This window comes from Actinoplanes sp. NPDC048967, from assembly GCF_040649415.1.
In the GTDB taxonomy this organism is placed as follows: domain Bacteria; phylum Actinomycetota; class Actinomycetes; order Mycobacteriales; family Micromonosporaceae; genus Actinoplanes.
On the sequence record NZ_JBEZFL010000002.1, the window covers coordinates 390,761 to 436,907 of the forward strand.

The following is a 46,147-nucleotide window of genomic DNA, read 5'->3' on the forward strand; positions in this document are numbered from 1 at the left end:
GCCCGCCCTCACTGCGGGCCCACCCCCGGGGCAGACCCCGCCCCCGCGGCAGGCCCCACCCCTGCGGCGCGGCACAGCGCGCTGGTCAGGGGCGGATCGGCGGGACGAAGCAGCCGGCCAGGTGGTCGTCGACCATGCCGGTCGCCTGCATCAGGGCGTAGGCCGTCGTCGGGCCGACGAACTTGAACCCGCGCTTCTTCAGCTCCTTGGCCAGCGCGATCGACTCCGGTGTGGTCGCCGGGACGTCCGCGCGGGTCGCCGGGCGGGGCCGGGGCGGCGGCGCGAAGGACCAGAGCAGGGTGGCCAGGCCGTCCGGCAGGTCGGCGGCCACCCGGGCGTTGTGCAGGGCCGCGTCGACCTTCATCCGGTTGCGGACGATGCCCGGGTCAGCCATCAGCCGGGTCGCGTCCGCCTCGGAGAACGCGGCCACCGCCGGGATCGAGAAGCCCGCGAACGCCGCCCGGAAGGCCGGGCGTTTGCGCAGGATGGTGATCCAGGAGAGCCCCGACTGGAACGCCTCCAGGGTCATCCGCTCGAACAACGCGTCGTCGCCGTGGACCGGGCGCCCCCACTCGAGGTCGTGGTAGGGCAGGTAGTCGGGCGTGCTGCCGCCCCATCCGCATCTGGCCCGGCCGTCCGCCCCGACGACCAGGCCCGCGGCGGTCACGTCTGTCATGCCGGAAACCGTACGAGGTCCCTCTGACAGAAAATCAGGGCAGGCGGCCCTGCTCGACCAGGCGGCCGAACTTCTTGAGCGCGCCCTTGAGGCTGAGCTTCGAGCCGGGCCAGATCACCGGCCAGGCCAGCTTGGCCGCGGCGCCGCCGGGCAGGTGGAACCACTCGTGCATGACGACCTGGGTGCGGTCGCCGGCCATCGCCGTGCAGCGCATCGCGCCGGGGCCGCGCAGGATGTTGCCGCAGTGCACCACGCGGACCTCGTACGGCGCGTCGACCCGCACCACCCGCATCTCGTCGCGCAGCCCGGCCCCGCCGACCCCGGTGATCGCCTCGATCAGGCTGCCCTCGCCGCCGTCGCCCTCGACGATCCGCACCTTGGTGAACGGGATCCACTCGGACTGCCGTTCCCAGCTGGTGAACGCCGCGAAGACCCGGGGCGCGGGCGCGTTGACGATGACGGTCGCGGTGACCTCGCCGGTGCCGGGGACCGCGGCGTCGCCGAGCCCGTCGACCGGCCCGGGCGCGCTCACCGGCTCTCCGCCGGTTCCTCGTCACCCGCCGGCCGGGGCGGCGCCTTCTCCTCGGCGGCCGGCTCGGCGGCGGTGGGAGCAGCGGCAGGGCCCGCAGCGGCTGCGGGCTTGTCGTCCGGCGGCGTGACATCGGGGACCACAACCGGCTCCGGCGGCGGCGGCGGCGCGATGGCGGCCTCGCGGGCCCGGCGCAGCACGTCCGCGTCAGCCGTACGGCCCTCGCGGAGCGCGGCGACCTCGGCCTCCAGCACGCCGATCAGCTCGCCCTTGTAACCGATGTCATAGGCGGCCCGCTGCAGCGCCTGGTCGACCTGGGACATCCGGTAGCCGCGGAACGCGGTGTCGAACCGGGTCCGGAACACGTCCTCCTCGCCGAGCGGACGGTCGCTGGGCAGCGGCAGAGACTTGCCGTCCGGCTCGACCGGCGTCAGGCCGGGGTCGCCGCCGCTCACCATGACGGTCACACCGAAGACGATCGCCGCGACGACGAGCGCCACGACGACGAAGAGGAGAAGCTGGCCCATGGGCACGATCGTGGCACGACCGCTGCGGGTGTGCGAGCCCGCCACCCCGCCGGGCCGCAAACGCCCGAGTGGATCGAGGGGCGTCAGGTCCAGGTGAGGATCTTCTTGCGCCAGGCGTACACGATGCCGAGCGCGAGAACCGCCACGAAGACGCCCATCTCGGCGACGGTCACCAGGCCGAATCCGGGGCGGTCGAAGACGACCGCCCACGGGAAGAGGAAGACCGCCTCGACGGCGAAGAGCACATAGAGGTACGCGTACACGTAGTAGCGGATCTGGGCCTGCGCCCAGTCGCCGCCGACCGGGTCGACGCCGCTCTCGTAGGTCAGCCGTTTGCCCACCGGCTCGGCCGGGTGGGCCGGCCTGAGCAGCTTGTTCGCCCCGAACGCGCCGACGAAGACCAGCACGCCGGCGGCCAGCACCAGCCCCAGCGTGGCGTACGAACCCAGATAGCCCTGCACGGCCGCAGCCTAGCGAACCGAAGAGTGGACTCGGGTGGCTCAGGCAAGCCTTACCTGGCTACTGTGGTCAACGGTCTGAAGTCGGACACGCCCCGCGCCCCGCGGCGGTAAGGAGCGCCGACGTAGGCTGGAAGTGACTATTGCGGGCCGGCTCATCGACGTGCGTACCCGCCGGCCGGCTCCTTCAGGAGGTTGGAACGTGGGCGTTCCCGCGAAGCGTGTCGAGCAGCTCGATCGTGTGGTCATCCGGTTCGCCGGGGACTCCGGTGACGGTATGCAGCTCACCGGTGACCGGTTCACCTCGGAGACCGCGCAGCTGGGCAACGACATCTCGACACTGCCGAACTTCCCGGCGGAGATCCGCGCACCAGCCGGCACCCTGCCCGGGGTGTCGAGTTTTCAGGTGCATTTCGCTGACTACGACATCCTGACCCCTGGGGACGCGCCGAACGTGCTGGTGGCGATGAACCCGGCGGCGTTGAAGGCGAACGTGGGTGATCTGCCGCCGGGGGCGGACATCATCGTCAACACCGACGAGTTCACCAAGCGGAATCTGGCCAAGGTCGGCTACGCGGTCAGCCCCCTCGAGGACGGTTCACTGGACGGCTTCGCCCTGCACCCAGTCGCGCTGACGTCGATGACCATCGGCGCACTGGCTGAGCTCGGGGTGGCGAAGAAAGACGCCGAACGCGCCAAGAACATGTTCGCCCTCGGCCTGCTGAGCTGGATGTACTCGCGGCCGTTCGCGTCCACCATCCGGTTCCTGGAGCGCAAGTTCGCCAAGCGCCCGGATCTGGTCGCGGCGAACAAGGCCGCGTTCCAGGCCGGGTGGAACTTCGGGGAGACGACCGAGGACTTCTCGGTGCGCTACGAGGTCAAACCGGCCAAGATGCTGCCGGGCACCTACCGCAACATCACCGGCAACGCCGCCCTCGCCCTCGGGCTGGTCGCGGCCGGTGTGCGGGCCAAGCTGCCGGTGTTTCTGGGCGCGTATCCGATCACCCCGGCCTCGGACATTCTGCACGAGCTGTCCAAGCACAAGCGGTTCGGCGTGACCACGATGCAGGCCGAGGACGAGATTGCCGCGATCGGCGCCGCGCTGGGCGCCTCGTACGGCGGTGCCCTCGGCGTCACCACCACCTCCGGTCCCGGGGTGGCACTCAAGGGCGAGACGATCTCTCTGGCGATCGCCTTGGAGTTGCCGCTGGTCATCGTCGACGTGCAGCGGGCCGGACCGTCGACGGGTATGCCGACCAAGACCGAGCAGGCTGATCTGAACATGGCCCTGTACGGCCGGCACGGTGAGGCGCCGCTGGCAGTGATCGCGCCGAAGTCACCCTCGGACTGTTTCCACGCGGCGATCGAAGCCGCCCGGATCGCGCTGAAGTACCGCACCCCGGTGATCCTGCTGTCGGACAACTACGTGGCCAACGGCTCCGAGCCGTGGCTGCTGCCCGACGTCAACGACCTGCCGGACATCTCGGTGGCGTACACGACCGAGCCGAACGGTGAGGACGGGCGGTTCCTGCCGTACCTGCGGAACCCCGAGACCATGGCCCGGCCGTGGGCGATCCCCGGCACCCCCGGTCTGGAGCACCGCATCGGCGGGCTGGAGAAGGCCGACAAGACCGGGGACATCTCCTACGACCCGGCCAACCACGAGTTCATGGTGCGCACGCGCGCCGAGCGCATCGAGTCGATCCCGGTTCCGGACGTCGACGTCGAGGACCCGGACGAGAATTCCCGCGTGCTGGTGCTGGGCTGGGGCTCCACGTACGGGCCGATCGGTGCCGCCTGCCGGGCTCTGCGCCAGCGCGGTCTGCCGATCGCCCAGGCGCACCTGCGGCACCTCGCACCGCTGCCGGCGAATCTCGGTGAGGTGCTCAAGGCGTACGACAAGGTGGTCATCCCGGAGATGAACCTGGGCCAGCTGGCCCACGTCATCCGGGCCCGGTATCTGATCGACGCGGTCCCCTTCAACCAGATCAGCGGTCTGCCGTTCACGGCCGCGACGCTGGAGAACATGCTCGAGGACGTGGTCAAGAATGGCTAGCAGCACAATTCCGCTGACGCCGGTGAAGCTGACGGCGAAGGACTTCAAGTCCGACCAGGAGGTCCGCTGGTGTCCCGGCTGCGGTGACTACGCCATCCTGGCGGCGGTCCAGCAGTTCATGCCGGAGCTGGGCATCGCCCGGGAGAACACCGTGTTCGTGTCCGGGATCGGCTGCTCGTCGCGGTTCCCGTACTACATGAACACCTACGGCATGCACTCCATCCACGGCCGCGCCCCGGCCATCGCGACCGGGCTGTCCGCGTCGCGTCCGGACCTGTCGGTGTGGGTCGTCACCGGCGACGGCGACGCCCTGTCCATCGGCGGGAACCACCTGATCCACGCCCTGCGCCGTAACGTCAACCTGAAGATCCTGCTGTTCAACAACCGGATCTACGGCCTGACCAAGGGCCAGTACTCACCGACCTCCGAGCTCGGCAAGATCACCAAGTCGACGCCGGCCGGGTCGGCGGACTCCCCGTTCAACCCGCTGTCGCTGGCCCTGGGCGCGGAGGCGACGTTCGTGGCCCGCACCATCGACTCGGACCGCAAGCACCTGCAGTCGGTGCTGCGGGCGGCGGCCCAGCACGAGGGGTCGGCGTTCGTGGAGATCTACCAGAACTGCAACATCTTCAACGACGGCGCGTTCGAGGTGCTCAAGGACCCGAACACCCGCGACGACCACCTGATCCGCCTGGAGCAGGGCCAGCCGATCACCTTCGGCGCGCAGGGTCAGTATTCGGTGGTCCACCCGGCCGGCGCGTTCGGCTTGTCGGTGCGGGACAGCGCTGAGCTGGGCGGCGAGACCCCGGTCGTGCACGACGCGACCGTGGATGACCCGGCTTATGCGTTCGCGCTGTCCCGGCTGTCGGGCTCGGATCTGGGCACGACCCCGATCGGCGTGTTCCGCAACGTCGAGCGCCCGTCCTACGACGAGCTCATCCAGAAGCAGCTCGAGGACGCCAAGTCGCAGGTGACCGGCACCCCGGACGAGATGCTCAGCGACCTGCTCAACGCCGGCGACACCTGGACCATTCTGTAGTACCGGACGCGGCTACCAAGGTCGGCTCAGGCCCTCGGGCCTGGGCCGATCTTGTTTTGGCCAGGCACGGACCCGGCAATCGGCGGGAGCGACGGTCAGCACCATGCAACCAGGCACGACCAGAATCTGATCTTGAACCTGACCTTGATTTGATCGGGAAGGCGGTCAGACGGCTACGCCGATGCCGCTGTTCTCCTCGTCCCGGATGTAGATCAGCATGTCCCCGGTGTCGATGGTGATCGACTGCTGACCGCCCAGCGGCAGCACCTTGCCCCGGCGGATCAGCGCCACCACCAGCGTCTGCAGCTCGCGCGGGTTGCGGCCGACCTCGTCGCGCTCCGCGGACCGCATGGCCAGCGCCATGCCCTGACCCGGGGTCAGCAGATCCTCGACCACGTCGATCAGCGGCGGAGTCGTCGTGGTCAGGCCGAGCAGCCGGCCGGCGGTCGACGACGACACGATCACGTGATGGGCGCCGCTCTGCTTGAGCAGGGCCGCGTTCTCCTGCTCGCGGACCGCCGCGATGATCCGGACCTGGCCGGCCGTCAGCTGCCGCACCGTGAGGGTGATCAGGACGGAGGCCTCGTCGCTGTCGGTGGCGATGATGACCGACTTGGCGTTCTTGACGTCCGCCTCGAGCAGCACCGCCGAGCGGGTGGCGTTGCCCTCGATCGCGACCAGGCCGTGGGCCCCGGCCTGGCGCAGGGCCTCGTCGCGGCTCTCGACCACGACGATGCGGGACTTGTCGTAGCCCGTCTCCAGCAGCGCGCTGACCGCGGCCCGGCCCTTGGTGCCGTAGCCGCAGACGATGATGTGGTCCTTCAACTTGCGCCTCCACCGGGTGACCCTGATGTTCTTGCGGTACTGGTCCGTGAGCACCTCGAGGGTCGTGCCGACCAGGATGATCAGGAACAGCACGCGCGCCGGGGTGATGAACACGATGTTCACCAGGCGCGCGTCGGGCGTGACCGGGGTGATGTCGCCGTAGCCGGTGGTGGAAAGCGACACGACCGCGTAGTAGAAGCAGTCGAGCAGGGTCAGCCCGTCCTCGTTGAGGTCGCGGTAGCCGTCGCGGTCGATGTAGATCACCAGCACGGTGAGCAGCACGAGAACCAGGGCGGCAACCACCCGCACGGCGAGCGCTCGCAGTGGTCCCTGTCGGACCAGAGGTAATCGGATCACTGAACGGCCGCCTGCACGTTCACACCATAGCGGCCGGGTCCCACACCGCTTTCCAGGACAGCACATGACAGGCCCGCCGCGGAATACCCATCGGTAAGTTGAGGCATCGTTAAGGAAAACTCCATTGATCGTCTTGTATCTAGAAAGCTGTCGATCCAAGACTGGCGGCCTACCGCTGGAGGTTTCGATGAAACGGTCCGTCCGCCGTACCCTCGTCGTCCTGATCTCTGCGCTGGCCCTGCTGGCTCCCCCCGTGGCGGCCTCCGCCGCCGCGGACAGCAAAGCCACCGTCCTCGCCCGCTGGACCCAGACCGCCGCGTCGAGCAGCACCGCCTGGAACGACGCCCGGCTCAACCGCGCCCCCTGGGCCGGTTACGGCTTCGACTGGACCACCGACTACTGCTCGTCCAGCCCGGACAACCCGCTGGGCTTCAACTTCTCGCTGTCGTGCTGGCGCCACGACTTCGGCTACCGCAACTACAAGGACCTGGGCACGTTCTCGGCCAACAAGGACCGGCTGGATGACATGTTCTACGCCGACCTCAAGCGCAAGTGCGCCACCTACAGCACGGTGACCCGGCCGGCCTGCTACAGCCTGGCCTGGACCTACTACCAGGCCGTGAGCATCTTCGGGTCGCTCGAGGCCGTCAACCCGTCCGACATCGACCGGGCCCGCGAGCTGGTCGAATAGCCGGCCGGCCCCGGGTCGGCCGGTGCGGCCGGCCCGGGGTGGGTCCTCCCGCGCCGGCTCAGCTTGACGCCGGCTCAGCTTGAGGCCCGCTCAGCTCGGGGCCCGCTCAGCTCGGCGCCCGCTCAGCTCGGCGCCCGCTCAGCTCGGGGCCCGCTCAGCTCGGGGCCCGCTCAGCTCGGGGCCCGCTCAGCTCGGGGCGGGTCAGCCCAGGGTCTGGGCGAAGCGGGCCGAGTCGTGTTCGAGGTCCGGATGCTCGACGGCCAGCGCCATCGCGACGGCCCGGCCGAAGCCGATCTCCGCGCCTTCGGCATAGGCCGCGTCGAAGGCCGCGTCGCCGAGCATCCGCCTCAGGGCAGCCTGCTGCCCGGACCAGAAGCCCCCGAAATGGGCCGCCCGGCAGGCCCCCCGCACGGACTCCGCGCCGCCGAACAGGACGGTCGCGGTGGCGGGGTCACCGCCGAAGGCACACCGCACGGCGATCGCCGCGACGGCGTCCGCGGCGGCGCCCCGGAAGCCGTGCCGCAACCGCGACCGCAGGGCGACAACCAGGTGGTCATGCGCGGCGACCAGGTCACGGCGGCGCAGGGCCACCATCCCGAGCAACCAGTCGACGGTACGGCTGCCCCGGTCCTCCGGCCGTCCCGCCTCCAGCTGACGGGCGCTGCCGAGCAGTTCCGCGGCCTCGTCCAGGGCGTCCCGCCGCCACAACAACTCGGCGAGAGTGACCACCGCGGGCAGTGCGGCAGCCGGCACCCCGGTGCGTTCGGCCCGGGCGATGACGTCGCGGCACACCTGCTCGGCCTCGGCCGTCCGGCCGGCCTCCACGAGCGAGAGCCGCTGCCCGGAGAGGGCCCGGACCAGCAGCGCCGGGTGATCCACGCGCCGGGCGATGTCCTCGGCCCGGTCCAGGAAGCGGGTGCGTTCCTCCCGGTCGTCGGCGAGTCCGGCATGGACCAGGTACGCGGAGGCCAGCTCGACCGGGTCGATCCGCTCGCCCTGCTCGGTGCACTCACCGTCGATCCGCCGGTAGAGCCGGAAGAGCAGGTCCCGGCCGTCCCGCGCCCGGCCGTGCTCGCGCCACCACGGAGCCAGCGCCCCGGCGAGCCGCAGCCCGGCCCGGACACTGCCACCGACGGCGGACCAGCGCAGGGCGGCCTGCCACTCCTGCACGTACGGCGCCAGCTCGGTGAGGGAGACGGTCCGCGGCTGCCCGTCGGTGTCGACGGCCACACCGTCGAGGGTGTGCAACGACCAGTCGACGTGCCGGTCCCGGGCGGCCTGCTCCTCCCCGGCGGCGGCGAGCCGGCGGGTCGCGTACGCCCGGACCTGCTCGGACATCTGGTAGCGCGGCCCGGCGACGACCTCGACGAGGGACCGGTCGGCCAGCTCCGACAGGGCGCCGAAGGCGTCCTCGCCGGACCACTCCACAGTGCCGAGCTCGACCGGGCCGGCGAAGACGGCAAGCCGGCGCAACAGCCCGGCGGCGCCGTCACTCAGGCCGCGGTACGACCAGTCGAGGTTGCTGGTCAGGCTGCCGTGCCGGCCGGGCTCGGACCGGCCCGCGTCGAGCGCGGCGATCGGGTCGTCGAGGCGGGCGGTGAGCTGGGCCGCGGACAGCAGCCGCAGCCGGTCGGCGGCCAGCTCGATGGCCAGCGGCGCACCGTCCAGCTTGGCCGCGATCCGGGCCAGCTCGGCGGCTTCCCCGGCCGGACCGGGCCGGCCGCCCCGCGCCGCGACGGCCCGGGCCGCCAGCAGCGCGGCAGCGTCGGCCGGCGCCAGCTGCGGGATCCGCCAGACCAGTTCTCCGGGTACGCCGAGCGACGTGCGCGAGGTGGCGAGGACGTCCAGCCGCCGGCAACTGGCCAGCAGCCGGCGCACCAGCTCCCGCGCGGCGTGGTGCCGGGCCTCGCAGGTGTCGAGGATCAGCAGGGTACGGCCCTCGGCGCAACGCTCGATGAGGCTGTCGAGCAGCGGCCGGGCCGGCTCGCGCCGGACACCCATCGCGGCGGCCAGCGCCTCGGCCGGATGCTCCTCGGCGAGATCGACAAGCCAGATGCCATCCGGGTACGCGGCCCGCAGCTCCTCGGCGACGGCCACGGCGAGCCGGCTCTTACCGGCCCCGCCCGCCCCGGCCACGGTGACCAGGCGATGCGTGGAGATCAGCCCTTTGAGCTCGGCGATCTCACCCTGCCGCCCGACGAACGGAGTGACCGCGGCCGGCAGGTTGTCCACAGGCGCGCCGGGAGTGCGCGGCCGGGGGAAGTCCCGGTCGAGCCCCGGAGCGACAAGCTGGAAGAGCCGCTCGGCGTCGTCGAAGCCACGCAACCGGAACGGGCCCAGGTCGAGCAGGTCGACGCTCTCGATCAGCGGTGCCTGGGATGCCCGGTGTTCCCGGTGCTGCTGCCGTACGCCGCCGGCCCCGACCCCCACGAGCTCCGCATTGCTGGGAACCAGGTCGGAGGACCAGGTGGAAACAGCGAGCGCGGTCGCCTCGGAGCAGAGCACCTGACCACCGTGCGCCGCCGCAGCGACGCGAGCGGCGCGATGCACTTCGGCGCTCGTGTACTCACCGGCGACCGGAACGGCCCAACCGGTGTGCAGGCCCATCCGGACGCGCGGCGCCGCGTCGGCGCTCGGCCACGGGTACGCGGCGAGTGCACGCTGTGCTGCCACACAGGCGGAGACGGCAGCGGCGGCGTCCCGGAACGCCACGAAGAAGGAGTCACCCTCAGTGAAAAGCTCGGCGCCGGCGTAATTACTCAGCGCTGCGCGCACAACGCCACGATGGGCATTGAGCACACGGCCATAACCTTCGCCGAGCATCCGGGCGAGCCGCGTGGAGCCCTCGATGTCCGTAAACATGAAGGTCACAAGCCCGCTCGGCAGCTCGGTCCGTCCCGACACGGTGAGAACCTCCGCCCCCTTGGGAAGTCGCGCTTCATGCTGCCGTACCGCAATCACACGGCACATCGTAGGAACGGTCGGTAACCGCCCTCCCGCCACGGCCGACCCCGCAAGGGCGACCCACGGTAGGGGTCATCGACGGTCACGCACGGCACTACGCGTGACGTAACGACGAGGTTCACGTTCTGGTTGCGCCGCAGTCGGTCAATTCCACCGACCCGTTCGGACGGCCCCGCAGGAGTAGCCCCTTGTGCGACTCCATGAGGTCACCCGACGATCACCACAGTGTTACGCCGCGGGACCGGCCACAGTCGACTGAAATAGCAGATGCCGGTGGGAGGCTCGGTGATACGTCGGGTTGGAAATAGGTGGTGGGCTCGTCTGCCCTGCTGTCATTTACGGCCGGGCTGTTGGACGGGAGCCGAGCATTGGAGTGCGGCCGGCGCGCTGACCGCTGGATTTTGCGCCGTTGTTGAGCTTTCCGGGTTGCGGTGGTTGGTGGGTCATTCTGGCCGGCGGCGATCGGGGTGACGGACGTCCTGTCCGGGTCTGATGGTGGGGTCCGGGGTGTTTGGTCGGGTTGGGCGAGGCCGGCTGGATTGAGAATCGGGCGTGGGGGCCGATGGGGCTTTGCTGGCTGGTGGTTCCGGCGCGGGTAGCCGGTCGCGGTTGCCCGGATCGCGATCCCGGCGCGGGCAGCCGGTCGCGGTTGCCCCGACCGCGATCCCCGGCGCGAGCAGCCGGTCGCGGTTGCCCCGACCGTGACCCCGGCGCGAGCAGCCGGTCGCGGTTGCCCCGACCGCGATCCCCGGCGCGAGCAGCCGGTCGCGGTTACCCCGACCGCGATCCCCGGCGCGAGCAGCCGGTCGCGGTTACCCCGACCGCGATCCCCGGCGCGAGCAGCCGGTCGCGGTTACCCCGACCGTGACCCCGGCGCGAGCAGCCGGTCGCCGGTAGCCGGTCGCCGGTCAGGCCGCCCTGGTCGTGGGCGGCCCGCGGGTCCAGCAGTGACGTCGCCTCGTGGTTCAGTGCGACGTGTTTCAGCGCGGACAGCCGGTCCGGCCGTCCCGGTGCCCCGGCGTCCTCACCCCTGAAAGGAAGCTAAATGCATGCTGCTCTAGCTGGGCACGCCACCACCGCCGGCAGCAGCAGGGTGCAGCCTGCTGTCGCCGGCCAATCAGCCTTCCTCGGCAGCGAGCAGGATGCAGCCTGCTGTTGCCAGCCGATCAGCCTTCCTCGGCAGCGAGCAGGATGCAGCCTGCTGTTGCCAGCCGATCAGCCTTCCTCGGCAGCGAGTTGGGGGCAGCCGCTGGCGGCGTGACCCGGCGGGCGTGATTGCCGGCGGGTCAAGCCGGGCGTTGGGCTTCTCAGCAGCCGCAGGCCCCGCCGCAACAGCCGCCGCCTCCGCCACCGCCTGACTGGGGTGTGGGCATGGTGCCACTGCGGCCTGTCATGGCAACTGTGGACAGCAGTTTCACTGTGTCGGCGTGGCCCTGGGGGCACGTCGCGGGGGCAGCGGATTCGGCCATCGGCCGGTTCAGCTCGAAGGTGTCGCCGCAGGCGCGGCAGCGGAAGTCATAGCGCGGCATGGAGACAGGGTATGGCTCCGCTGGGACAGTTCGCCGCCCTGGTCGGCTGGGCTGTGGATGACGCATCGGGCTGGGTCCATGGGCGCCGGGGGTCGCTGTCGCCCGGTAGTGTCTTTCGGGTGGCGGACGGGCAGGACAGATCCCCGAAGCGGCGCGGGCCACGGCCTCCGGCGCCGCATCTTGGCGGGCCCCTTGGCAGCTCCGGCGCGGCGCCTGAGGAGGAGTTTCCGGCTGCGGGTTCGCTGGAGGGCGATGATGCCGGGCGGGCGGTGGGTCAGTCCGGCGAGTCGATTTCAGGGACGGTGTCGTCCGACAAGTCGGACTCGGTGGCCGAGAAGGTGACCGGTCGCCCTGGGGGCACATACCAGCCGCGCGTTGTGGCGACCGGTGCCACGAGTGGGACATACCAGCCGAAGGTGGTGGCAAGCGGCGCTACGAGCACTGCGGCTGCCAGGCCGGGAACAGGCGCCGGCGAGAAAGCCGCTAGCTCCACGGCACCGTCGAGCGGCGACGCCGAGCCGGCTGCGAGCGCTACGACTGGGACAGCCGCGGACACGGCAGGCAAGGCAGATGTGAAGGCCGGGCCTGAGGAGAAGGCCGACAACGGCAAGGCGGCCGCCGGGCCTGCCGCGGACGGCGCGGACGGCGCGGACGGCGCGGACGGCGCGGACGGCGCGGACGGCGCGGACGGCGCGGACGGCGCGGACGGCGCGGACGGTAAGGACGCGAACGGCAAGGACAAGGGTCCGGCCGCGACGGCCAAGCCGGACGGGGCGAACCCCGCCGACGCCACCGCAGCACTCAGCGGGGGCGGGCCGGCGGCAAAGACCAAGTCCGGATACCAGCCCTACTCCGCCGACCAGGCCGCCGGAACCGACAAGGCGACCGAGCCCGGCAAGGCCACAGAGCCCGGCAAGGCGACCGAGCACGGCAAGACCACAGAGCCCGGCAAGGCGACCGAGCACGGCAAGACCACAGAGCCCGGCAAGGCCGCGGACGACAAGCCGACCGGGACCGACAAAGCTGCCGGGACCGGTAAGGAAGCTCCCCCCGGAGACAAAACGGGCAAGGGCGGCACTCCCCCGGACAAGACCGCCCCCGAAGGCAAGACCGACACCGGCAGCAAGGCCGACGACAAAGACAAGGCCGAGGGCAAGGACAAGGCCGAGGGCAAAGACGAGGCCGGGAAGGACGGCAAGCCCGGGGACAAAACCCCGAGCACAACCGCCCCCACCGCAGCCGCAGTAGCCGCCGCCTCGCAGGGCCGGGCCACCCGGGTGCTGCGCCGAGCCAACCCCGTACGCGTAGTGCGCAGCACCGCCCGCAGCACCTCTGCCTGGGCCAAGCGCCCCAGCGGCCGCCTCATCCTCCCCGCCGTCATCGCCGTTCTTCTTCTCGGCGCCGCCGGGACAGCTGGTGCTTATCTCGTACCGCGGGCTTTGCAGTCTGTGCCGACGCCCAGCGTGACGCCCGGTTTCGGCCTTGACGCCGACGCTTCGGCCGGGGCTTCGGCCGGGGCGCTGCCGGGGCCCGGCGGCGTGCCCAGCGCTTCCGCCCCGGTCGTCGGCGGCGTCGTGCCGGGCACCCAGCCTCCCGTCGGCGGCGCGGTCGGCGGTGCGCGGCCGGCCGATGTCCTTGCTTCCTGGGCGCAGGACACCGGCACCCGGGCCGGCATCCCCGTTGTCGCCGTGCAGGCGTACGGCTACGCCGAGCTTGTGGTCGCCCGGACCACCCCCAGCTGTCATCTGAGCTGGACCACGATCGCCGCCATCGCCAAGGTGGAGTCCTCGCACGGCTCCGCCAACGGCGCTGTCCTCAATGTCGACGGGTCGGTGGCTCCGCCGATTTTCGGGTTGCCGTTGGACGGTAAGGGTGGGCGGCAGGAGATCCGGGACACCGATCAGGGTGCGCTCGATGGTGATTCGCAGTTCGATCGGGCGCTGGGTCCGTTGCAGTTCATCCCGCAGACCTGGAATTCGATCTCTGTCGGCAATGGTGTTGATGCCGACAACAATGGTGTCTCCGATCCCAACGACATCGACGACGCGTCGCTGGCCGCGGCCAAGTATCTGTGTCAGGGCGGGCGCGATCTCGCTCGGCCGGATGCCTGGTGGGACGCTATTTTGTCGTACAACGCGGTGCGGCCGTACGCGCAGAAAGTGTTCGATGCGGCCAACGAGTACGGGCAGCGCAGCCGGGTCTGAGCGACAACCCACAGTGACGGGTCGCGTACATTTGTCCATCCGGCACTTCCCTGAAGGTCCATGTACCGGCAAGCTGTACGGGTGAGGGTGCGTGAGTGGGATCCCCGGACCGCGTCGGCGGGGGAGATCCGATCGCTCGTGGAGACGTACAACGCGGTGCTGGCTGCCGATCTCCCCGACGATCCACCGTGGCAGGACGTGCAGGTAGTCGACTACCTGGCCGAGACCATGCCCGGTGAGCGCCGGATCAGCTGGGTCGCCGAGGACGACCGGCTCCCCGAGGGTGAGAGCACCATCTACGGCCACGTCAGTGTCCTGCTGCTCGGCGACATCGGCGTGCTGGAGGTGCTGGTCCATCCTGACCTGCGCCGCCGCGGCCTCGGCCAGCAGCTCGTCGGGGTCGCCGCACGCCGCGTCTATCTCGAGGGTTTCTCCTCCATCGGGGTCGAGGCGATCGGCGACACCCCGGCCATCGCGTTCTACGAGGCGCTGGGCTTCGAGCAGGAGTATGTGGAGACCCGCAGCGTTCTGACGCTGTCCAGCGTGGACTGGAACGCCCTGCACGCCATGGCCAACGGCATCAGCGCCGGCTACCGCGTCGAGTACCACCCCGGTGGGCCGCCGGCCGACCTGTTGGAGCCGTACGCGCAGGCCAAGCTGGAGGGGCAGGACGGTGACGACAACGACCTGGATCTGCGGCCGAGCTCGTCCGATCCGCAGCGGCTGCGGGACAGCCTCAACACCCTGCACCGCCGGGGCCTGAAACCGTACATCGTGCTGGCCATCCACGAGGCGTCCGGTGCGGTTGCCGGGCTGACCGAGGTGGTCGTGCCCGCGCAGCATCCCGAACGCGCCGACCAGTACGACACGATCGTCGTCCGCGAGCACCGCGGTTACGGCATCGACCGGGCGATCAAGGCCCGGATGCTGTTCGAGCTGCGGTCCGCCGAGCCCGGACTGCGCGAGGTGCAGACCTGGAACGCGCAGCACAACGAGTCCATGCTCAAGGTCAACGCGGAGCTCGGCTTCCAGTCCGACCGGGACTGGTACGAGTACGGCGTGGACGTGGGTCAGCTGGTGCAGAGACTCGAGCCCACCGACTGAGCTGTGGAGGCTCCGTGCGCTACCGCCGCTTCCTGCCCTTGCTCACCGTTCCGCTGCTGACCGCTGCCCTGTTCCCCGACGTGGCCCGGGCCGCCGACGAACCGCTGACCGTCGGCGCCGTGCAGGGTCCGACGACGGACGCCGAGAATCCGCGCACCGACCGGTCACCGCTGGCCAACCCGTCCGGCAACGGCACGAGCAGCGTCCTGTACGACGTACGCGGGGTCGTCACCCAGCGCACCCTGGCCCGCACCGCCGCGGGCGCCGACCAGCACGGGTTCTTCCTGCAGAGCCGTAGCGGCACCGACGACGGCGACCCGGCCAGCTCCGACGGGATCTTCGTCTTCATGGGCGCCTTCACGTCGCTGATCGGCGGCTATGTGCCGGCCGTGGGCGACGAGATCGTGGTCCGGGCCCGGGTGTCGGAGTTCTTCTCGCTGACCCAGCTGTCCGGCGCCTCGCTGGTCACCAAGCTGGCCGAGGGTGTGCCGCTGACCGACGTCCAGGTCGACGACGCGGCGCCGCCGGGCGAGCTGGCCGCCGCGGACCGCTTCTGGGAGCGGCACGAGGGCATGCAGCTGCGGGTCCGGGACAGCGCCGGGGTGGTCGCCGGCCGCAACGTGTTCAGTGGCACCGCGGACTCGGAGATCTGGGTCATCGACCGCGACGATCCGCTGCTGGACCGGGCCGACCCGTACGCCCGGCGGGTCTTCCGCGACGCGCATCCGCTGGACAATCTGCCCGGCCCGGTCGACGACGGCAACGGCGACCGGGTGCTGCTCGGCACGATGGGCGTGAAGGCCACCGCGGGTGACAGCGGCGTGCTGCTGCCACCGGCCAAGACCTTCGACCGGCTGTCCGGCGACGCGGTCGGCGGCCTCTACTACTCCTTCAACAAGTACGGCATCCAGCCGGCCACCGCCGCATTCACGCCCGGCCCGGACCCGTCGCGGAACAACCCGCCCGAGGCCGCCGCGCGCAGCACCGAGTTCGCCGTCTCGACGTACAACGTGGAGAACCTGTACGACTTCCGTGACGACCCGTTCGACGGCTGCGACTTCACCGGCAACACCGGCTGCCCCGGCGTCAGCCCGCCCTTCGACTACGTCCCGGCGAGCGAGGCGGCGTACCGGGAGAAGTTGGCCGACCTGGCCGACCAGATCGCCGCCGGGCTGCACTCCCCCGATCTGATCCTGGCCCAGGAAGCCGAGGACCAGGACATCTGCACGGTCACCGGCGGCGTTCTGACCTGCGGCGCGGTCAACGACGCGGACGGACAGCCGGACACGTTGCAGGAGCTGGCCCTGACGATCAAGGGCAACGGCGGTCCGGCGTACGCGGCCGCGTACGACCGCACCGGCGCCGACGCCCGCGGGATCACCGCCGCGTTCCTCTACCGCACCGACCGTCTCTCGCTGACCCCCGCGACCGCGGCCGACCCGGTGCTGGGCGCGGCACCGCAGGTCACCTACCGCGGCACCCCGCTGGCGAGCAACGCCGAGGTGTCCAACCCGAAGACGCTGAACGCGATCCTGCCGGCGGACGTGGACACCTCGACGGGTGTGGACGGCTCGAACGTCTTCACCCGGGCGCCGCAGGTCGCGCTCTTCGACATCAAGGCAGCGCCGGGTGCCGCCGAGCGGTTCCAGCTCTGGGCGGTCAGCAACCACTACTCGTCCGGGCCGGACACCCGGGTCGGGCAGCGCACCGAGCAGGCCGCGTACGGGGCGGCGATCACCACGGCGATCGAGGACACCCACGCGCACGCGCGGATCGCGTACAGCGGTGACCTGAATGTCTTCCCGCGCCCCGACGACCCGGTGCCGGCGGCTCCGGGCGACCAGCTCGGCCCGCTCTACGAGGCCGGGCTGCACAACCTGTGGGACGACCTGGTGGCGGACGCGCCCTCGTCGGCGTACTCGTACGTCTTCGACGGCTCGGCGCAGACACTGGACCACCTCTTCGTCAACGACGCCCTGCACGGCGACCTGATCGAGATGCGGGCGGCCCACCTCAACGCCGACTGGGCGGCGGCGGACGAGGGGAACGGCTCCAAGGGCTCCAGCGACCACGATCCCCAGGTCGCCCGCTTCCACTCCCGGGCGGCACTGTCGGTTGCGGACGCGAGCGTCGTCGAAGGAGACAGCGGCACCACGTCGCTGGTGTTCCCGGTGACGCTGTCCCGGCCGCTGAGCCGGGCGGTGACGATCTGTGCGAGCACGGTGCCGGGATCCGCGTGGGTGGGAGTCGACTTCACGCCGTACCTGGGCTGCCGGGTCCTGCCCGCGGGCGCGACCGGTCTCCCCTTCCCGGTGCAGGTCCGGGGTGACCGGTGGAAGGAGCCGGACGAGAAGCTGACGCTGGTGGTGGCCGGCCTGGCGGGCATCCGGCTCGCGGACGCCCGCGCGACGGGCACGATCCAGAACGACGACTGAGCCCACCCGCGGCGGAAAACCCATGCAAGTTCGTTACCTGAGGGGTACGGGCGGTCAGTAGCGCTCGCGCAGCAGCTGAGCGGCCTCGGTGGCCCAGTAGGTCAGCATGATCTGGGCCCCGGCCCGCTTGATCGAGGTCAGGGTCTCGAGCATGACGCCCTGCCGGTCGATCCAGCCCTTCTCCGCGGCCGCCTCGACCATCGCGTACTCGCCGGAGACCTGGTAGGCGGCGACCGGCACGTCGCCCCGCTCCCGCACGGCGGCGATCACGTCGAGATACGGCAGCGCCGGCTTCACCATGACCATGTCGGCGCCCTCGGCGACGTCCAGCTCGACCTCGCGCAGCGCCTCCCGGACGTTGCCCGGGCTCTGCTGGTAGGTGCGGCGGTCACCCTGCAGGCTGGACTCGACGGCCTCGCGGAACGGGCCGTAGAAGGCACCCGCGTACTTCGCCGAGTAGGCCAGCACCGAGACGTCCTGGTGACCGGCCTGGTCGAGGGCCTTGCGGACCACCCCGACCTGGCCGTCCATCATCCCGGACGGGCCGACGACGTGCGCCCCGGCCTCGGCCTGGGCCACCCCCATCCGGCCGTAGATCTCCAGGGTGGCGTCGTTGTCGACCGTGCCGTCCGGGGCGAGGACGCCGCAGTGCCCGTGCGAGGTGAACTCGTCCAGGCACAGGTCGCCCATGACCACGGTGGCGTCGCCGACCTCGGCGATCAGGTCACGGAGGCCCACGTTGAGGATGCCGTCCGGGTCGAGGCCGGCCGAGCCGGTCTCGTCCTTGTTGGCGTTGTCCGGGACGCCGAAGAGCATCAGGCCACCGACCCCGGCCGAGACCGCCTCGTGGGCGGCCTTGCGCAGCGACTCCCGCGAGTGCTGCATGACGCCAGGCAGCGAGCTGATCGGCCGAGGCTCGGTCAGACCCTCTTTGAGGAACAGCGGCAGGATCAGTTCGGCCGGTGCGACCCGGGTCTCCTCGACCAGGCGCCGCAGGGCGGCGGTACGGCGCAGACGCCGCGGACGCACATCGGGGAACGCCATGCTCACTCCCTCAGCCAGGCCGGCCGCGTGAGCCGGCGGAACCGGGCCGGTCGGACAACCGCCCCGGCCAGGCCGGCAACAGCGCCGGTCCGGCGAAACCGGGCCGGCGCGGAGCCGGCGCGGCAGTGCGGCGGACCGGCCCGTCACCGGGCCGGTCCGCGTCAGATCAGCGGAAACGCAGGGCCGTCGGGCCCTGGACCTTCGAGCCGCGGCGCTGCTTGGCCGGCATCGCCGCCAGCTTCTCGCGCAGCTCCACCGCGTACGACGCCAGGGCCTCGACCAGGTCGGGGACCGACGCGTGCTGGGGCTGGACGTCGACGCGCAGGCCGAACTCCGTGGCCGTCTCGGCCGTCTTCGGGCCGATCACCGCGACGACCGTGCGGGCGTGCGGCTTGCCCGCGATGCCGACCAGGTTGCGGACCGTCGAGGACGAGGTGAACAGCACCGCGTCGAAGCCGCCCGACTTGATCGCGTCGCGGATGTCGGCCGGCGGCGGGGCCGCGCGGACCGTGCGGTACGCCGTGACGTCGTCGACCTCCCAGCCGCGCTCGATCAGGCCCGCGGCCAGCGTCTCGGTGGCGATGTCGGCCCGCGGCAGCAGCACCCGGCCGACCGGGTCGAGGATCTCGTCGTGCGGCGAGAACTCGGCCAGCAGGCCCTCGCTGGACTGGTCCCCGGCCGGGATGAGCTCCGGCTGGATGCCGAACGCGCGGACGGCGTCGGCGGTCGCCTCACCGATGCAGGCGATCTTGACACCGCCGAAGTGGCGGGCGTCCAGGCCGTGCTCGGCGAACTTCTCCCAGACCGCGCGGACCGCGTTCACCGAGGTGAAGACCACCCAGGCGTACCGGCCGTCGACCAGGCCCTTGACCGCGCGTTCCATCTGCGCGGGGGTGCGCGGCGGCTCGACGGCGATCGTCGGCACCTCGCACGGGATGGCCCCGTACGCCCGCAGCCGGGCACTCATCGCGCCGGCCTGCTCCTTGGTGCGCGGGACGAGGACCTTCCAGCCGTACAGGGGGCGGTTTTCCCACCAGCTCAACTTGTCGCGCTGGGCGACCTCCGCGCCGACGGTGAGCACGACCCGGCCGGTGAAGCCGAGCGCCGCCGCGACGAAGCTGTCCACCGACGAGGTGGTCGTGTACTGCGTCTCGCCGGTGCCGTCGCCGGTCACGCCGACCGGCGTGCCCGGCTCGACGCCCGCGGCCAGCAGACCGTCGCGGACGGCGGCGAGGTCGCCGGCGTCCACGGCGACCGCGAACGAGCCCTTGACGGCGGCCGCGGCCAGCGCGTCGAAGTCGAGCGCGGTGACGTCGTCGATGTCGGCCGCGGTGCGTACGCCGGGCAGCGGCACACCCGCGTAGGTGGCCACCCCCTCGGCCTGGCCCAGGCCGGGCACGACCTCGAAGTGCACGGCGGTCCGGGCGACGGCCTGGACCTCCTTGACGACGGCCTCGTGACCGAACGGGTCACCGGCGACCAGGTGCACCGCCGACAGGCCGGACTTGGCCGCGGAGAGCAGCACCTTGGCGACGTCGCCGGGTGCGCCCTCGGCGGGGCTGAACTGGGTGTCGCCCTTGGCTTCCGCCCGGATGGCCGCGAGCAGCGACTCGGGCACCCCACGGTCGTAGACGACCTGGTCGGCGTCGGCGAGGGTGTCGTGAGCCCGGCGGGTCAGCAGGCCGGGATCGCCGGGTCCGGCGCCGACGAAAGCGATACGCCCTGCGGACTTGCGGGCGGTGCGGGTGGTCATTCTGTGCTCCCCATCAGGGTGTCGGCGCCGTTGTCGAGGAGATCGGCGGCGAGCGCCTTGCCGATCTCCGCCGCGTCGGCGGGCGTTCCGGTGCGCGACAGCCGGACAGCTCGGGCCCCGTCCGGGCTGATCACCGCACCGCGCAGGTAGATCTCGTCGCCTTGCTCGCCTTCGGCGAGCTCGGCGTGTGCCGCGACCGGTGCGGAGCAACCGGCCTCGAGCGTGGCGAGCATCGCCCGTTCCGCCGTGACGGCGGCGCGGGACGGTGCATGATCGAGTGCGGCCAGCAGCTCGACCAGGTCTGCGTCGTCGGATCGGCACTCGATCGCCAGCGCCCCCTGGGCGGGGGCGGGCAGCATGAGCATCGGGTCCAACGTCTCCGTGATCTCGGCGGCCCGGCCGAGACGCACCACGCCGGCCCGGGCCAGGACAACCGCGTCGAGGTCGGCCTCGGGGCCGAGCACCCTCGCGATGCGGCTGTCGACATTGCCGCGGATCGGCGTGACCTGCAACTGTAGGCCCAAAGCATGCAGTTGCGCGATTCGGCGCACCGCGCCCGTGCCGATCGTGGCGCCCGGCGCCAGCTCCGCGAGGGTCTTGTTGTCCCGGGCGATGAGCGCGTCCCGCGGGTCCTCACGCTGCGGGATGGCCGCGATGTGCAGACCCGGGTGCTGGCCCGTGGGCAGGTCCTTGTACGAGTGGACGGCGAAGTCGATCTCCTTCGCCGTGAGCGCGTCGCGCAGCGCGGAGACGAAGACCCCCACGCCGAGCTGCGCCACCGGCGCGACGGAACGATCACCGGCTGTGACGATGCGCACCAGCTCGACCGGGCGGCCGGTCGCGGCGGTCAGCGAGTCGGCGACGAGCTGGGACTGGGCGAGCGCGAGGGCGCTACCCCGGGTGCCGAGGCGCAGCGGTGTGCTCACGCTTGTCCTCCGATCTCGGGTACGGCGTCGGCCTTGGTGGCGTGCGGGACGTCGAGGTCGAACAGCTCCCTCAGCAGGGCCGCGTACTGGTCGCCGCCGGGCTCGGCGGCGAGCTGACGGACCCGTACGGTCGGTGAGTGCAGCAGCTGCTGGACGACCCGGTGCAGGGTACGGGAAACGTCGGCCCGCTGCTCCTCGGTGAATTCCGGCCGGCGCGCGGAGAGCTTGCGCAGCTCGGCGCTGACCACGTCGTCGGCGCGGGTGCGCAGGGCGGCCACGGTCGGCGCCACCTCGGCCCCGCGCAGCCAGGCGAGGAAGTGCTCGACCTCGGCGGCGACGATCTGCTCGACCGCGGCGGTCTCGGCGGCGGCCGGCAGGGTGCGCCGGCTCGTGGCCAGGCTGTCGATGTCGACCACGGTGACGCCGGACAGCGCGCCGACCTCGGGGGCCACGTCGCGCGGCACGGCCAGGTCGAGCACCACCAGCGGCTTTTCCCGGCCGGCCAGGGTGGCGGCGGTCAGCACCGGCTCGGTGGACGCGGTGGCGCAGACCACGATGTCGGCCGCGGCGATGGCCTGCTCGAGCGCGTCGAAGGGGACCGCGGTGGCGCCGTACGCCTCGGCGAGCCGGTCGGCCCGGGCCGCGCCGCGGTTGGTGATCTGGAGCGGTCCGACACCGGAACGGGTCAGCGTCGCCACGGAGAGCGCGCCCATCGCACCGGCCCCGACCACCAGGCCGGTGCGCCCGGTCAGGTCGCCACCGAAGGTCGCGGCGGCCACGTCGAGGGCGGCGGTGACGACACTCTGCCCGGCCCGGTCGATGCCGGTCTCGGCGTGCGCCCGCTTGCCGACGCGCAGCGCCTGCTGCATCAGCTCGTGCAGCAGCCGGCCGGCGGTGTCCGTCTCGGTGGCCGCGTGGTACGCGTCGCGGAGCTGGCCGAGGATCTGCGCCTCGCCCACGACCATCGAGTCGAGGCCGGCCGAGACCCGGAACGAGTGGCGCACGGCCGCCTCGTCGTAGTGCACGTAGAGGTGGGCGGCGAGGTCCTTGGCCCCGATGCCGGACTGCTCGGCGAGCACGTTGCAGACGTCGCCGAGGCCGCCGTGGAAGCCGGAGACGGCCGCGTAGATCTCGACGCGGTTGCAGGTGGACAGGACCACGGCCTCGCCGACATACGGCTGCGCGACGAGCTTCTGCAGCACGGCCGGGATGTCGGACCGGGCGATGACCAGGCGTTCCAGGGTGTCGATCCCGGCCGTCCGGTGGGACGCGCCGACACTGAGCAGATTCACGACCCGACCGCCTCCTGGTTGCCCGCCTCCGGTGAGCGCCCGCCGGGGATCGCCGTCAGCGACGCCTTGCGGTGCTCGTGGAAGGAGAGGATCTGCAGTTCGATGGCGAGATCGACCTTGCGCACGTCGACGCCCGCCGGGACCGACAGCACGCAGGGCGCGAAGTTGAGGATGCTGGTGACCCCCGCAGCCACCAGATCGTCGGCGACGGCCTGCGCGGCGCCCGCCGGGGTGGCGATCACGCCGATGGTGATGCCCTCCTCGACGACGGCCTGGCCGAGCTCGTCGATGTGCCGCACGGTCAGGCCGTTGAGCGGCTTGCCGACCTGCTCGGCGTCGGCGTCGAACAGGGCCACTATGCGGAACCCGCGGCTGGCGAAGCCGTCGTAACCGGCCAGCGCGTGGCCGAGGTTACCGACGCCGACGAGCGCCACGGCGCGGCGCTGGTCGAGACCGAGGATGTACTCGATCTGGTCGATGAGCAGGGCGACGTCGTAGCCGACGCCGCGGGTGCCGTACGACCCCAGGTGCGAGAGGTCCTTGCGCAGCTTGGCCGAATTGACCCCCGCCGCCGCGGCGAGGCCTTCGCTGGAGACCGTTTCGGAACCGGTCTCGGCGAGGTTGTGCAGGGCGCGAAGGTATTCGGGTAGCCGCGCGATCGTCGCCTCCGGAAGATCCGGGAAGGCCGGGACTGCGCCGGTGGTGGCCGGCGTGCTTCCTTGACGCTGCTGACTCATCTGACTCCGTGCCGACGAGGCGAACCTACGGTGAGCCCTGCTGCAGGTCCTGGACCGGTGACGCCTGCTGGGACCGGCTGTGATAGCGGGGCTCGTCGGAGTCACAGAGTAGGCGCTTGTGAAGGCGTGCACAAATCGCGATCTTGATAGCGGAACTGGACAAAGATCGAGTCGGCGTGTTATCCGCCGGCCCTCTGCCGAGTATTACCGCTCGCCACCCTGGTATGCCAATGACGTCGACATTCCGACGACGAGTATCACAGCGTCTGCGCGAGACGCACCGCATCGACCAGGGTGTCCGTCACCGGACGGCCGCTGGCCCGCAGCCGGGCCGGCTCGGTGAAGCCGCCGGTGTAGAGCACGCACGCGGCGCCGACGGACTCGGCCGCCTCGGCGTCGTCCAGCGAGTCGCCGATCAGCACCACCTGCCCGCCGGGGATGCCCAGCTCGGCCAGGTGCCGCGCGAGGTGGCCGGCCTTGAGCCCGCCGTCGACCTCGGTGGGCCGCCCGTCGATGCGGGTGAACATGCCGGCGAGGCCGTACGTCTGCACCGCGGGCACCAGCTCGTCGTGGAACCACATGCTCAGCAGCGACTGGCTGCCCGGCCAGGCCTTGATCGCGGCCTCGGCGTCGGCGGCCAGCGAGGTGGTGGTCAGCCCGACCCGGTACGCCTGGTGGAAGATCCGGTCGAGCTCCTCGAACTCCTCGGCGTCGACCGCCCGGCCGAGGATCTCGGCGTAGAACTCGGCGACCGGGCGGCGGAAACGCTGCCGGTGCTCGTCGGCGTCGACGCTGCGCCCGCCGACCGCCTGGAAGGTGTGATTGGTCGAGGAGACGACCAGCGACAGGTCGTCGAGCAAGGTGCCGTTCCAGTCCCAGACAAGGTGAGTTCGAGCCACCGCGCGAGATTACAGGCGGGGGGCACCCGCTGGTCTACCCAAATCCCGCAACAGGCGATCTTCCTCGACGCGCCAGTAGCCGTGCTCCTTGCCGTCCAGCAGCACCACCGGCACCCGGTCGCCGTAGTCGCGTTCCAGCTCCACCGAGTCGGCGATCTCGACCCGGGTCCACTGCCCGGGGGCGATCCGGTCCAGCGTCTGCTCGGCCACCTCGCACAGATGGCAGCCGTCCCGGCTGATGAGGGTGATCCGGGTCATCGCAGTGCTCCCTTGCGTACCTTGCCGATGGCCGAGTGCGGCAGCTCGGTGACCAGCTCGATGCCGGCCGGCAGCTTGAACCGGGCCAGCTGGGCGGCGCAGTAGACCTGCAGCTCGGCGGGGGTGGGCGGGGGGTCGAGGGCGGGCACGACGTAGGCGTACGGGGCCTGCCCGGTCAGCTGGTCGGGGATGGCGATCACCGCCGCCTCGGCCACGCCCGGGTGCGCGTCGAGCACCCGTTCGATCTCGGCCGGATAGACGTTGAAGCCGTTGACCAGGATCAGCTCGCCGATCCGGTCGACCAGCACCAGGTCGCCGTCGGCGTCGGCGTACGCGATGTCGCCGGTGCCCCACCAGCCGTCGGCGTCCGGGCCGTCGTGAGCGTCCGGCCAGTACCCGGAGAAGAGGTTCGCGCCGCGCACCACGATCTCCCCCGGGTCGGTGCCCGCGCTGACCTCCAGGTCGAGGTCCAGCTCGGCGTCCTCCTGGACGTCCGCGACGAGCCCGTCGCGCCACAGCACCTCGCCGTCGGCCGTGCGCAGCAGCAGAGACACCCCGGGCAGCGGGCGGCCGATCGAGCCGGTCTTCTCCCGGTGACTGACCGCGGTCGTGGTGAGCACCGGGGCGGCTTCGGTCAGGCCGTACCCGACCAGCACGGTCTTGCCGGTCGCGGCCGTGAAGGCGGCCGCGTCGGCCGGGTCGAGCGGCGCCGCGCCGCACACGGCCGTCCGCACCGCCGCCAGGGCCTCGCGCGCGGCGGGCTCGCGGGCCCACGCGGCATACATGGACGGCACCCCGATCACGGCTGTGACCTGGTGTTTCGCCATCAGGGAGAGGGTCGCCGCCGGCTCGAAGCGGTCCACCAGCACGCCGCAGGCGCCGTAGTGGGCGATCGCGCCGAGGCCGGTGTTCAGCCCGTAGGCGTGGAAGAACGGGATGGCCAGCAGGACCACGTCGGTGGCGCTCAGCACCGGGGGCTCGATGAGCGCGAGCTGATCGTGATTGGCGGCGAGCGCACGGTGGGTGAGCATGGCGCCCTTCGGCCGCCCGCTGGTCCCGGAGGTGTAGAGCAGGACCGCGAGGTCGTCGGCGGCGGGCGCGGGATGCGGCGCGTCCGCTCCCCCGGATGCCAGCTCCCGCACCGGTACGGCTACCCCCTCGGACAACCGCAACCGGCCCAGCACCGCATCATCGGCAACCACCCGGGCGGCCGAACTGTCGGTCAGCGCGAAGGTCAGCTCGTCGGCGGTGTAGCCGGGATTGAGCGGCACCGCGACCAGCCCGGCCCGCAGCACCGCGAAGTAGGCGACGGCGAACTCGACGGTGTTGCCCAGCACCAGGGCCACCCGATCGCCCGCGGCGGTGCCGGCGGCCAGCCGAGCAGCCCCGCGCGAGACGCGTTCGTCCAGCTCAGCCCACGTGACGACGGTGTCGCCGGCGATCAGGGCGGGGGCGTCGGGGCGCTGCCGCGCGGATGTGCGGACCGGGTCGCGCGCGCTGTTATCCACGACGCCCGAGTCTGGCACAGAAGACCCTCGATCGGGTGGCCGGACGGCCGGTCCGGCTCCCCTTTCGAGGTGTCCTACATGGTGACAGATGTTCTTGATGTGCAGTCTGCGCCACTTCGGAGTAATTTCGCACAGCGCACACAGTGTGCGACTGCCCGTGGTCAAGCTCCGCAATACTTCCCGTCTGTGTAACGGAGTCCACATCCGTGGGTGAGGTCGGCCTGCCCTTTGCGGCCGCCCCACCCCTTTTGTACGTGGATCCGGTTCTGGACACCCCTCATCGACGGCCCGCCGGGTCAAGGAGGCGCAGTGAGTCATGTGTACGCCGGCGATCCGTACAGCCGTGATGTGTTCGCGGCGCGTCTCGCGCTCTCGGAGGGCCTGAGCGCCCTCCGCCGGGGCATCGACGGCACGATCGCGCACGCGATCCGCAGCGACGGACCCAAGCGGACCCGGAACCGGCCGCACATCAACGAGTCCCCGAGCCGGCACCTGCCGCCGACGGGGAACGCCAAGCCGGGCAGCGGGCGGGTGGCCGTACCGGGCCGGCCCGCACAGCCCCCGCAGCAGGCCGGCCCGGACCGGCGGGCCGGAACGACCGACGAGACGGTCGTGGTCCCGACCCAGAGCACCACCGGGCCACCGAGCGAGGCCGAACCACCGAAGTATCCGGCGCGTCCCGACCCGGGTGACGCCGCCGCCGAGGTGTGGGCCCTGGTCGAGCGGGCCCAGGCCGGCGAGTCGGCCGCCTTCGGCCTGATCTACGACCGGTACGTCGACACGGTCTTCCGGTTCGTCTACTTCCGGGTCGGCAACCGCCAGCTCGCCGAGGACCTCACCTCCGACACGTTCCTGCGGGCGCTCAAGCGGATCGGCAGCTTCACCTGGCAGGGCCGTGACCTGGGCGCCTGGCTGGTCACCATCGCCCGCAACCTGGTCGCCGACCACTTCAAGTCCGGCCGCTACCGGCTCGAGGTGACCACCGGCGACGTGCTGGACGCCGACCGCGAGGACCGGGGTCCCGAGGGCAGCCCGGAGGCCGCCGTCGTCGACCACATCACCAACGTGGCGCTGCTCACCGCGGTCAAGCAGCTCAACCCCGAGCAGCAGGAGTGCATCGTGCTGCGCTTCCTGCAGGGCTTCTCGGTGGCCGAGACCGCACAGACCATGGGCAAGAACGAAGGTGCCATCAAGGCACTGCAGTACCGGGCCGTCCGGGCACTGGCCCGGTTGCTGCCCGAAGGGTTCCAGTGGTGACGGCAATTCACCGTATGTCGATCTCTGTGAGCCTCGCCGCCCAGCTGACACCCGTAACCGGGCCCGCCCGTCGCGCGTTTGTCCGGATGCGACCAGTGGTGGGCCGTCGGCCCGCCGGTTCCGTCGCGACCGCCGGCAATCTCACCGGCGAATCAGTCACGAGCGAAGGGAGGTGCCCGCGGTGAACTTGAACATCTTCGATCGCCGGAGCGCCGAGCGCTTCGCGGAGCTGCTCGACGAGACCAACGGCGGCCGTCGCCATCACACCCGGGGGCAGGCCGACGAGCAACTCGCCGAGCTGGTCGCCATCGGGCACAGCCTCTCCGCGGCACGGTCCGGGGTCCACGTGGATCCCGAGTTCCGCACCGGCCTGCGAGCGATGCTCGTGGCCACGGCCGAGCGGGACGGTATCGGGGCGACCGCCACAGCCACCGAGCAGGAGCCGGCCGAGCCGGTCCGCAAGATGCTCGGCAAGACCGGCCGCCGGATCCGTGCCCGCGGTGCGATCGTCATCGGCGTCGCCGCCGGTGCCATGGCCGTCTCGGGCATCTCCGCAGCGAGCGAGAACGCCGCACCGGGCGACGCCCTGTACGGCGTCAAGCGCTCCACCGAACGGGCCCAGCTGGCCATGGCCGGCTCCGACGTCACCCGGGGTCAGCTGTCGTTGACCTTCGCCCGCAACCGGCTCGCCGAGGCGGCCGCGATGAAGGGTGACAACCCGAGGTTCCGGCAGGTCCTCGGCGACATGGACAACGACACCCGCCAGGGCGTCAAGCTGCTCACGTCCGCCGCCGTGGCCCGCAAGGACAAGACGCCGCTGACCTCGGTCGACACCTTCGTCGAGAACCAGCGGCGGGTGCTCAACCCGCGGCTGGACCGGCTCAGCCCGGACAACCGGGAACGGGCGCAGACCTCGATCAAGCTGCTCGACTCGGTGCACGAGCGGGCCAAGGACCTGCGCGCCGGGCTCGCCTGCGACACGGTGACCCAGTCCGGCGGCGACGCGATCGGTCCGAAGCTGCGCGACTGCACGACCGGCGCCGCCACCACCTCGCCCGACGAGCAACCGTCGGGTCAGGGGCAGCGGGAAGCGACGACCGGCAGCGGCAACAAGGGCGACGCCGGCAAGAAGGCCAAGCCGAAGGACACCGGGGAGCCCACGGCCGACCCGACCCGCGGCGGCGAGGCCGTCGAGCCCGACGCCGAGGTGCCGGCGACCAGCACTCCGGCGGAGACCCCGGAGCCGCTGCTCACCGAGGATCCGACCGGTGTCGTCCCCGACGAGGGGGACAAGGGCCTGCTCGGCGGGCTGCTGGGGAACCTCTTCGGTAGCTGAGTCAAGTTCTGAACGTGGCGAGGGGCGGTGTCCGACTGCGAAAGTCGGGGCCGCCCCTCACTGCACATGCTACAAGCCGAACGGGTCCGGGCGCTTCTCCAGAAGAGTGTGCAATGTGGCCTGGATCGTCTCGCGGACCTCATCGGCCAGGTTGTAGACGACCATCGGATCGTCGGCGTACTCGGTCAGGTGCGCGGTCGGGATCGGCGGGCAGAACTCGATCAGCCACTTGCTGGGCAGCGGGACCAGGCCCAGCGGCCCGAGCCACGGGAACGTCGGCGTGACCGGGAAGTACGGCATGCCGAGCAGCCGGGCCAGCGGCTTGAGGTCGGCCAGGATCGGATAGATCTCCTCGGCGCCGACGATCGCCACCGGCACGATCGGGGTGCCGGTGCGCAGCGCCGCCGAGACGAAGCCGCCCCGTCCGAAACGCTGGAGCTTGTAACGCTCCGAGAAGCGCTTACCGATGCCCTTGAAACCCTCGGGGAACACCCCGACCAGCTCGCCCTCGCTCATCAGGCGCTCGGCGTCCGGGTTGCAGGCCACCGTGGCCCCGGCCTTGCGGGCCAGCTCGGACAGCACCGGCAGCCGGAACACCAGGTCGGCGCCGAGCAGCCGCAGGTGTCGGTCGCTCGGGTGCTGGTCGCGCAGGGCGACGGTCAGCATCAGCGCATCCAGGGCGAGCGTGCCCGAGTGGTTGCCGACCACGAGACCGCCGCCGGTGTCCGGCACGTTCTCGATGCCGAACACCTCGGTGCGGAACCAGTCGCGGTAGAGCACCTTGAGCATCGGCTGGAAGACCGCGTCGTTGAGCTCGGGGTCGAAGCCGAAGTCGTCGACCTCGTACGCCCCGGCCAGCCGCCGCCGCAGGAAGGCGAGCCCGTTGGCCACCCGCTGGTCCCAGACGTCGATCGGGCCCGGCGGCGGCTCCGGCTCGGGGGCGCTCGCCTCGATCTGGGCCGGCGCGTGGCCGTCGGCGGCGGGCAGGGCCCGGCGGCGGCCCGGCCGGTTGCCGTTCAAGGGCTTCGGCGCCCGGGCCACGGGCAGCTCGAAGTCCGCGTGCCCGGGCAGCGCGGCGTGATACTCGTCCTGCGTCATGAGGATGCGTGCTCCTGGTCCTGCGTCGCGGCGGCCCGGACCCGGCGGATGCCGTCGAGGATCGCGCGCTCGGCAGCGGCCAGCCGGTCGGCGCTCAGCGCCTGGCCGGTGCGGTGACCGTGGATGAAGTCGTCGAAGGCGGCCGCGGTCGTACGCGGGCTGAAGCCGAACTCCTTGACCAGCCGGCTGGTGTCGACCACCCGGCCGTGCACGAACAGGTCGATCTGGTCCAGGCCGATCTGACCGACGCCGACGTTGCGGGCCAGCGCGGCGACCGAGGACAGCGTGCCCTCGGGCAGCGGCAGGGAGATCCGGCCGGCCCGGCGTACGGCCTGGGACAGCGCCAGCACGCCCGCGCCGGCCACGTTGAACGTGCCGGGGTGGTCCTCGACCACCGAACGGTGCAGGATCTCCAGCGCGTCGTCGACGTGCACGAACTGCAACCGGGCGTCGCGGCCCAGCACGGTCGGGATCACCGGCTGCGCGAAGTAGCGGGTAAGGGAGGTCTCGGCGGTGGAGCTGAGGAACGGCGCGAACCGCAGCACGGTGGCGGCGACCTCGGGCCGGCGGCGGCGGAACCCACGCACGTAGCCCTCGATGTCGAGGATGTCGCGCGCGAAGGAACCCCGCGGGACGGCCCGGGGCTCGGTGTCCTCGGTGAAGACGGCCGGGTCGCGGAACGAGGCGCCGTACGCGGCCGTGGAGGAGCGCACCACCAGCTTGCGCAGCCGGTCGGCCCCCTGGGCGGCGGCGAGCAGCTGCATCGTGCCGATGACGTTCTGCTCTTTCATCGCCGCGCGGCCACCGCTGTGCGGATCGGGCGCGCTGGTGACCGCCAGGTGCACGACCGCCTCGGCACCGAGCTCGGCGATGGCACCGCTCGCGGCGCGCGCGTCAGCCTGGATCAGCTCGACGTCCGCCAGCAGGCCCGCGAGGGCGGGCGGCGGATCGAGCGGATCCAGGCCGATGACACGTTCGACACGGGGATCCGCGGCGAGCCGGGCGGCGACCCGGGCACCGAGGAATCGGCTGACCCCGGTGACCACGACGACCCTCGGCGGGGCCGCGGGAGAAGACGTCACCACGGGCGCGCCTTTCGCATGCGGCGGTGAGGAAGGCAAGTGACCGGGCCGGGCGTCACGCCCGGCCGGACATCACTTGCCGAGACGGCGACGCTGGACGCGGGTCTTGCGCAGCAGCTTACGGTGCTTCTTCTTCGCCATACGCTTGCGACGCTTCTTGACCACGGAGCCCATACGAAATGCCTCTCGAAACCATGTGGGGCCGGTCCCTGCGCACCCGCAGGCACACCCGACCGAGCTTGACGGCGGCCCGCCCCGCACCGGCGCCGAACAGGAAGCGCACAGGTGTCACGGGGGCGGACCGCTCCAGCGTAGCGGCCCGGCCGGGTCGGGACCAACACGGCCCCATGGTCACGCCGTTTGGCTGAAGGCTCCCCGCAGGTACGTGTGGACGGCGTGCTCCGGCACCCGGAACGAACGACCGACCCGTACGGCACTGAGCTCGCCGCCGTGCACGAGCCGGTAGACGGTCATCTTGGACACCCGCATCAGGGCGGCCACCTCGGCCACGGTCAGGAAGCGCACCTCGGCGAGGCGCTCCTCGGCTTGGGCTGGACCCGTCATCTCCTCGCACCGATCCTTTCGCAGGCGCCTCCGCCGCGGCCGTCAGGCCGTGCGCCGCGGCGGGCGGGCGCGCGTGTCATCAGTACGGTATCGAGACTCCTGTGATCAAGGCGATGCGTTCCGTGAAATAACCACAAAAAGTCAAGCCGACACGCCCCTTGTGGCGTGTTCTCCCCCGAAAGGTGACTTACTTCTTGCTGGTCAGGGCCTTGCCGAAGAACGCCACGTTGGCCGGGCGCTCGGCCAGGCGGCGCATCAGGTAGCCGTACCACTGGTCGCCGTAGGGCACGTAGACGCGCATGGTGTGGCCGGCGGCGGCCAGCCGGGCCTGCTCCTCCGGGCGTACGCCGTAGAGCATCTGGAACTCGAACTCGTCGGCCGAGCGGTCGAACCAGCGGGCCCGGTCCTCGGCGATGGCGATCAGCCGTGGGTCGTGGGTGGCGATCATCGGATAGCCGTCGCCCGACATCAGGATGTTGAGGCAGCGCACGTACGCCTTGTCCACGTCGAGCGCGGACTGGTAGGCGACCGACTCGGGCTCCGCGTACGCGCCCTTGCACAGCCGCACCCGCGAGCCGGTGGTGGCCAGCTCCCGGCAGTCACCCTCGGTCCGGCGCAGGTACGCCTGCAGGACCGCCCCCGTGCCCGGGTGGTCCTTGCGCAGCTCAGCGAGGATTTCCAGGGTGGAATCGGTGGTGGTGTGGTCCTCGGCGTCCAGCGTGACCGTGGTGCCCGCCGCGGCCGCCGCGGCACAGATCTCCTGCGCGTAGCCGAACGCCATCCGGTCGTCGACCTTCTGCCCCAGCGCGGACAGCTTGACGCTGACCTCGGCCGCCGGGGTCAGGCCGGCGCCGCTGAGCCGGCCCAGCAGGGTCAGGTACTGGTCGCGGGTGGCGGTCGCCTGCTCGGCCGTCAGCGTGTCCTCACCCAGGTAGTCCAGGCTGATCGCGAGGCCGTCGTCGGCGAGCTCCCGGCTCGCGCGCAGAGCATCGTCGACACCGGCACCGGCCACGAACCGGCGGACGACGCCCTTGCTGACCGGGGCGGAGGAGATCAGCCGCTCCATCCGGGACGACCCGGCGGCGGCGAGAAAGACGGAACGGAGCATGCGCCGAGCGTATCGCCCGTCCTCGCAACCCTCGCGGTAGAGCTGTCTTTGTCCTTCGCGATGCGGCTACGGTTGTCGGGTGAACTTCGATGCGTACGCGCGTACGGCCGTCGAGCTGGTGAATGCCGGGCTCGCCGACCTCGATGGTCTCCGGGCACTGTTCAGCGAGGAGCAGGCCTGGATGCGGGACGAGGTGGGCGAGAAGGACCTCGGGGTCTTCCGCCGGGCCCAGCGCCGGCTGCGCGACGTCTTCGAGTACGGCACCACCGGGCGCGACGCCGACGCCGTCACCGAGCTGAACGCGCTGCTGGAGGCGTACCCGGTGCAGCCGCGCATCTCCGGGCACGACGCGTCCGACTGGCACATGCACGTCACCAGCCGGGGTGCCTCGGTCAGCGCGGAATACCTGGCCGGTGCGGTCTGGGGCCTGTCGGTCTGGCTCTGTGAGTACGGCAGTGCCCGCTTCGGCATCTGCGCCGACGAGCGCTGCGGCAACGTCTATCTCGACACGTCGTCCAACAACTGCCGGCGCTTCTGCTCGGAGCGCTGCGCGACCCGCTCGCACGTGGCCGCGCACCGGGCCCGCAAGCGCGCCGCGACCCTCACCCCCGCGTAGCGGCCGGGGTCGCCGTCGCGGCGGGCGCCAGGTGGTGCCGGGCGAAGGCGAGCGACTCGCGCAGGTCGGCCTCGCGGACCGCGCGGCTGGTCACCTTACGGGTGGAGACCTCGAGGGCCACCGAGCCCTTGAAGCCCCGCCCGGCCAGCGACTGCAGCAGCTCGGCGCACGGCTGATTGCCCCGCCCGGGCACCAGGTGCTCGTCGCGGCCCTCGCCGGTGCCGTCGCCCAGGTGCACGTGCTTGAGGCCCCGGCCCATCCGGTCGGCCAGCTCCATCGAGTCCGTCCGCGAGGCGGCGGCGTGCGACAGGTCCAGCGTGTACGCGTCGTAGCCCGCCTCGGTGGGATCCCAGCCCGGCACGTACGGCACGAAGGTGCGCCCGGCCATCCGGACGGGGTACATGTTCTCGATCGCGAAGGTGATGTCCGGGTGGCGCACCTGGAGCTTGGCCAGGCCACCGGCGAAGTTGCGGGCGTAGTCACGCTGCCAGGTGAACGGCGGGTGCACGACCACGGTCGGCGCGCCCAGGGTCTCGGCGAGCTGGGCGGCCCGGTCGAGCCGTTCCCACGGGTCCGGGCTCCACACCCGCTGGGTCACCAGCAGGCACGGCGCGTGCACCGACAGCACCGGAACCTCGTAGTGATCGGCGAGGCCCTGCAGGGCGCCGGCGTCCTGGCTGACGGCGTCCGTCCACACCATGACCTCGACACCGTCGTAGCCCACCGTCGCCGCCATCTCGAACGCGGCAGCGGTCGGCTCGGGGAAGACCGACGAGCTGGACAGGAGTACGGGGACACGGGAAGTCACCCGTCAAGCGTAGACCCGTCCGGCACACCCGCCAGATCCCAGTCGGGATATAAGCGGGCGAAACGCTCCGCCGCCCGGGGGTTTACCACCCGCACGCGTACGCTGTCGCAGGTGAGTCGCCGCACCCAGATACGCATCGTGATGGACGAGGCGGCCGCCGCCCGTGCCCGCGAAGTTCCGCTCGACTTCCCCCGGGAATGGCTCGAGTTCACCGACCCCGCCGACGACCAGCACGTGGTCCGGGCCGACCTGACCTGGCTGCTGTCCCGCTGGACCTGTGTCTTCGGTTCCGCCTGCCACGGCATCGTGGCCGGCCGGGCCCAGGACGGCTGCTGCTCGCACGGGGCGTTCTTCACCGACGCCGACGACGAGGCCCGCACCAAGAACGCCGCGGCCAAGCTGACGCCCGAGACCTGGCAGCACTACCGGCGCGGTTTCAAGAACTACACCGCGATGGACACCATCGACGGCGAGAAGCCCGCACGCCGGACGGCGACCCAGTCCAAGGACGGGCCGTGCGTGTTCCTCAACGACGCCGACTTCGCCGGGGGTGGCGGCTGCGCGCTGCACGCCCAGGCGCTGCGCGACGGCGTGCACCCGCTGACCTACAAGCCGGACGTCTGCTGGCAGTTACCGGTGCGCCGCGAGCAGGACTGGACGAAGCGGCCCGACGGCACGAAGTACCTGCTGTCCACGCTGACCGAGTTCGACCGGCGCGGCTGGGGTCCCGGCGGGCACGACCTGGACTGGTGGTGCACGTCCTCACCGGACGCGCACGTCGGCACCGAGCCGATGTTCAAGTCGTACGCGCCCGAGCTGATCGCGCTGGTCGGCCAGGAGGCGTACGACGAGCTGGCCCGGCTCTGCGACATCCGCCTGCAGTCCAAGCTGGTCGCGCCGCACCCGGCGACGGTCGCGGCAGAGGCCGCCCGGGCACCGAAGAAGCGCGGCGGACGTGAGCCGGCGACCCCGCCGCAGGCGAGCTGACCATTGACGGGGGTCCATCAGTTAATTTAACTAACTGAATGTCTCGCCGACTTCCCCTGCTCGTCAGCGCCCTCGCCCTGGTGGCCGGTGGCACCGCCGTCGCTCTCGCGCCGGATGCGCACGCGGCCGGTGCCGCCCTGTCCGCCACTCTCGTCCGGACGTCGAGCTGGAACTCCGGCTACGGCGCCGACTACGTGATCACCAACACCGGCGATGCCACCGCGACCGGCTGGGCCGTGGAGTTCGACCTGCCCGCCGGCACCACGGTCACGAGTTCGTGGAGCTCGGTGCGGACCAGCACCGGCAACCACCACCGGTTCAGCAACGTGTCCTGGAACGGCACGGTCGCGCCCGGTGCCACGGTCAGCTTCGGCTTCAACGTGGCGGCTCTGGGCGTACCCCTGGGGTGCACGATCAACGGCGCACCCTGCGCCGGCGGCACCGCGCCGACCACCGCCCCGACGCCGCCGGCCACGACCCCGCCCGCCACACCGCCGGCGACCGGCCCGATCGTGGATGTCAGCACCGCCGACCAGCTCAGTGCCGCCCTGGCGGCCGCCCGGCCGGGCCAGACGATCCGGCTGGCCCCCGGCACCTACAGCGGCGCGTTCCTGGGCCGGGCCATCGGCACGGCCGCCGCGCCGATCACCCTGACCGGCCCGGCCACGGCGATCCTGACCAACCCCGGATCATCGGGGACCAACCCCGGCTGCTCGGTGCCGGCCGCGGGCTTCGACCCCGGCTACGGCTTCTGGCTGTACGGGGCTGCCCACTGGAAGCTCAACGGGTTCACGGTGACCGGCGCGGCCAAGGGCATCATGATCGACGCCTCTCCGCACGTCACGATCGACGGCGTCTTCGTGCACGACATCGGCGACGAGGGCGTGCACTTCCGGCGCTCGTCGGCGGACGGCGTCATCCGCGACTCCCGGATCGAACGCACCGGCACCGCCCAGCCCCAGTACGGCGAGGGCATCTACCTGGGCTCGGCCAACTCGAACTGGTCCTGCTACGGCAACACCGGCGGCATCGACGCCTCGGACCGGATCCAGGTGCTGAACAACCGGGTCGGCCCGGACGTGGCCGCCGAGCACGTGGACGTCAAGGAGGGCACGGTCGGCGGCGTGATCCGCGGCAACACCTGGAACGGGCAGGGCATCGCGGGCCAGAACTCGGCGGACTCCTGGCTGGACGTGAAGGGCAGCAACTACCTGATCGAGAGCAACACGGGCACGTTCAGCGCGCCCGGCGTCTTCGCGAACGGCTACGAGACGCACAACCCGACCGTGGGCTCCGGTTGCGGCAACACGTGGCGGGACAACCGCAGCGACCTGGGCGGCGTCGGCAAGTGGGCGATCAACGTGACGTCGACCGCCAAGTGCGCGGGCAACCTGAACGTGGTCCACGCCTCGAACACGGTCACCGGGGCGACCAGCGGCCTGACGAACATCGCGGTCACCCCCTGAGCGGCGCCGGCCCCGCCAGGCCGGCGCCCACCTCAGAGCGCGGTGAAGGACTCGATGCCCGCGGCCTTGAGCACCTCGTCGCGGACGTCCGGGCACTCCGCCTTCGACTTCTCGTCGATCTCGGCGCCCTGCGGGACCGCCCCGTTGCGGTCGTAGAAGTCGAACAGTCCGATGGTCATCTGGGCCATCGCGCCGACCTCACTGCCGACCGCTCTCCACTCGCCGACGTTGTCCTTCAGGTAGCCACACAGGGCCGCCGCGGAGACCGTCTTCCCGGCGGCCGCGGTCTTGCCGCCGGCGTCGGAGGCCGCCCGGGCGGTCGGCGCGGCACCGGCCGTCGAGGCGGCACCCTGGTCGTCGCAAGCGGTGATCGACACGGCGGCCAGGCCGGCCACGGCCAGCAGCACCACGGTACGGCGCGGGGCAAGGCGGAAAGCGCTCATGGAGGCAACCTCTGTTCGGGTCCGGCGTGGCGTGCTCGCTCGCCGTGGTGACCCGAAGTTATCGGCTGGTCACAGCCTCCACATCGCACGTTCGTGCCAGCGGCCTACGGCTCGAACTTGTAGCCCAGACCGCGGACCGTGACGATGAAGCGGGGCGCGGACGGCTCCGGCTCGACCTTCGAGCGCAGCCGTTTCACGTGCACGTCCAGGGTCTTGGTGTCGCCCACGTAGTCGGCGCCCCAGACCCGGTCGATCAGCTGGCCCCGGGTCAGCACCCGGCCCGCGTTGCGCAGCAGCAGCTCCAGCAGCTCGAACTCCTTCAGCGGCAACTGCACCGAGGAGCCGTCCACCGTCACCACGTGCCGTTCCACGTCCATCCGGACCGGGCCGGCCGCCAGCGTCGGCGTCGTCACCTCCGCCGCCTCCGCGCCCTGCCGGCGCAGGACCGCGCGGATCCGGGCGACGAGCTCGCGCGGCGAGTACGGCTTGGTGACGTAGTCGTCGGCGCCGATCTCCAGCCCGACGACCTTGTCGATCTCACTGTCCCGGGCCGTCACCATGATGATCGGTACGGCGGAACGCTGCCGCAGCTGCCGGCACACCTCGGTGCCGGACATCTCAGGCAGCATGAGGTCGAGCAGGACGATGTCGGCGCCGGTCCGGTCGAACTGCGTCAGGGCCGAGGTCCCGGTCGCCGCGACCGACACCTCGAAGCCCTCCTTGCGCAGCATGTACGACAGGGCGTCGGAGAACGACTCCTCATCCTCGACCACGAGCACGCGAGCCAATGGGGGTTCCTTCCTTGAAGGGCGGCCTGGTCAGGCCGAAGGGAGCCCGGCCGGGCCGGACTCGATCTCAATCGCCGCCGGTAACGGCAGGGGGGTTTCCGGGGGGCGCGCCGGTAGGCGCAGGGTGAACGTCGAGCCACCACCAAGTGTGCTCGACACCTCGACACGGCCGCCGTGGTTGGTGGCGATGTGCTTGACGATGGCCAGGCCGAGGCCGGTGCCGCCGGTCGAGCGGGAACGGGCCTGGTCGGCCCGGTAAAAGCGTTCGAAGATCCGGTCGACGTCGTGCGGGGCGATGCCGATGCCCTCGTCGGTGACGTCGATCTCGATCCAGTCGTCGTCCTGGCGCATGGTCAGGGCGACCTTGGTGTCCTCGCCCGAGTAGGCGATCGCGTTCTCGACGAGGTTGGTGACCGCGGTGGCCACCTGGCTGTCGCTGCCGTACACGGTCGCGCCCTTGGGACCGGTGTAGACGACCTCGATGCCCTTCGCCGACGCCGTGGTGCGGGTGCGGTCGACGACCTCGGCGATCACCCAGTCCAGCGCGACCGGCTCCGGGGCGGGCAGCGGTTCGGCGCCCTGCAGCCGGGTCAGTTCGAGCAGTTCGTTGACGAGCCGGCCCATCCGGGCGGACTCGTGATGGATGCGCTCGGCGAACCGCCGGGCCGCGATCAGGTCCTCGGAGCGGTCCGCCAGCTCGGCCTCGGGCAGCTCGGTCGCGTCGAGCAGCGCCTCGGCGAGCAGTTGCAGCGCACCGATCGGGGTCTTGAGCTCGTGGCTGACGTTGGCGACGAAGTCCCGGCGGACCCGGGCCAGCCGGTGCGACTCGGTCACGTCCGCCGCCTCCACCGCGACGTGCGTGGAGTTGAGGGCCACCGCGCGCAGATGCAGCCCCAGCGGCGCCTGGGCCCCGCCGGCGCGGCCGCGCGGCAGGTCGAGCTCGACCTCGCGGCGCACGCCGGTGCGGCGGACCTGACCGGCGAGGGTACGCAGGATCGGATGGGCCGCGATCGTCCCGGGAGCACCACCGGAACGCAGCAGCCCCATGGCCCGCGCCGCCGGGTTGACCAGCACCGGCTCGTCCTCGGCGTCGAGCACCACCACGCCGACGCGCAGCGAGTCCAGGCTCTTGCGGCCGAGGCCCTTCATGCCGTGCTTGCCGAGGCGCTCCTCGTCGATGTCGATCTTTCGTCCCCCCTCGGTCGACCGGGCCGCGGCCGGCTTGCTGCGGGCCGCGGTGACCGGCGGCCCGGTCCGGCCGCGCCGGGACAGCACGAACCCGGCCACCCCGCCGAGGGCGAGGGCGACGAGAACGAGGGCTGTGCCGAACACCGGATCCACGCTGCGATCGTAGGGTCATTGTTTACCTGGACCGTACGGCTAACCGGACAAAACCGGCGCGCTTCCAACAATGTTCACCACCAGGCCCGGCGTCGTTCACCGCCGTTCATGTCCAGGCCGCCGCACCCGCCTAGCCTGGGCCCCGCGAGTCCAGCTCAACCCGGCTGCCACCGGTTCGCCGGCAGCCCCGAACCCCGGGACGAAATCATGCGCGAGGAGTTTCAGGCCGACCTCACCGAGGTCAGTCGCCTGCTGGTGACCATGGCGGAATCGGTCCGCGCCGCGATGCGCAAGGCGACCACCGCCCTGCTCAAGGCCGACCGGGAGGCCGCCGACGCGGTGGTGGCACGCGACGCGGAGGTCGACGACATCTACCGCCAGGTCGAGGCCAAGGTGGCCGACACCATCGCCCGGCAGGCGCCGGTCGCGTCCGACCTGCGGATGGTCATCACCGCCCTGCACATCTCGGCCGACCTGGAGCGGATGGGCGACCTGGCCGAGCACGTGGCCAAGACCGCCCTGCGCCGGCACCCGTCACCGGCGGTGCCGGCCGAGCTGCGGCCCGTCTTCCGGCAGATGGCCGAGGTCGCCGACCGGATGGCTGACAAGATCACCACAGTCCTGGCCAGCCCCGACGCCGACCTGGCGGCCGAGCTGGAGAAGGACGACGACGCGATGGACGATCTCGAACGCGACCTGTTCAAGATCCTGCTGCACGACGACTGGCCGTACGGGGCGGAGACCGCGATCGACGGCGCGCTGCTGGGCCGCTTCTACGAGCGGTACGCCGACCACGCGGTGAACGCGGGCGAGCAGATGATCTACCTGATCACCGGCAAGCCCGTCCAGCACTGACCCGAAGACACGAGAAGGCCGGGACGCCACGGGGGCGGCCCGGCCTTTCTGCTGTCAACGGGCGGGAGGTCAGCGGCCCTGGTTGGCGACCGCCGCGGCGGCCTCCTTGGCGACCTCGGGGTCGAGGTAGGCGCCGCCGGCGGTGACCGGACGCAGGTTCTCATCGAGGTCGTAGCGCAGCGGGATGCCGGTCGGGATGTTCAGCCCGGCGATCGCCTCGTCGGAGATCTGGTCGAGGTGCTTGACGATGGCGCGCAACGAGTTGCCGTGCGCGGTGACCAGCACGGTCCGGCCGGCCAGCAGGTCCGGCACGATCGCGTCGTACCAGTACGGCAGGGCGCGCAGGAGGACGTCCTTGAGGCACTCGGAGCGGGGCTTGAGCTCCGGCGGCAGCTGGGCGTAGCGCGGGTCGGCGAACTGCGAATACTCGTCGCTGTCGTCGATCGGCGGCGGCGGGGTGTCGTACGAGCGGCGCCAGAGCATGAACTGCTCCTCGCCGTACTGCTCCTTGGTCTGCTTCTTGTCCTTGCCCTGCAGGGCGCCGTAGTGGCGCTCGTTGAGCCGCCACGACCGGCGCACCTGGATCCAGTGCCGGTCCGCGGCGTGCAGCGCGATCTCGTTGGTGCGGATCGCGCGGCGCAGCAGGCTGGTGTGCACCACGTCGGGCAGCAGGCCGTGCTCCTTCAACAGCTCGCCGCCCCGCCGGGCCTCCTGCTCACCCTTGGCCGTGAGGTCGACGTCGACCCAGCCGGTGAACAGGTTCTTGGCGTTCCACTCACTCTCGCCGTGCCGCAGCAGCACAAGGGTCCCCACAGTCATGCCCTCCATCCTGCCGCAGCCCCGGCCGGCGCGTGCGCCGACCCTCAGTGGCGACCACCACGTGGAAACCCGGCTGCGCGGCCAGACGGCGATCAGTAGGTTGTAAGGCTGTAAGAGTGTTGCGGTGCTTACGGGGGTCAGCGTGCGCGGGTGGTTACAGCAGGCAACGGGCGGTCTGCCACGACAGTTCTGGTTCCTCTGGACCGGCACCCTGATCAACCGCCTGGGCGCCTTCGTGGTGATCTACCTGGCCATCTACCTGACCCAGGCCCTGCACTTCAGCCAGAGCCAGGCCGGACTGGTGCTGGGCGCGTACGGGGTGGGCGGGGCCGTCGGCACCATGGCCGGCGGGGTGCTGACCGACCGCTGGGGCCGGCGTCCGACACTGCTCACCGCCCAGTTCGGCACGGCCGCCCTGATGCTCGCGCTGGGTTTCGCCGAGGGCTTCTGGCAGCTGGTCGCCGGGGCTCTGCTGCTGGGCGTCTTCGCCGAGGGGGTCCGCCCGGCGTTCCAGGCCATGATGATCGACGTCGTGCCGGACCGGGACCGGATCCGGGCCTACTCGCTCAACTACTGGGCGATCAACCTGGGCTTCGCCAGCGCGGCCATCCTGGCGGGATTCGCCGCCCAGTTCGACTATCTGCTGCTGTTCGTCGTCGACGCCGGCACCACCCTGGTGACCGCCGTGATCAGCCTGATCTTCCTGAGCGAGACCCGGCCCGCCCGCACCGCCCGGCCGGCCGGTGCGGGCCGGACCCGCGGCGGCCCCGGCCTGGGCACGGTCTTCCGCGACCGGGTGTTCGTGGGCTTCCTGCTGCTCAACTTCTTCGTCGTGCTGGTGGTCATGCAGCACATGTCGACGCTGCCGATCGCGATGAGCGCCGACGGCCTGAGCCCGGCCACGTTCGGCTGGGTCATCGCCATCAACGGCCTGATGATCGTGGCCGGCCAGCTCTTCGTCCCGAAACTGATCGACGGCCGCAACCGCACCCGCGTGCTGGCCCTGGCCACCCTGATCCTGGGCGTGGGCTTCGGCCTGAACGCCTTCGCCGGCACCGTGGCGCTGTATGCGGTGTCGGTGGTGATCTGGACGCTGGGTGAGATGCTGCAGGCGCCGTCGAACTCGGCGCTGATCGCGGAGCTCTCACCGGCCGCGCTGCGCGGGCGCTACCAAGGGGTCAGCTCGCTGTCCTGGTCGGCCGGATCGGCTCTGGCGCCGATCGTGGGCGGCGTCGTGCAGGAGCATCTGGGCAGCACGGTGCTGTGGCTGGGCTGCGCCGGCATCGGCATCGTGGTGGCGGCGGGGCAGATCGCGTCGGGCCCGTCCCGGGAACGGCGGGTGGCCGCCTTGCTGCGGGACCGGGCGGTTTCCGCGGCGACGCAGCCGGTGGCGCCGCCGCCGTCCACGGGAGAGGCCCGGCCCGACGAGGAAGCCACGCCGCCCCCTATCGCCGCGGAGACAGTCCCCGTTCCGGCCCGCGACTAGTGAGCGACTTGGGCCGGCACTAGTGGCTCACCAGCTCGGCCGCCACGAGCTCCTTCAGGTCGACATGCGGGAGCAGGCGACCCGCCGCGTCTGTGCCGATCTTGACCAGTGGCCCGTGCTGGAACACCGCGCCCGGCGCACCGGAATCGTCCCGGGCAGGTTCCTCCCACACCGATTCCTCGATCGCGTGCAGCCCCGGGACCACGAAACCCACCAGCTCTCCGCCCGGCGTGTCCACCAGCAGCACCCGGGCCGTGGCCGGATCCGGCCGCCCGGCCAGGCCGAGCAGCGTGGGCAGGGACAGCAACGGCACCGACAGCCGCCGATGAGTGAAGACGCCCAGCAGCGCCCCGCCGCTGTCCAGCGGAATGATGTCGGCCGGGTAGGGCAGGATCTCGGTGATCTGGTGCAGTGGCGTCGCGGCCTCCCGGCCCACGCTGTAGGTGAGGAACTTGCGCACGCTCGGGACGACCCGGCGACCGTCCGGACTCTCCGTCTCCGGCCGGCTCACCGTGGCCGGCGGCGCCTGCTTCGAGTGCCCCTTCAGCGGGACGCCCAGGCTGCCCAGCGCGTCCAGCTCGGCGTCCGCGCGCAGCGCCGCGCCGTCCAGCACCAGATGCTGACCGCCTTGCTCCGTCCGCAGCACTCCGGTGAGGAAGCCGCCCTTGTGCATGCCGACGGCGGGCAACGGCAGCACGTCGCCGGCCGGGACGGTGATGATGTCCGCGATGTCGGAGACCATCAGCACCACGAGGCCGCGGGGCATCGCGAGCACCAGACCCCGTAGGTTCTGGTCGTCGGGCACGCTGCCCAGTCCGAACAGCCGCAGCGGGTCGACCACCGGGACCGCGTTGTCCTGTAGGTGCACCACACCACGGCAGGTGGCACCACCCAGCGGCGACGCGTGCACCGTCAATCGCGGGACCACCGAGTGGACGTGGCTCACCTCGATGCACAGGCCGATCGGGCCGCACCCCAGCAGCAGCACCGTCCGCTGGGAGGCATCGGCATGCTCCCGGCCGGCCCCGATCGCCACACCCCGCGGACCGGTGTCGCGCACGATCGGAACGCCCGGCAGCCGGGTGATCGCCCCGGCGTCCAGCAGCGACACCACCTCGCCGTCCTCCGGTCGCTCGAAGGTGTGCGAGAGCAGCGCGGGGCCGCCCCCGGCCACCGTGGTCTCCAGCAGCGCTCCGGAGCTCACCCGGGTGACGCCCTCGATCTCGTCGGCGAGCAGTCCGAAGAGCCGGTCGTCGACGACCACGATGACGATCACCTTGCCGTCGGGGTTGCCCTGCGCATGCCCGGCCAGCCGGCACAGGTCCAGCACCGGGATCACCACGTGCCGCAGGTTGACCGCCCCCAGCAGGCCGGCCGCCGTGGCGGGCAGGGGGCTGAACCGGGGCGGTCGCACGATGACCTCGCGCAGTTCGTCGAGCGGCAGGGCCACGCGGATGTCACCCGCGCGGAAAACACCGAACAGTGCATCGGTCGTCATGGCTCAGCGCCGCGATCCCTCGGGCGCCATCGCGGCATCGGTACCGATCAGGTCATTGATCAGATCGTGCACCGAACGCGACGCGGTCTGCTGGCGCTGGGTCGAGGCGGCGATCTGTTTGATGGACTCGCTGGTCGAGGCCACACTCTTCAGGATCTGCCCGAACGCGTCCTGGGCGCGGTGCGACACCGTGGCGCCCTGGCCGACCCGGCTCGTCGACTCGGTGATCAGACGGGTGATCTCCCGGGCCGCCTCGGAGGACCGTTCCGCGAGCCGCCGCACCTCGCCGGCCACCACGGAGAAGCCGACGCCGTGCTCACCGGCCCGGGCCGCCTCGATCGAGGCGTTGAACGCGAGCAGGTTCGTCTGTCCGGCGATCTCGCCGATGACGTTGACGATCGCGGCGATCTGGTCCGAGGACTTCTCGATCAGGTCGATCGCCTCGATGGACTTGCGCAGTTCCTCGTAGCCCTCCTGGGCGTTCTGCTGGGTCTCGCCGGCGAGCGTGCTGGCCTGCTGGGCGCTGACGGTGATCTCGTCGATCGACCCGGTGAGCGCGTTGATCGAGTCGCTCATCTCCCGGGTCTTGGCCGACAGCAACTGCTCGAGCTGCACCTGGTCGGTGATGTCGTGGGCGTACTTGACCACCTTGTACGGCTCACCGCGCATGTTGTAGATCGGGTTGTAGGTGGCCTGGATCCACACGTCCCGGCCGAACTTGCCGACCCGGTGGAACCGGCCGCTGAGGTACTCGCCCTTGCGCAGCCGCAGCCAGAAGTCGCGGTACTCGGCCGATGTCACGTACTCGCTGTCACAGAGCATGCTGTGGTGCTGGCCCACCAGTTCACGGGCCGAGTAGCCGAGGGTGCGCTGGAAGTTCTCGTTCGCCAGCAGGATGTGGCCCTCGAGGTCGAACTCGATGACCGCCTGCGCCCGGTTGATGGCCATGTCCTTGCCCTGGTACTCGGCGTTGCGCAGCTTGTCCTCGGTGACATCGGTGGCGTACTTGATCACCTTGACCGGCCGCCCGTCCAGATCCAGGATCGGGTTGTAGGTGGCCCGCAGCCAGACCTCCGCGCCGCTCTTGGTGATCCGCTTGTACTCACCGGAGAAGAACTCGCCGCGGCTCAGCTTCTCCCAGAACGCCTGGTATGCGGGGGTCGTCGCCTCCTCCTGCTCGACGAAGACCCGGTGGTGCTGACCGGCGACCTCGTCCCGGGAGTAGCCCATCAGGTCGAGGAAGTTGCGGTTGGCGTCCAGGATCCGGCCCTGCAGGTCGAACTCCACCACCGCCTGGGCCCGGTCGATCGCGGCCACCTTGCCCTCGTACTCGGCGTTGCGCAGCCTGGTCCCGGTGACGTCCATGGCGTACTTGACGATCTTGTACGACCGTCCGTCCAGGTCGAGGATCGGGTTGTAGGTGGCGCGGATCCACACCTCCCGCCCACCCCGGCCGATCCGCTTGTACTCGCCGCTCGCCACCTCGCCGGTCCGCAGCCGCTCCCAGAGGCGGTGATATTCGGCGCTCTCGGCGTACCGCGGCTCGCACAGCATCCGATGGTGCTGACCCACCAGGTCGTCCAGGGCGTAGCCGGTCAGCGCGAGAAAGTTCTCGTTGGCGTTGAGGATGATGCCGTCGAGGTCGAACTCGATCACGGCCTGGGCCCGGTCGATGGCCGCGTACTTGCCCTTGAGCTCGGCCAGCTGTCGTCTGTCCTCGGTGATGTCGTAGGCGGTGACCAGGAGCAGCCGGCCCTCCGGCGGCTCCGGGGCCTCGGACGCGGGCTCGACCGGCCGGCAGTTGAGCCGCAGCCAGCGGTGACCGTCCGAGTCGTCGAGAACCTCGATCACCTGTTCCGGATACTCACCGGCCCGGGCCGCGCCGAGCATACTGTCGATCACCGAGCCGGGAGACCGCCACAGTTTGCTCAGCCCGACCCCGACCGCGTCCTCCGCCGACCGGCCGATCAGCGCGCAGAACTGGTCGTTCACCGCGACGACGACGCCGGTCCGGGCGCGGATCGTGGCGATGATCCGCTTCTCCAGCAGCAGGGCGAGCGCGGTCCGCTGCAGGGCGGGGTCCGAGGCGAGGATGGAGGCGGGCTGGGCCATCGATGCTCCTGGAGTCGGCCGAGTTGGTTCTCGCCTCCCTGTTCGGCGGCTGATCACATCCGCTGAGTCGGTTCGGAGCTTTCCGTGTCCGCGGAGCGTTGCCGGGGTAGCAGTAGTCGGCAGACGTTACCCCCTGATGTCCTGAGAGAGGATGGAACAGCGTGGCTGCCACCAAGTCCGCCAAGAATCCGACGGCGCGTAACGACACTCCCGACACCCCCGATGTGCGGGAGGGTGCCATCGCCAAGATGAAGGTCGCCGAACTGCGGCGGAAGCTGCGCACCCACGGCGTCGAGAACACCGCCGATCTCAAGAAGCCCGAACTCGTCAAGAAGCTCATCAGGGCCGATGTCTCCGCGACCAAGGCCAGGAAGAGCACGACGAAGAAGAGCACGGCGAAGAACGCCAAGAACCCCACCTCCGGCAACGACACCCCGAACACCCCGGACGTCAGCGAGAGCGCCATCGCCGCCATGAAGGTCGACGGTCTGCGCCGCCGGCTGCGTAGCCACGGCGTCACGGACACCGCCGACCTCAAGAAGCCCGAACTCGTCAAGAAGCTCATCAAGGCCGAGGTCTCCGCGACCAAGGCCAGGAAGAGCACGACGAAGAAGAGCACGGCGAAGAACGCCAAGAACCCCACCTCCGGCAACGACACCCCGAACACCCCGG

The 46,147-nt window shown here is 71.2% G+C and carries 40 protein-coding genes and 1 pseudogene; 14 read left to right on the forward strand and 27 right to left on the reverse strand.

Annotated features, from left to right (window positions below; all coding sequences use genetic code 11):
• Positions 1–85 precede the first annotated feature (85 nt).
• The 4 genes from AB0C12_RS08530 to ndhC all read right to left on the reverse strand — a co-directional run bounded on the left by AB0C12_RS08530 (position 86) and on the right by ndhC (position 2,193).
• Positions 86–676 (reverse strand): DNA-3-methyladenine glycosylase I, encoded by a 591-nt coding sequence (locus AB0C12_RS08530; RefSeq protein WP_360545621.1) that lies wholly within the window; start codon positions 674–676, stop codon positions 86–88.
• A 34-nt stretch (positions 677–710) separates the two neighbouring features.
• Complete coding sequence (locus AB0C12_RS08535) at positions 711–1,208, reverse strand: SRPBCC family protein (RefSeq protein ID WP_360545623.1); 498 nt, start codon at positions 1,206–1,208, stop codon at positions 711–713.
• Positions 1,205–1,732, reverse strand: a complete 528-nt coding sequence (locus AB0C12_RS08540) for a DivIVA domain-containing protein (RefSeq protein WP_360545625.1) — start codon at positions 1,730–1,732, stop codon at positions 1,205–1,207. Before AB0C12_RS08540 ends, AB0C12_RS08535 begins: the two co-directional genes overlap by 4 nt.
• 83 nt (positions 1,733–1,815) lie before the next feature.
• The gene (gene ndhC / locus AB0C12_RS08545) at positions 1,816–2,193 is read right to left on the reverse strand and encodes an NADH-quinone oxidoreductase subunit A (protein WP_360545627.1); all 378 of its coding nucleotides are present in this window, start codon (positions 2,191–2,193) and stop codon (positions 1,816–1,818) included.
• 199 nt (positions 2,194–2,392) lie between these two features.
• Between ndhC and AB0C12_RS08550 the strand changes: the two genes are divergently transcribed.
• Positions 2,393–4,246: a 2-oxoacid:acceptor oxidoreductase subunit alpha gene (locus AB0C12_RS08550; RefSeq protein WP_360545629.1), complete on the forward strand. Its 1,854-nt coding sequence runs from the start codon at positions 2,393–2,395 to the stop codon at positions 4,244–4,246.
• A complete protein-coding gene (locus AB0C12_RS08555; RefSeq protein ID WP_360545631.1) occupies positions 4,239–5,285 on the forward strand; it encodes a 2-oxoacid:ferredoxin oxidoreductase subunit beta in 1,047 nt (348 codons plus the stop codon). Before AB0C12_RS08550 ends, AB0C12_RS08555 begins: the two co-directional genes overlap by 8 nt.
• 165 nt (positions 5,286–5,450) lie before the next feature.
• Here the strand turns inward: AB0C12_RS08555 and AB0C12_RS08560 are convergent, their stop codons facing one another.
• Complete coding sequence (locus AB0C12_RS08560) at positions 5,451–6,419, reverse strand: potassium channel family protein (protein ID WP_360545633.1); 969 nt, start codon at positions 6,417–6,419, stop codon at positions 5,451–5,453.
• A gap of 235 nt (positions 6,420–6,654) precedes the next feature.
• Between AB0C12_RS08560 and AB0C12_RS08565 the strand changes: the two genes are divergently transcribed.
• Entirely contained in the window at positions 6,655–7,158 is a 504-nt protein-coding gene (locus tag AB0C12_RS08565; protein WP_360545635.1) for a phospholipase, read from the forward strand.
• Positions 7,159–7,359: 201 nt separating this feature from the next.
• Here AB0C12_RS08565 and AB0C12_RS08570 read toward each other — a convergent pair whose 3' ends face one another.
• Together AB0C12_RS08570 and AB0C12_RS08575 are read right to left on the reverse strand one after the other, a co-directional pair.
• Positions 7,360–10,020: an adenylate/guanylate cyclase domain-containing protein gene (locus AB0C12_RS08570; RefSeq protein WP_360547072.1), complete on the reverse strand. Its 2,661-nt coding sequence runs from the start codon at positions 10,018–10,020 to the stop codon at positions 7,360–7,362.
• Positions 10,021–11,429: 1,409 nt separating this feature from the next.
• Positions 11,430–11,651, reverse strand: a complete 222-nt coding sequence (locus AB0C12_RS08575) for a zinc ribbon domain-containing protein (protein ID WP_360545637.1) — start codon at positions 11,649–11,651, stop codon at positions 11,430–11,432.
• Between the two features lie 119 nt (positions 11,652–11,770).
• Between AB0C12_RS08575 and AB0C12_RS08580 the strand changes: the two genes are divergently transcribed.
• The 3 genes and pseudogenes from AB0C12_RS08580 to AB0C12_RS08590 form a co-directional block, all read left to right on the forward strand.
• The gene (locus AB0C12_RS08580; protein WP_360545639.1) at positions 11,771–13,855 is read left to right on the forward strand and encodes a hypothetical protein; all 2,085 of its coding nucleotides are present in this window, start codon (positions 11,771–11,773) and stop codon (positions 13,853–13,855) included.
• A gap of 81 nt (positions 13,856–13,936) precedes the next feature.
• Positions 13,937–14,959, forward strand: coding sequence for a GNAT family N-acetyltransferase (locus AB0C12_RS08585; protein WP_360545641.1), 1,023 nt, complete (start codon positions 13,937–13,939; stop codon positions 14,957–14,959).
• 104 nt (positions 14,960–15,063) lie between these two features.
• Positions 15,064–17,394, forward strand: a pseudogene (locus AB0C12_RS08590) (endonuclease); the annotation flags it as partial.
• Positions 17,395–17,448: 54 nt separating this feature from the next.
• On the opposite strand, the gene hemB reads toward AB0C12_RS08590, so the two are convergent.
• From hemB to AB0C12_RS08630, 8 genes are all read right to left on the reverse strand, one after another.
• Positions 17,449–18,438, reverse strand: coding sequence for a porphobilinogen synthase (gene hemB, locus AB0C12_RS08595; protein ID WP_360545643.1), 990 nt, complete (start codon positions 18,436–18,438; stop codon positions 17,449–17,451).
• A 166-nt stretch (positions 18,439–18,604) separates the two neighbouring features.
• A complete protein-coding gene (locus tag AB0C12_RS08600; RefSeq protein WP_212986481.1) occupies positions 18,605–20,191 on the reverse strand; it encodes a uroporphyrinogen-III synthase in 1,587 nt (528 codons plus the stop codon).
• Complete coding sequence (gene hemC / locus AB0C12_RS08605; RefSeq protein ID WP_360545646.1) at positions 20,188–21,117, reverse strand: hydroxymethylbilane synthase; 930 nt, start codon at positions 21,115–21,117, stop codon at positions 20,188–20,190. Before hemC ends, AB0C12_RS08600 begins: the two co-directional genes overlap by 4 nt.
• The gene (locus tag AB0C12_RS08610) at positions 21,114–22,409 is read right to left on the reverse strand and encodes a glutamyl-tRNA reductase (protein WP_360545648.1); all 1,296 of its coding nucleotides are present in this window, start codon (positions 22,407–22,409) and stop codon (positions 21,114–21,116) included. Before AB0C12_RS08610 ends, hemC begins: the two co-directional genes overlap by 4 nt.
• A complete protein-coding gene (locus tag AB0C12_RS08615) occupies positions 22,406–23,146 on the reverse strand; it encodes a redox-sensing transcriptional repressor Rex (RefSeq protein WP_212986484.1) in 741 nt (246 codons plus the stop codon). The genes AB0C12_RS08610 and AB0C12_RS08615 overlap by 4 nt, the downstream gene beginning before the upstream one ends.
• A gap of 257 nt (positions 23,147–23,403) precedes the next feature.
• Positions 23,404–24,045, reverse strand: a complete 642-nt coding sequence (locus tag AB0C12_RS08620; protein ID WP_360545650.1) for an HAD hydrolase-like protein — start codon at positions 24,043–24,045, stop codon at positions 23,404–23,406.
• 9 nt (positions 24,046–24,054) lie between these two features.
• On the reverse strand, positions 24,055–24,303 hold the full coding sequence (locus AB0C12_RS08625; protein ID WP_360545652.1) for a glutaredoxin family protein: 249 nt from the start codon (positions 24,301–24,303) through the stop codon (positions 24,055–24,057).
• Positions 24,300–25,811: an AMP-binding protein gene (locus AB0C12_RS08630; protein ID WP_360545654.1), complete on the reverse strand. Its 1,512-nt coding sequence runs from the start codon at positions 25,809–25,811 to the stop codon at positions 24,300–24,302. Before AB0C12_RS08630 ends, AB0C12_RS08625 begins: the two co-directional genes overlap by 4 nt.
• Before the next feature lie 402 nt (positions 25,812–26,213).
• Between AB0C12_RS08630 and AB0C12_RS08635 the strand changes: the two genes are divergently transcribed.
• Together AB0C12_RS08635 and AB0C12_RS08640 are read left to right on the forward strand one after the other, a co-directional pair.
• A complete protein-coding gene (locus AB0C12_RS08635; protein ID WP_246594822.1) occupies positions 26,214–27,068 on the forward strand; it encodes an ECF subfamily RNA polymerase sigma factor, BldN family in 855 nt (284 codons plus the stop codon).
• Positions 27,069–27,249: 181 nt separating this feature from the next.
• Entirely contained in the window at positions 27,250–28,404 is a 1,155-nt protein-coding gene (locus tag AB0C12_RS08640; protein WP_360545656.1) for a DUF5667 domain-containing protein, read from the forward strand.
• A 69-nt stretch (positions 28,405–28,473) separates the two neighbouring features.
• On the opposite strand, the gene AB0C12_RS08645 is transcribed toward AB0C12_RS08640, so the two are convergent.
• The 5 genes from AB0C12_RS08645 to AB0C12_RS08665 all read right to left on the reverse strand — a co-directional run bounded on the left by AB0C12_RS08645 (position 28,474) and on the right by AB0C12_RS08665 (position 32,256).
• Positions 28,474–29,502 carry a lysophospholipid acyltransferase family protein gene (locus AB0C12_RS08645; protein ID WP_360545658.1) on the reverse strand — a complete coding sequence of 343 codons (1,029 nt, stop codon included), beginning with the start codon at positions 29,500–29,502 and terminating at the stop codon, positions 28,474–28,476.
• Complete coding sequence (locus tag AB0C12_RS08650) at positions 29,499–30,587, reverse strand: NAD-dependent epimerase/dehydratase family protein (RefSeq protein ID WP_360545660.1); 1,089 nt, start codon at positions 30,585–30,587, stop codon at positions 29,499–29,501. Before AB0C12_RS08650 ends, AB0C12_RS08645 begins: the two co-directional genes overlap by 4 nt.
• A 69-nt stretch (positions 30,588–30,656) precedes the next feature.
• Positions 30,657–30,758, reverse strand: a complete 102-nt coding sequence (locus AB0C12_RS08655; protein ID WP_007465623.1) for an AURKAIP1/COX24 domain-containing protein — start codon at positions 30,756–30,758, stop codon at positions 30,657–30,659.
• 177 nt (positions 30,759–30,935) lie between these two features.
• Positions 30,936–31,148 (reverse strand): helix-turn-helix domain-containing protein, encoded by a 213-nt coding sequence (locus tag AB0C12_RS08660; protein ID WP_125803603.1) that lies wholly within the window; start codon positions 31,146–31,148, stop codon positions 30,936–30,938.
• A 187-nt stretch (positions 31,149–31,335) separates the two neighbouring features.
• Complete coding sequence (locus AB0C12_RS08665; RefSeq protein WP_360545662.1) at positions 31,336–32,256, reverse strand: proline dehydrogenase family protein; 921 nt, start codon at positions 32,254–32,256, stop codon at positions 31,336–31,338.
• Positions 32,257–32,335: 79 nt separating this feature from the next.
• Here AB0C12_RS08665 and AB0C12_RS08670 point away from each other — a divergent pair, with 79 nt between their 5' ends.
• Complete coding sequence (locus AB0C12_RS08670) at positions 32,336–32,872, forward strand: CGNR zinc finger domain-containing protein (RefSeq protein ID WP_360545664.1); 537 nt, start codon at positions 32,336–32,338, stop codon at positions 32,870–32,872.
• On the opposite strand, the gene AB0C12_RS08675 is transcribed toward AB0C12_RS08670, so the two are convergent.
• The gene (locus AB0C12_RS08675) at positions 32,859–33,680 is read right to left on the reverse strand and encodes a sugar phosphate isomerase/epimerase (RefSeq protein WP_360545666.1); all 822 of its coding nucleotides are present in this window, start codon (positions 33,678–33,680) and stop codon (positions 32,859–32,861) included. The genes AB0C12_RS08670 and AB0C12_RS08675 overlap by 14 nt on opposite strands.
• 141 nt (positions 33,681–33,821) lie before the next feature.
• Between AB0C12_RS08675 and AB0C12_RS08680 the strand changes: the two genes are divergently transcribed.
• The gene (locus AB0C12_RS08680; protein ID WP_360547075.1) at positions 33,822–34,667 is read left to right on the forward strand and encodes a hypothetical protein; all 846 of its coding nucleotides are present in this window, start codon (positions 33,822–33,824) and stop codon (positions 34,665–34,667) included.
• A 38-nt stretch (positions 34,668–34,705) separates the two neighbouring features.
• Positions 34,706–36,133: a cellulose binding domain-containing protein gene (locus tag AB0C12_RS08685; RefSeq protein WP_360545668.1), complete on the forward strand. Its 1,428-nt coding sequence runs from the start codon at positions 34,706–34,708 to the stop codon at positions 36,131–36,133.
• A gap of 32 nt (positions 36,134–36,165) precedes the next feature.
• On the opposite strand, the gene AB0C12_RS08690 is transcribed toward AB0C12_RS08685, so the two are convergent.
• The 3 genes from AB0C12_RS08690 to AB0C12_RS08700 all read right to left on the reverse strand — a co-directional run bounded on the left by AB0C12_RS08690 (position 36,166) and on the right by AB0C12_RS08700 (position 38,696).
• A complete protein-coding gene (locus AB0C12_RS08690; protein ID WP_360545670.1) occupies positions 36,166–36,576 on the reverse strand; it encodes a hypothetical protein in 411 nt (136 codons plus the stop codon).
• Positions 36,577–36,680: 104 nt separating this feature from the next.
• On the reverse strand, positions 36,681–37,364 hold the full coding sequence (locus AB0C12_RS08695; RefSeq protein WP_212986497.1) for a response regulator transcription factor: 684 nt from the start codon (positions 37,362–37,364) through the stop codon (positions 36,681–36,683).
• A 30-nt stretch (positions 37,365–37,394) separates the two neighbouring features.
• The gene (locus AB0C12_RS08700; protein ID WP_360547076.1) at positions 37,395–38,696 is read right to left on the reverse strand and encodes an ATP-binding protein; all 1,302 of its coding nucleotides are present in this window, start codon (positions 38,694–38,696) and stop codon (positions 37,395–37,397) included.
• Between the two features lie 216 nt (positions 38,697–38,912).
• Here AB0C12_RS08700 and phoU point away from each other — a divergent pair, with 216 nt between their 5' ends.
• The gene (phoU, locus tag AB0C12_RS08705; RefSeq protein WP_360545673.1) at positions 38,913–39,560 is read left to right on the forward strand and encodes a phosphate signaling complex protein PhoU; all 648 of its coding nucleotides are present in this window, start codon (positions 38,913–38,915) and stop codon (positions 39,558–39,560) included.
• 69 nt (positions 39,561–39,629) lie between these two features.
• Here phoU and AB0C12_RS08710 read toward each other — a convergent pair whose 3' ends face one another.
• Positions 39,630–40,388 carry a phosphoglyceromutase gene (locus AB0C12_RS08710; RefSeq protein WP_360545675.1) on the reverse strand — a complete coding sequence of 253 codons (759 nt, stop codon included), beginning with the start codon at positions 40,386–40,388 and terminating at the stop codon, positions 39,630–39,632.
• Between the two features lie 133 nt (positions 40,389–40,521).
• On the opposite strand from AB0C12_RS08710, the gene AB0C12_RS08715 reads away from it, so the two are divergent.
• Positions 40,522–41,865, forward strand: coding sequence for an MFS transporter (locus AB0C12_RS08715; protein ID WP_360545677.1), 1,344 nt, complete (start codon positions 40,522–40,524; stop codon positions 41,863–41,865).
• Between the two features lie 19 nt (positions 41,866–41,884).
• Here the strand turns inward: AB0C12_RS08715 and AB0C12_RS08720 are convergent, their stop codons facing one another.
• Positions 41,885–43,363, reverse strand: a complete 1,479-nt coding sequence (locus tag AB0C12_RS08720) for a chemotaxis protein CheW (RefSeq protein WP_360545679.1) — start codon at positions 43,361–43,363, stop codon at positions 41,885–41,887.
• Between the two features lie 3 nt (positions 43,364–43,366).
• Positions 43,367–45,475: a PAS domain-containing methyl-accepting chemotaxis protein gene (locus tag AB0C12_RS08725; protein ID WP_360545681.1), complete on the reverse strand. Its 2,109-nt coding sequence runs from the start codon at positions 45,473–45,475 to the stop codon at positions 43,367–43,369.
• Between the two features lie 161 nt (positions 45,476–45,636).
• Between AB0C12_RS08725 and AB0C12_RS08730 the strand changes: the two genes are divergently transcribed.
• The coding region (locus AB0C12_RS08730) for a HeH/LEM domain-containing protein (protein ID WP_360545683.1) at positions 45,637–46,147 on the forward strand (511 nt) is incomplete at its 3' end.

Coding starts and splice junctions, on each gene's coding strand:
- AB0C12_RS08690 (WP_360545670.1), bottom strand. CDS start 36,576: ATGAGCGCTTTCCGCCTTGCCCCGCGCCGTACCGTGGTGCTGCTGGCC.
- AB0C12_RS08665 (WP_360545662.1), bottom strand. CDS start 32,256: ATGCTCCGTTCCGTCTTTCTCGCCGCCGCCGGGTCGTCCCGGATGGAG.
- AB0C12_RS08600 (WP_212986481.1), bottom strand. CDS start 20,191: ATGACCACCCGCACCGCCCGCAAGTCCGCAGGGCGTATCGCTTTCGTC.
- AB0C12_RS08645 (WP_360545658.1), bottom strand. CDS start 29,502: ATGACGCAGGACGAGTATCACGCCGCGCTGCCCGGGCACGCGGACTTC.
- AB0C12_RS08655 (WP_007465623.1), bottom strand. CDS start 30,758: ATGGGCTCCGTGGTCAAGAAGCGTCGCAAGCGTATGGCGAAGAAGAAG.
- AB0C12_RS08720 (WP_360545679.1), bottom strand. CDS start 43,363: ATGACGACCGATGCACTGTTCGGTGTTTTCCGCGCGGGTGACATCCGC.
- AB0C12_RS08530 (WP_360545621.1), bottom strand. CDS start 676: ATGACAGACGTGACCGCCGCGGGCCTGGTCGTCGGGGCGGACGGCCGG.
- AB0C12_RS08685 (WP_360545668.1), top strand. CDS start 34,706: ATGTCTCGCCGACTTCCCCTGCTCGTCAGCGCCCTCGCCCTGGTGGCC.
- AB0C12_RS08625 (WP_360545652.1), bottom strand. CDS start 24,303: ATGACCCGGATCACCCTCATCAGCCGGGACGGCTGCCATCTGTGCGAG.
- AB0C12_RS08540 (WP_360545625.1), bottom strand. CDS start 1,732: ATGGGCCAGCTTCTCCTCTTCGTCGTCGTGGCGCTCGTCGTCGCGGCG.
- AB0C12_RS08575 (WP_360545637.1), bottom strand. CDS start 11,651: ATGCCGCGCTATGACTTCCGCTGCCGCGCCTGCGGCGACACCTTCGAG.
- AB0C12_RS08680 (WP_360547075.1), top strand. CDS start 33,822: ATGGACGAGGCGGCCGCCGCCCGTGCCCGCGAAGTTCCGCTCGACTTC.
- AB0C12_RS08615 (WP_212986484.1), bottom strand. CDS start 23,146: ATGAGTCAGCAGCGTCAAGGAAGCACGCCGGCCACCACCGGCGCAGTC.
- AB0C12_RS08710 (WP_360545675.1), bottom strand. CDS start 40,388: ATGGAGGGCATGACTGTGGGGACCCTTGTGCTGCTGCGGCACGGCGAG.
- AB0C12_RS08570 (WP_360547072.1), bottom strand. CDS start 10,020: ATGTTTACGGACATCGAGGGCTCCACGCGGCTCGCCCGGATGCTCGGC.
- phoU (WP_360545673.1), top strand. CDS start 38,913: ATGCGCGAGGAGTTTCAGGCCGACCTCACCGAGGTCAGTCGCCTGCTG.
- AB0C12_RS08660 (WP_125803603.1), bottom strand. CDS start 31,148: ATGACGGGTCCAGCCCAAGCCGAGGAGCGCCTCGCCGAGGTGCGCTTC.
- AB0C12_RS08555 (WP_360545631.1), top strand. CDS start 4,239: ATGGCTAGCAGCACAATTCCGCTGACGCCGGTGAAGCTGACGGCGAAG.
- hemB (WP_360545643.1), bottom strand. CDS start 18,438: ATGGCGTTCCCCGATGTGCGTCCGCGGCGTCTGCGCCGTACCGCCGCC.
- AB0C12_RS08565 (WP_360545635.1), top strand. CDS start 6,655: ATGAAACGGTCCGTCCGCCGTACCCTCGTCGTCCTGATCTCTGCGCTG.
- AB0C12_RS08725 (WP_360545681.1), bottom strand. CDS start 45,475: ATGGCCCAGCCCGCCTCCATCCTCGCCTCGGACCCCGCCCTGCAGCGG.